This window comes from Lentzea sp. JNUCC 0626, from assembly GCF_043632865.1.
Taxonomy (GTDB): Bacteria; Actinomycetota; Actinomycetes; order Mycobacteriales; family Pseudonocardiaceae; genus Lentzea.
The window spans coordinates 7,930,368-7,987,385 of record NZ_CP171635.1; the positions used below are offsets into that span (position 1 = coordinate 7,930,368).

Here is a 57,018-nt window from a genome sequence, read left to right on the forward strand (position 1 = left end):
AGTAGGTGATCGTGCGCCCGGGATTCGCCCGTGCCTCGGCGCGCTGGGCGTCGTCGATCGGCGGAAGCGGCGACGGAGCCAGGTAAGTGAGGTGCTTCGGTACTTCGCTCATTGCTCGTCCTACCTGAAGTCCGGCATGCGGAAGCGTTGGTTGGTCACGGGTTCGTCGACGATGCGGGACATGAGCATCTCGCCGTTCTCGTCGTAGTAGCACTCCTGGGTCCAGACCCGGCTGATCTGCTCGGGCCGGATGTGGCCGAGGTGGAGCACCTCGCCCTCCTTGAGCCCGCTGTCCCGTGACTGGCCCCGGTCGACGTCGCGGACCGTGGCGTCCACGTCGATGACGTGCTTGCTGTAGATCTCGGTGATGTAGAAGCGTTTCATCCGCACGCCGTTGCCGACCTCGATGAGGCCCGCGGTCGGCGTATCGCTGCCCCGTGCGGAGACGGGACGGTCCTCGCGGCGCATGACGTGCTCGGGACTCTTGCTCGCCGACTTGTACCCGCTCGCCGTGGCGCCGCCGACGTGGCCGCCCATCTCCAACCCCGTGCCGCGGACCCTGATGCCCTGCTCCATCGTCTCCCACGGCGGGTTGGCGTCCCGGCGGTAGGAGCGAGCTTCGGCGGGCGTGGTGGCGGTGTGCCACATGACGCTCTGCTTGCCGGGGGTGTCGGCGTACATCGGGCCGTGTTGGTTCATGCCCATCAGCGGGTGCTGCCGCAGTTCGGCCGGGGTCTCGCGGCTCAGGCCCGGCGGCAGCAGACGCGAGCCGGGCACGAAGTCGTAGCCCTCCATGCCCGCGTACTCGGTCTCCCGGCGAGTCTGTTTCTTCATCAGATCCTGCTGCTCTTGCAGCCAGAGGGTGCTGAAGTGCTCCGGTCGCTGGATTCCCGGTGTGGGCGGCAGGGGGTCCGCGAACGTGCCGTTCGGCTCGAGCGGTTTGCCGGCGTTGAACTCCTCCGCGAAGTCCAGGTCGATGCCGTGCCGCGCGGCGAAGGCCTCGTTGCCGCTGCGGCGTTGCGCCGGGGTGCCCAGGTCCTGCTGCGGGGGCGGCGTGAAGTCGTATCCGGGCGCCTGGGACTGGCGGGGCGCGAACGGCGGCTGGTCGGGAGCCGCCTGCGGGGTCTCGTGCTCGTTCGGCCTGGCCTGGTCCTGGTGCTGCTGGTTGTGTTGCTGCTGGTTCTGGTGCTGCGGCTGGTGTTGCTGCTGCGGCGGGTTCTGCTGCGGTGGGCCCAGGACGCGGCCCTGCCGGTCGATCGGACGTCCCTGCGCGTCCACGCCCGCCGCGACCGGGCGTTCCTGAACCAGCCGGTAGATCGGGTTGCCGTGCGGGTCGCGCCCCGCGACCACGTGCCCGGGCGGCGGCAGGTGCGCGTTGTGACTGCCACGGGGCCCGAACGAGCCCCAGCCGTCGTTCGCGTTGCGGCGGTACGAGTGCGGCGCGGTGCCGGGCGTCGCGTCACCCCAGGTGGGCGTGTGCCCAGGAGGAATCGGGCTGCCGTGCTCGACGTTCGTGCCGTCCGGCTTGAACGTGACCCACTCACCGTTGGGCGGCCAGCCGGGCTTGTGCTGCTGACCGGCCTTCGTGCTGTCGTGCGACGAACTGGCGAACACGTTGCCGTTGCCGTCGACCCAGGCGTCCTTGCTGGGCGCCAGCACCTCGACCCCGAGCTCACGCGACAACTGAGCCGCGAACCCGTCCTTGGTGGTCCCGGTCTGACACGAGATGAGCCGCACCGGCTTGCCGTCCCAGCTACCGCTGGCCCGGATGATGTCGGCGACGTCCTTGGCGCTGAGCCGATGGTCACCGACCTTGGCCATGTCCGACGCCCCGTGCAGGTCGACCGTGAACCGCTGCGGGTCAGGCGCCACCCGCTGGGCCGACCGGTCGAGCGGCGACGTGAAGTGCCCCTGCGGGTGCAACGACAACCCGGCCTGGCTGTGCGTGACCATCCCGCGCAGGTGCCCGAGGTGAGCGGGCACCTCGGTGTCCGACCCCGGCTTGGGCCCGTCGGGCCGCTCGATCGCCGGTGCGATGGGGGTCGCGTCGGGCGTGTGGTGCGCCTGGGTGGGCCCGGTCTGGTGCGGCGCCGAGTCCGGGGAAGCGCGCCGCGGGTCGGCCGCCGTGGCCTGGTCGTGGCGGGGAACGTTGTGCTGGGTGGCCGGTGGGGCTGGGGGAGCCTGCCGGTGCTGGGGCGCTTGGTGTTGGGCGGCCGGCGGAGGTGCCTGGTGTTGGGGGCTCCTGTGGTGGGCGGCTTGATGTTGCGGCGCCTGGTGTTGCGGGGCGCGCTGCGGTGGCACCTGGCGTTGCGGCGCGTGGTGTTGCGGAGCTCGGTGCTGAGGCGCCGAGTGTTGGGGTGCTTGCCGTGGTGCTTGGTGCTGCGGCACGGACTGGTGCTGTGGCGGTGCCTGGAAAGCCGCGTTCTGGTGGGGGCCGGCGGGGTCCTGCTGGAACCGCATCGGCGGGGCGGCGGGCGGCGCAGTCGAAGCCTGGTGCACGGCATCGGCGGCGGGGGCGCGGTGCTGGTTGGGCACCGGACCGCCGGCCGGCATCGGCCCACCGCTCTGCATCGGTCCGTTCGCGTGGGCCGGCCCGCTGTTCTGCGTCGGCCCGCTGTTCTGCGTCGGCCCGCTGTTCTGCGTCGGCCCGCCGTTCTGCGTCGGCCCGCCGCCGTGGTGCGGCCCGGCCGACATCGGCGAGCCAGGGTTTCCGGGCGTGTGCCCGTGGCTCGGCGGGCCTGCGGGAACCTGGCTTCCGTGTCCTGAAGAGTGGTGCGCCGTCGCCGGGCTAGGTCCGCCCGGCGCTGGTCCATTACCGGTCGGTGGCGCGGAGTGATTCGGGGCCGGCTCGCTGCTGGCGGGCGGCGCCGAGTGGCTCGGGGTCGGTGCGTTCGCGCCGGGGCTGTTGCCTGCGGAACCGTGGTTCGGACCACCCATCGGCGGAGCGGACGGCATCGCCGCGCGGGGTGCTGCCGGAGCGTTCGGTGCCTGACTCGGTGCTGGGGCCGGGGCTTGGCCCTGTGACTGGGCGACGCCCTGCTGTTGTTGGGCCGGTGCGGTGGGCGCGGGGGAGTCCGGGGCCGCGCGGTGCGCCGGTTGTTCGGTTGGCGGGGCCGCGTAGGAGGTGTTCGTCGCGTCGGACGAACGGCGCGGCGGATCGGCATCCGGAGCAGAAGAAGCGGAAGGTGCGGACGTGCTGGTCTGCGGGCCGAGGGGAGCGTCGGTCCGTGGGGCCGTGTCGGGGCGAGGGGGTGCGTCGCCCGCCGTCGGGGTTGGCAGGTCGGGGGAGGACGGGCGCGGCATGTCGCCGGACGTCGGGACGTCGAAGTCGGCGTTGAGGCCCTCGATGCCCGACTTGGTGCCGGAGACCGTGCCGCTCACCGCGCCCGAGGTCGCGCCGAACAGGACGTCCTTGGCCTGGATGCCCTCTTCGCTCAGCGCGCCCTCGGCCAGGGCCGTGCCGGCGCCGATCACGGCTTCCTCGGCGGCGTTGCGGCCGATGGAACGGCCGATCGAGTCGCCGATGCCGTCGCCGAACGCCTTGCCCATGCCGGCGCCCACGCCCGCGCCGACCACGCCGGAGATCAGGCCCGACTTGGCGGCGTCGAGGGTCATCGAGGTGTCGAGGGTGTCGCGGGTGCCCCTGGCGAGCTGGATGCCCTGGACGGCCAGGTCGGTCGCCACGGAGGTGGCGACCTCGATGCCGACCTGCAAAGCCAACTTGCCGATGAGGTTGCGGCCCACCTGTTGCATGAGCTGCTGGACGAGTTGGCGGAAGACGATCTGCACGCCCGCGCGCGTTGCCAGTTGGGCCGGGATGATGCCCGCGGTCGAGGCGCCGAACGACACCACGGCCGAGGCGAGCATCACCGCGATCTGGATGGCCAGGAGGACCAGCGCGATGATGATCGAGAGCTTGGCGTACTCGATCTGCATCGCGCAGTTGCGGCAGGCCGTCGCCAGCTTCTCGGAGACGTCCTTCATCTTGGGGAGGGTGGCTTCCTCGCCCTTGACGAACTTCTCCCAGTAGGCCTTGAACGCCTCGGCGGCCTCACCGTCCATGTTGGACGTCGCCTGCTTCACGGCGTCCTCGGCCTCGCGCATCGCCGCGTCGACGTCGGTGGCGGCCTGCTTCCAGACCTCGCCCAGTCGTTGCAGCGCTGTTTCGTCGCCTTCCGGCCAGCTGTCACCCACCACGATCGGGATGAGCCAGCGGACCTCGGCGGGCATCTCGATGCCCATGTGCAGCAATCCCCCAGGCTTGTCAGTGGTGCGTCACGCAACGTTGGCGGCGCAATTCACGCTCAGCAGGGCGCCTCGCGGCACCACGAGGCGCCCGTCTGACCGCGAATTCCACCGGCAACGTTGCGAGCCACACCACTAGCCGCTGATCCCTCGAGCGTTGAACTGGTCCTGCTGTTCCATCAGGTTGGCGGACTCCTCGAGGTTCTTCCCGATGTCCTGCAACGTCTTCGCGACTTCCGCCATCACCTTGCGGACGCCGTCGGCCGCGGGCACGTAGTCGGTGGCGAACTTCTGGCCCGCCTCGTCACCGCCCCAGCAGACGCCCTCGGCGTCGAGTCCGCGGGCCAGCGCGGCCGCGTCGGTCGCCATGTCCGCGCCGGTGCGGGCCATCTTCGCGGCCGCCGAGCGCACGCCCGCGGCCTCCATGTAGGTCTGGCCGGTCACCAGCGGTTCCCCTTGCCCATGATCGAGTCGCCGCCGAAGTCCTCGTCGTCGGACGAGGAGGACACCGCGCGCTGCACCGGCCGGGACTCCTTGCGCAGCACCGAGGAACCGAAGTCCTCATCGGACGGTGGCGGCGGCGCGGCCGGCTCGGGGCGTTGCTCGACGCGGAAGATGTCCTTGATCGACGGCGCTCCCGGCACGATGTCCGGCAGGTCGACGACGCCCTCTTCCGACGTCAGCGGGGCCATCCGCTCGGTGACCTGGTCGCGGACGTTCATGGCCGCCCGCCGGGTCACCTGCGTGATCGTCTGCGCCAGCTGCTCGGGCGTGACGCGCTCGAACGCCCGCGGCCCGAGTTCGAGCTTGTCGAGCACACCGGTCGAGTCCACGGTCACCACGACGTTCCCGTCGGGGGAGGACGCCACCCCGGACATGGCCGCGATCGCGGCTTGGGCGTCGCGCAGGCCGTCGGTGCGGTCCTTCAACTCCCGCATCAGGTTGTCGAGGGTCCCGCGCAACTCTGCGTTACGAGTTGCTAGCTGATCGTCGTCGAGCACCGGGGCAACCTACCCAATGTGATCATCAGGTGTCGGCCGAACGGCTCAGTTGGTGATGCAGATCGTCCTCACCGGCTGCGAGTACGTCCGGGAGTCGTCCCCGTTGCACAGCGCGCGGTCGGCCTGGCCGTCGACGACCTTGGAGACTTTGCGCACACCCGTGCCGCACGGCACCCGTGAGAAGTACTGGTTCACCGGCTTCAGGCAGTCGCCCTCGGACACGTTGAGGACGTAGCAGAGCCGCGTCTTGCCGTTGGTCCGCGAACGGCCGGAGGACTCCGTCAGGTAGTCGCCCTCCGGACACATCGTGCGCCGCTCACGGGACGAAACCCGGTACACCGCCTCAGAAGAAGAACAGTCCACTTCGGTCATCTCGACCTCGGCGCTGCCGAGATCGACCTGGGCAGCGCACTCGCCGACCCCGGCCTGCACCGAACAACCGGCGCAGCCGGCCAGTGCGAGGGCGGCGACCAGCCAGGCGATGCGCAGCTTCATCGTGCGTTCTCCGTCACCCGAGTACCGTGTTCAGCGGGTTCCATGTCTACTGCACGAGGCGGGGACGGTACCCCCGTTTTGACCCGGGTAGACGTGGGCGGGTATCTTTGCTACTCGTGCCCGACCCATGTCGGGCCGCTCCGCGTGCCCTTGAGGCAGTGGTGACCTCCACTCGCAGGTAGCAGTTGAGCTGGTGCTTGCGGACCTTGGGAGCGGGCGACACGCCCGACCTCGGGTGCAGAGAGGGATCAAGAAACACGAGGGTGAACCGCAAGGGAATCCCGCGAAGACGGAAGAAGTAGCCGGCGAATGCCAACGATCCAGCAGCTGGTCCGCAAGGGCCGCCAGGACAAGGTGGCGAAGCAGAAGACGGCGGCCCTCAAGGGTTCGCCGCAGCGGCGCGGTGTGTGCACCCGCGTTTACACCACCACCCCCAAGAAGCCGAACTCCGCACTGCGCAAGGTCGCTCGCGTGAAGCTGACCAGCGGTATCGAGGTCACGGCCTACATCCCCGGTGAGGGTCACAACCTCCAGGAGCACTCGATGGTGCTCGTCCGCGGTGGTCGTGTGAAGGACCTGCCGGGTGTTCGCTACAAGATCATCCGTGGCTCTCTCGACACGCAGGGTGTCAAGAACCGCAAGCAGGCTCGCAGCCGCTACGGCGCGAAGAAGGAGAAGAGCTAATGCCCCGCAAGGGACCGGCCCCGAAGCGGCCGCTTATCTCTGACCCGGTCTACAGCTCGCCTCTCGTGACGCAGCTCATCAACAAGGTGCTGGTCGACGGCAAGCGCTCGGTGGCCGAGAAGATCGTTTACGAAGCGCTCGAAGGTGCTCGCGAGAAGACCGGCACGGACCCGGTCGTCACGCTGAAGCGCGCGCTCGACAACGTGAAGCCGTCGCTGGAGGTCAAGAGCCGCCGCGTCGGTGGTGCGACCTACCAGGTGCCGATCGAGGTCAAGCCCGGTCGTTCCACCACGCTGGCGCTCCGTTGGCTGATCACCTTCTCCCGGCAGCGCCGTGAGAAGACCATGGTCGAGCGTCTGATGAACGAGCTGCTCGATGCGAGCAACGGCCTCGGTGCCAGCGTCAAGCGTCGCGAGGACACGCACAAGATGGCCGAGTCGAACAAGGCCTTCGCTCACTACCGCTGGTGATCTGACGCCCGGCCTGCAGAGGTCGGGCTCTCCCAGCCCCAGTGAGCTCACAAGCTCAAGACAGGGGAAAGACCCGTGGCACAGGACGTGCTCACTGATCTTGCCAAGGTCCGCAACATCGGGATCATGGCCCACATCGACGCGGGCAAGACCACGACGACTGAGCGGATCCTCTTCTACACGGGGATCAGCTACAAGATCGGCGAGGTTCACGACGGCGCTGCCGTGATGGACTGGATGGAGCAGGAGCAGGAGCGCGGCATCACGATCACGTCGGCCGCGACGACCTGCTACTGGAAGAACCACCAGATCAACCTGATCGACACGCCCGGCCACGTCGACTTCACCGTCGAGGTCGAGCGCAACCTGCGCGTCCTCGACGGCGCCGTTGCCGTCTTCGACGGCAAGGAGGGCGTCGAGCCGCAGTCCGAGCAGGTCTGGCGGCAGGCGACCAAGTACGACGTTCCGCGCATCTGCTTCGTCAACAAGATGGACAAGCTCGGCGCGGACTTCTACTTCACCATCAAGACCATCCAGGACCGGCTCGGCGCCAGGCCGATTCCGATCCAGCTGCCGATCGGTGCCGAGAGCGACTTCATCGGTGTCGTCGACCTGGTCGAGATGCGCGCCCTGACGTGGCGTGGCGAAGTCCAGAAGGGCGAGGACTACGCGATCGAGGAGATCCCCGCGGATCTCGTCGAGAAGGCGCAGGAGTACCGCGAGGCGCTCCTCGAGGCCGTCGCGGAGACCGACGACGACCTGACCGAGAAGTTCTTCGAGCAGGGCGACCTCTCCGTCGAGGAGATCAAGGCCGGCCTCCGCAAGATCGTCTCCGAGGGCACCGCGTACCCGGTTCTGTGCGGTTCCGCGTTCAAGAACAAGGGCGTTCAGCCCATGCTCGACGCGGTCATCGACCTGCTGCCGTCGCCGCTGGACCTCCCGCCGGTCGAGGGCACGCTGCAGGACGGCGAGACCGTCGTGTCGCGCAAGGCCTCGTCCGACGAGCCCTTCTCGGCGCTGGCGTTCAAGATCGCCGTGCACCCGTTCTTCGGCAAGCTGACCTACATCCGGGTCTACTCGGGCAAGGTCGCCTCCGGCACCCAGGTCGTCAACGCGACCAAGGACCGCAAGGAGCGCATCGGGAAGATCTTCCAGATGCACGCCAACAAGGAGAACCCGGTCACCGAGGCCATCGCGGGCCACATCTACGCCGTGATCGGTCTGAAGGACACCACGACCGGTGAGACCCTTGCCGACCCGCAGCACCCCATCGTGCTCGAGTCGATGACGTTCCCCGAGCCCGTTATCCAGGTCGCCATCGAGCCCAAGACGAAGGCTGACCAGGAGAAGCTCGGCACCGCGATCCAGAAGCTGGCCGAGGAGGACCCGACGTTCCGGGTCAACCTCGACCAGGAGACCGGCCAGACCATCATCGCCGGCATGGGCGAGCTCCACCTGGACATCCTGGTGGACCGCATGCGCCGCGAGTTCAAGGTCGAGGCCAACATCGGCAAGCCTCAGGTGGCGTACCGGGAGACCATCCGCAAGGCGGTGGAGAAGTACTCCTACACCCACAAGAAGCAGACCGGTGGTTCCGGCCAGTTCGCCAAGGTGCTCGTCACCGTCGAACCGCTGGAGAAGAAGGAAGACGGCGCGCTCTACGAGTTCGTCAACGCCGTCACCGGTGGTCGCATCCCTCGCGAGTACATCCCGTCGGTCGACGCGGGTGCGCAGGACGCGCTGCAGTACGGCGTGCTGGCGGGCTACCCGCTGGTCGGCGTGAAGGTGACGCTGCTCGACGGCGCCTACCACGAGGTCGACTCCTCGGAAATGGCGTTCAAGATCGCTGGTTCGATGGCCCTCAAGGAAGCCGCCCGTCAGGCGTCTCCCGCGATCCTCGAGCCTCTGATGGCCGTCGAGGTCACGACGCCCGAGGAGTACATGGGCGACGTGATCGGCGACCTGAACTCCCGCCGTGGCCAGATCCAGGCCATGGAGGAGCGCAGCGGCGTCCGTGTCGTCAAGGCACTGGTTCCGCTGTCGGAAATGTTCGGGTACGTGGGTGACCTGCGGTCCAAGACCCAGGGTCGCGCCAACTACTCGATGGTGTTCGACTCCTACGCAGAGGTTCCCGCGAACGTCTCGAAGGAGATCATCGCGAAGGCGACCGGGGAGTAATTCCCCACCGGAGCACCGCAGTTCGACCGCGGGCTCTCCGGGGGTGATTCCCTGGGGTCCGCTTCTTCAAGACCCTGACGTGTAAGTCCGGCGGGTGGCCACAGATGCCCGCCGGACCAGCAAAAAGAAGTCCAGGAGGACAATCCAGTGGCCAAGGCGAAGTTCGAGCGGACGAAGCCGCACGTCAACATCGGCACCATCGGTCACATCGACCATGGCAAGACCACGCTGACCGCGGCGATCTCCAAGGTTCTGCACGACGCGTACCCGGACGTCAACGCCTCGTTCGCGTTCGACCAGATCGACAAGGCGCCGGAAGAGAAGCAGCGCGGCATCACGATCTCGATCGCGCACATCGAGTACCAGACGGAGAACCGTCACTACGCGCACGTCGACTGCCCCGGGCACGCCGACTACATCAAGAACATGATCACGGGTGCGGCGCAGATGGACGGCGCCATCCTCGTTGTGGCGGCGACCGACGGTCCCATGCCGCAGACGAAGGAGCACGTCCTCCTGGCCCGCCAGGTCGGCGTCCCCTACATCGTTGTCGCCCTGAACAAGGCCGACATGGTGGACGACGAGGAGATCCTGGAGCTCGTCGAGCTCGAGGTCCGCGAGCTGCTCTCCGAGTACGAGTTCCCGGGCGACGACCTGCCGGTCGTGCGCGTCTCGGCGCTGAAGGCGCTCGAGGGCGACGAGCAGTGGGGCAAGTCCGTTCTCGAGCTCATGGCCGCCGTTGACACGGCGATCCCGGAGCCGGAGCGCGACACCGAGAAGCCGTTCCTCATGCCCGTCGAGGACGTCTTCACGATCACCGGCCGCGGCACCGTGGTGACCGGTCGCATCGAGCGCGGCATCATCAACGTCAACTCGGAAATCGAGATCGTTGGTATCAAGGAGACGTCGAAGAAGACGACGGTCACCTCGATCGAAATGTTCAAGAAGTTCCTCGACGAGGGCCGCGCGGGCGACAACGCCGCGCTGCTGCTCCGCGGCATCAAGCGCGAGGAGGTGGAGCGCGGCATGGTCATCGTCAAGCCGGGCACCACGACCCCGCACACCGAGTTCACCGCGCAGGTCTACATCCTGTCGAAGGACGAGGGTGGCCGCCACACGCCGTTCTTCAACAACTACCGTCCCCAGTTCTACTTCCGGACGACGGACGTGACCGGCGTTGTGACGCTCCCCGAGGGCACCGAGATGGTCATGCCGGGTGACACCACCGGTATGGACGTCAAGCTCATCCAGCCGATCGCCATGGACGAGGGCCTCCGCTTCGCGATCCGCGAGGGTGGCCGCACCGTCGGCGCCGGCTCGGTCACCAAGATCATCAAGTGACCTAGCTCGACCCCGTTCGGCGTGAGGCCGGGCCAACGATCTTCGTTGGCCCGGCCTTCGTCGTTGATCCACCTGGTGTGTGCGTCAGCTCACGCCAGATTCGTTCGAAGGCGCGTCGGGTCAGGCTTGTCGCAGAGACTCGTTGCCGGACAACGGAACCGGCCCGCCCGTGGGTCCACACGCGACAGACAGGGCGGCTCACCGGCCAAGATCCGGACGTGATCTGCCGCCAAGTCACCCACCCCGATTTGGATCGCCCCACGCCCGTGTGGCATCCTTTACAGGTTGCTCGATGAAGGCCGAGCGCGCTTCACGGCGTGTTCGAGTCTTTCGATCGAGCGTCCGCGCCCTGTTAGTGAACGCCTCCTTGCGGAGATGGGCATCAGGGTGCATGGGCTGTGGTAGGCCCAATCCCACCGGGGAGACCTTGAGTGGGACCGGTATGCGCACCGGGCGCGACACGCCCGACCGCGTGGACCGGGCACCATGACACTTCAACAGGGGCGGAGCGCGCCAAGAGGCTGTAGCAGGCCTCATCCGAGGCACCGCACCGCAGCGGTTACGAGAAGCAGAGGAACGGCAAGCCATCATGGCGGGACAAAAGATCCGCATCCGGCTCAAGGCCTACGACCACGAAGCGATCGACGCGTCTGCGCGCAAGATCGTGGAGACCGTGACGCGCACCGGCGCTCGGGTTGTCGGGCCAGTGCCGCTGCCCACTGAGAAGAACGTGTACTGCGTCATCCGCTCGCCGCACAAGTACAAGGACTCGCGCGAGCACTTCGAGATGCGCACGCACAAGCGGCTGATCGACATCCTCGACCCGACGCCGAAGACGGTGGACGCGCTCATGCGCATCGACCTGCCGGCCAGCGTCGACGTCAACATCCAGTAAGCGTTGGGCGCGGAGAGTAACGGACCAATGTCTGACAGGCAGATGAAGGGCATCCTGGGCACCAAGCTCGGCATGACTCAGGTCTTCGACGAGAACAACCGGGTTGTCCCGGTGACCGTCGTCAAGGCTGAGCCGAATGTCGTCACCCAGGTACGCACCGAAGAGAAGGACGGCTACACCGCCGTCCAGCTGGCGGCCGGCGCGATTGACCCGCGCAAGGTCAACAAGCCCGTCGCGGGCCACTTCGCCAAGGCCGGGGTCACGCCCCGTCGCCACCTGGTGGAGCTGCGCACGGTCGACGCCAGCGAGTACACGGTCGGCCAGGAGATCACCGCTGAGGTGTTCGAGGCCGGCGCTGTTGTCGACATCACCGGCACCAGCAAGGGCAAGGGCACCGCAGGTGTCATGAAGCGCCACAACTTCAAGGGCCTCGGCTCCAGCCACGGCACCCAGCGCAAGCACCGCTCGCCGGGTTCCATCGGTGGCTGTGCCACGCCTGGTCGCGTCTTCAAGGGTCTCCGCATGGCCGGCCGCATGGGCCACGTGCGCGTCACGACCCAGAACCTGAAGGTGCACAAGATCGATGCCGAGAACGGCCTGCTGCTCATCAAGGGCGCTGTTCCCGGCCCCAAGGGTGGTCTGGTGTTCGTCCGGACTGCTGCGAAGGGTGGTGCCTGATGTCGACTGTTGAGATCCGCACCCCGGACGGCAAGTCCGCCGGCTCGGTCGAGCTGCCGGCTTCCGTGTTCGACGCGCAGGCGAACGTCGCGCTGCTGCACCAGGTCGTCGTGGCCCAGCAGGCCGCCGCGCGCCAGGGCACGCACTCGACGAAGACCCGCGGCGAGGTGTCCGGTGGTGGCAAGAAGCCTTACCGCCAGAAGGGCACCGGTCGCGCCCGCCAGGGTTCGACGCGCGCGCCGCAGTTCGCCGGCGGTGGCGTCGTCCACGGCCCGCAGCCGCGTGACTACTCGCAGCGGACGCCCAAGAAGATGAAGGCCGCCGCTCTGCGTGGCGCCCTCTCCGACCGGGCTCGCGCGAACCAGGTCCACGTCGTGTCCGGCCTGGTGGACGGGGACACCCCGTCGACCAAGTCCGCGCGCAAGGTCCTGGAGTCGGTCACCCAGGCCCGTCGCGTTCTCGTCGTGCTCAACCGCACCGACGAGGTCTCGTGGGTCAGCGTGCGCAACCTGCAGCACGTGCACGTGATCGCGCCTGACCAGCTCAACACCTACGACGTGCTCGTCAACGACGACGTGGTGTTCACCAAGGACTCGCTCGACGTGTTCCTCGCCAGCAAGGCCCAGTCGGGCAAGGGCTCGGCTGAGGCGACGGCGACGGTCGTGGACGAGGAGGGTTCCAAGTGATCCCCGACCACAGGGACATCTTGCTCGCGCCGGTGATCTCGGAGAAGTCCTACGGGCTCCTCGAAGAGAACAAGTACACCTTCTTGGTGGCGCCGGGTTCGAACAAGACCCAGATCAAGATCGCCGTGGAGAAGGTCTTCGGCGTGAAGGTCGTCAGCGTCAACACCATCAACCGCCAGGGCAAGCGCAAGCGGACCAAGAGCGGTTTCGGCAAGCGCAAGGACACGAAGCGCGCGATCGTCACGCTGTCGGCTGACAGCAAGTCGATCGAGATCTTCGGCGGCCCTGCCGCCTGATGACGAGGACTGCGTAGAGATGGGCATTCGCAAGTACAAGCCGACGACGCCTGGTCGTCGCGGTGCGAGCGTCTCCGACTTCGCCGAGATCACTCGGTCGACTCCGGAGAAGTCGCTGATCCGCCCGCTGCACAAGCTGGGTGGACGCAACGCGTCGGGCAAGATCACCACGCGTCACAAGGGTGGCGGTCACAAGCGGGCGTACCGCCTGATCGACTTCCGTCGCAACGACAAGGACGGCGTGCCGGCCAAGGTCGCTCACATCGAGTACGACCCCAACCGCACCGCGCGCATCGCACTGCTGCACTACGCAGACGGCGAGAAGCGCTACATCATCGCCCCGGAGAAGCTCAAGCAGGGTGACACGGTTGAGAACGGCCCCAAGGCCGACATCAAGCCGGGTAACAACCTGCCGCTGCGCAACATCCCGGTCGGTTCCGTGATCCACGCGATCGAGCTCCGCCCCGGTGGCGGCGCGAAGATCGCCCGCTCCGCCGGTGCCTCGGTGCAGCTCGTCGCGAAGGACGGCCCGTACGCCCAGCTGCGTATGCCGTCCGGCGAGATCCGCAACGTGGACGTGCGCTGCCGCGCCACGCTCGGCGAGGTCGGCAACAAGGAGCACCAGAACATCAACTGGGGCAAGGCCGGCCGCATGCGGTGGAAGGGCAAGAAGCCCACCGTCCGCGGTGTCGCCATGAACCCCGTTGACCACCCGCATGGTGGTGGTGAGGGTAAGACCTCCGGTGGTCGCCACCCGGTCAACCCGGCTGGTAAGCCCGAAGGCCGTACCCGCCGCCGTAAGCCAAGCGACAAGCTCATCGTCCGGCGTCGTCGCACCGGTAAGAAGCGCTGAGCAGGGAGGGAGTGAAGGATGCCTCGCAGCCTTAAGAAGGGTCCCTTCGTCGACGACCACCTGCTCAAGAAGGTGGACGTTCAGAACGAAGCGGGCAAGAAGACCGTCATCAAGACGTGGTCCCGCCGGTCCACGATCATCCCGGACATGCTGGGTCACACCATCGCGGTGCACGACGGCCGCAAGCACGTCCCGGTGTTCGTGACCGAGGCGATGGTCGGGCACAAGTTGGGCGAGTTCGCCCCGACCCGCACCTTCAAGGGCCACATCAAGGACGACCGGAAGTCTCGTCGCCGCTAGGCGTCGAACTGAGAAGAGCAAGGGAAAAGCAGCGATGAACGCCCGTAAGGACGCTGAGGCAGCGGAGTTTCCGCGCGCCGTGGCTCGGGCTCGTTACGTTCGCGACACCCCCATGAAGGTGCGTCGCGTCATCGAGCTCATCAAGGGTCGTAACGCCAGCGAGGCCCTGGCCGTGCTCCAGTTCGCGCCCCAGGCCGCCTCTGAGCCGGTCGCGAAGGTGCTCGCCAGCGCCATGGCCAACGCCGAGAACAACCTGTCCCTGGACCCGAGCACCCTCTGGGTGTCCGTGGCCTACGTGGACGAGGGTCCGACCCTCAAGCGTTTCCGCCCGCGTGCCCAGGGCCGCGCGTACCGGATCCGCAAGCGGACGAGCCACATCACCATCGAGGTGGAGTCTCGTCCCAAGAAGACCAGCGCGAAGGGAACGCGGTAGTGGGCCAGAAGATCAACCCGCACGGCTTCCGGCTGGGGATCACCACCGACTGGAAGTCCCGCTGGTACGCCGACAAGCAGTACGCCGAGTACGTGGCGGAGGACGTCAAGATCCGCCGCCTGCTCAGCAAGGGCATGGAGCGTGCCGGCATCTCCAAGGTGGAGATCGAGCGGACCCGTGACCGGGTGCGCGTCGACATCCACACCGCCCGGCCGGGCATCGTCATCGGCCGTCGTGGTGCCGAGGCGGACCGCATCCGCGGCGAGCTCGAGAAGCTCACCAAGAAGCAGGTCCAGCTCAACATCCTCGAGGTGAAGAGCCCGGAGTCGGACGCGCAGCTCGTGGCACAGGGTGTCGCCGAGCAGCTGTCCAACCGCGTCGCCTTCCGCCGCGCGATGCGCAAGGCCATTCAGTCGGCCATGCGTTCGCCGCAGGTCAAGGGCATCCGCGTGCAGTGCGGCGGTCGCCTCGGCGGCGCCGAGATGTCCCGCTCGGAGCACTACCGCGACGGCCGCGTGCCGCTGCACACGCTCCGCGCCAACATCGACTACGGCTTCTTCGAGGCCCGCACCACGTTCGGCCGTATCGGCGTGAAGGTGTGGATCTACAAGGGCGACATCGTCGGTGGCATCTCGGCCAAGCGCGCACTCGACGCGGCCCCGGCCCAGGGTGCTGACCGCGCCCCGCGCCGCGACCGTGGCGAGCGTCCGAACCGTGCCCGCCGCTCCGGTGCCAGTGGCACCACCGCGACGAGCACCGAGGCCGGCCGCGCCGCAGCTGACGCCACCGCGTCGGCCGAGGCCCCGGCTTCTGCAGAGAAGACGGAGAGCTGAGTCATGCTCATCCCTCGTAGGGTCAAGCACCGCAAGCAGCACCACCCCAAGCGGTCGGGTGCTGCCAAGGGCGGCACGAAGGTCACCTTCGGTGAGTTCGGCATCCAGGCTCTGGAGCCGGCGTACGTCACCAACAGGCAGATCGAGTCCGCTCGTATCGCCATCACGCGTCACATCCGTCGTGGCGGCAAGGTCTGGATCAACATCTTCCCGGACCGTCCGCTGACGAAGAAGCCGGCCGAGACCCGCATGGGTTCCGGTAAGGGTTCGCCGGAGTGGTGGGTGGCCAACGTCAAGCCGGGTCGCGTCCTCTTCGAGATGGCGTTCCCGAACGAGCAGGTCGCTCGCGAGGCGCTCCGCCGCGCGATCCACAAGCTCCCGATGAAGTGCCGCATCGTTACGCGTGAGGGTGGTGAGTTCTGATGGCAGCGGGTACCACCGCTTCCGAGCTGCGTGAGCTCACCGAGGAAGAGCTCGTGCTGCGTCTGAAGGAATCGAAGGAAGAGCTGTTCAACCTTCGCTTCCAGATGGCCACGGGCCAGCTCGACAACAACCGGCGTCTGCGCACGGTCCGGCATGACATTGCCCGGATCTACACCGTGATGCGGGAGCGGGAGCTCGGGCTCTCCGTTTCGCCGGATTCCACTGGTGAGGGTGCGGCATGACCGACAGCAACGAAGTTCAGACCGAGAAGCGCAACGACCGCAAGGTCCGTGAGGGCCTCGTCGTGTCCGACAAGATGGACAAGACGATCGTCGTCGCGCTCGAGGACCGCAAGAAGCACCCGCGTTACTCCAAGATCATGCGCTCCACCACCAAGGTGAAGGTGCACGACGAGGAGAACGCGGCGGGCATCGGCGACCGCGTCCTGCTCATGGAGACCCGACCCCTGTCGGCGACCAAGCGCTGGCGCCTCGTCGAGATCCTCGAAAAGGCCAAGTAAGTCCTTTCTAGACAGACCGAGCCCGTCGGGTCGGAAATCCGGCGGGCCAGGAATGGTCAAGGAGCAGGTAAGTGATTCAGCAGGAGTCGCGACTTCGTGTCGCCGACAACACCGGTGCGAAGGAAATCCTTTGCATCCGTGTTCTCGGTGGTTCGGGTCGCCGCTACGCGGGCATCGGCGACATCATCGTCGCGACCGTCAAGGACGCGATCCCCGGTGCCGGCGTGAAGAAGGGTGACGTCGTCAAGGCCGTCATCGTCCGCACCGTCAAGGAGCGCCGTCGTCCGGATGGCTCGTACATCCGCTTCGACGAGAACGCCGCCGTGCTCATCAAGAACGACAACGAGCCCCGCGGCACCCGCATCTTCGGCCCGGTCGGGCGCGAGCTGCGCGACAAGAAGTTCATGAAGATCATCTCGCTGGCTCCGGAGGTGCTCTGACCATGAAGGTGAAGAAGGGCGACACGGTCGTCGTTATCGCCGGCAAGGACAAGGGCGCCAAGGGCAAGGTCATCCAGGCCTACCCGGAGAACGGCAAGGTCCTGGTCGAGGGCGTCAACCGGATCAAGAAGCACACCAAGATCACGCAGACCCAGCGGGGCGCGCAGTCTGGTGGCATCGTGACCCAGGAAGCCCCGATCAACGTCTCCAACGTGATGGTGGTCGACTCGGACGGCAAGCCGACCCGTGTTGGTTACCGGACGAACGACGAGGGCAAGCGGGTCCGCATTTCCCGTCGTAACGGGAAGGACATCTGATCATGACTACCGCAGAGAAGATCATCCCGCGGCTCAAGACGCGCTACCGCGACGAGGTCAAGGGCGAGCTGCAGAAGCAGTTCTCCTTCGCCAACGTCATGCAGATCCCGGGCGTCGTCAAGGTTGTCGTCAACATGGGTGTCGGCGACGCCGCCCGTGACGGCAAGCTGATCGAGGGTGCCGTCAAGGACCTCTCGATCATCACCGGCCAGCGTCCCGAGGTTCGTCGGGCCCGCAAGTCCATCGCGCAGTTCAAGCTGCGTGAGGGCATGCCGATCGGTGCGCGCGTCACGCTGCGCGGCGACCGCATGTGGGAGTTCCTCGACCGTCTGCTGACGATCGCGCTGCCCCGTATCCGCGACTTCCGCGGCCTGTCGGGCAAGCAGTTCGACGGCAACGGCAACTACACGTTCGGTCTGAACGAGCAGTCGATGTTCCACGAGATCGACCCGGACGCTATCGACCGGCCTCGCGGCATGGACATCACCGTCGTCACCACCGCCACGAACGACGAGGAGGGCCGGGCGCTGCTGAAGCACCTGGGCTTCCCGTTCAAGGAGAACTGAGTCGATGGCCAAGAAGGCGTTGATCAACAAGGCCGCGAAGAAGCCGAAGTTCAAGGTCCGGGGTTACACCCGGTGCCAGCGTTGCGGCCGCCCCCACGCGGTGTTCCGCAAGTTCGGCCTCTGCCGGATCTGCCTGCGCGAGATGGCTCACCGCGGTGAGCTGCCTGGCGTGAGCAAGTCCAGCTGGTAATTCCAAGCTCCATTACTTCGCTGTAGGCCCGCACACGACCGTCCTGCCCTCCCAACACCTGGGAGGGCGGGTCTGGACCCTGAGCCGGTGAACCGCAGCGAGAAAGGTTGACCAGGTCACCATGACGATGACCGATCCCATCGCAGACATGCTCACTCGTCTGCGGAACGCGAACTCGGCTTACCACGACAAGGTCGTGATGCCGCACTCCAAGATCAAGGCGAACATCGCCGAGATCCTCAAGCGCGAGGGCTACATCGCCTCGTACCGCGACGAGGACGGCGAGGTGGCCAAGAACTTGGTCGTCGAGCTGAAGTACGGCCCGAACCGTGAGCGCAGCATCGCCGGCCTCCGCCGCGTGTCCAAGCCCGGTCTGCGCGTGTACGCGAAGTCCACTGGCCTGCCCCGAGTTCTCGGTGGCCTCGGCGTGGCGATCATTTCGACCTCTGGCGGTCTCATGACCGACCGCCAGGCCAACAAGGCAGGCGTGGGCGGAGAAGTCCTCGCCTACGTTTGGTAAGGGGGAGTAGACATGTCGCGCATCGGTAAGCAGCCGATCATTGTCCCCTCCGGGGTCGACGTGAACATCGCTGGCCAGGACGTGAGCATCAAGGGTCCGAAGGGCCTCCTGACGATCACGATCGCTGAGCCGATCAGCCTGGAGAAGGCTGAGGACGGCACGCTCGAGGTCAAGCGCCCGAACGACGAGCGCCGCAACCGCGCACTCCACGGCCTGTCGCGCACGCTCGTGCACAACATGGTCGTCGGCGTGACCCAGGGCTACGAAAAGAAGATGGAAATCCACGGCGTCGGTTACCGCGTCGCGCTCAAGGGCTCTGAGCTCGAGTTCGCGCTCGGTTACTCGCACCCCGTCAAGGTCGAGGCCCCCGCGGGCATCACCTTCGCGGTCGAGACCCCGACCCGCTTCTCCGTCTCGGGTATCGACAAGCAGCTGGTCGGTGAGGTTGCCGCCAACATCCGCAAGCTGCGCAAGCCCGACCCGTACAAGGGCAAGGGCGTCCGCTACTCGGGCGAGAAGATCCGTCGCAAGGTCGGAAAGACGGGTAAGTGACATGAGCGAGTCGACTGTTACGAAGCGCAAGCCGGTGGGCAAGGACATCTCCACCAGGCGTCGTGTTGCGAAGGCCCGTCGCCACTTCCGCCTCCGCAAGAAGGTCAACGGAACCGCCGAGCGTCCGCGCCTGGCCGTGCACCGTTCGTCGAAGCACATCACCGTGCAGATCATCGACGACCTGAAGGGCCACACGATCGCGTCCGCTTCCTCCATGGAGGCCGACGTCCGTGCCCTGGACGGCGACAAGAAGGCCCGTGCGGCCAAGGTCGGCCAGCTGGCCGCGGCCCGCGCCAAGGACGCCGGCGTCACGGCGGTCGTGTTCGACCGCGGTGGCAACGCGTACCACGGCCGGATCGCTGCTCTGGCTGACGCCGCTCGCGAGGCGGGGCTGGAGTTCTGACAATGATCATCACCGGAATTGAGAGGGACGCCTGATGCCAGGACGTACGCGTCGCGAAGGCGGCGGGGGCGAGCGCGGAGAGCGCCGCGACCGTCGTGACGGCGGCCGCGGCGGCGCGGCCCAGGAGAAGACCCCCCACCTCGAGCGCGTGGTTGCGATCAACCGCGTCTCCAAGGTGGTCAAGGGTGGTCGTCGCTTCAGCTTCACCGCTCTCGTAGTGGTGGGCGACGGCGACGGCATGGTGGGCGTCGGCTACGGCAAGGCCAAGGAAGTTCCCGCGGCCATCGCCAAGGGCGTCGAGGAAGCGAAGAAGAACTTCTTCCGCGTCCCGCGCATCGCCGGCACCATCCCCCACCCGGTCCAGGGTGAGAAGGCCGCTGGTGTGGTCCTGCTGCGTCCGGCCTCGGCCGGTACCGGTGTCATCGCGGGTGGCGCTGTCCGCGCCGTCCTCGAGTGCGCCGGCGTGCACGACGTGCTGTCGAAGTCGCTCGGCTCCGACAATGCGATCAACATCGTGCACGCGACCGTGGCGGCCCTCAAGGGCCTGCAGCGTCCCGAAGAGGTCGCGGCCCGTCGTGGCCTGCCCCTCGAGGACGTCGCCCCCGCCGGCATGATCCGCGCTCGCGCGGGCCAGGGGGTGTGACATGGCGCAGCTGAAGATCACCCAGGTCCGCAGCACCATCGGTACCAAGCACAACCACCGCGAGTCGATGCGCACCCTCGGGCTGCGCAAGATCCGTCAGTCGGTCGTGCGTGAGGACACCCCCCAGGTGCTCGGCCTGATCAACGCCGTGCGTCACCTGGTTGTTGTCGAGGAGGTCCAGTCGTGACCATCAAGATTCACGACCTGCGTCCGGCCCCCGGCGCCAAGACCGCCAAGACCCGCGTCGGTCGTGGTGAAGGCTCCAAGGGCAAGACCGCCGGCCGCGGTACGAAGGGCACGGGCGCTCGCAAGAACGTCTCGCCGCGCTTCGAAGGTGGCCAGATGCCGCTGCACATGCGGCTCCCGAAGCTCAAGGGCTTCAAGAACCCGTTCCGCACCGAGTACCAGGTCGTGAACGTCTCCGCCATCGCTGCCTCCTTCCCGGAGGGCGGCTCGGTGGACGTTCCCGCGCTGGTGCTGGCCGGGCTGGTCCGCAAGGGCTCGCTCGTCAAGGTGCTGGGCGATGGTGACGTCAGCATCAAGCTGGACGTGACCGCGGACAAGTTCTCCAAGTCCGCTGTGGAGAAGCTGGCTGCTGCTGGTGGTTCTTCCACGATCTCGGCCTGACGCGTAGTTTGCGTTTGAAGGGCCCCGGGGCTTTTGCCTCGGGGCCCTTTTGCTTTGCGTTTTGTTGGTTGGGCTGCGGTTGCGAGGGTGGTCCGGCAGGTCGAGACGGACGAAGTGGGTTGCGATTGGGGCTTGACCTTGAGCCTCTGGCGGGATGCGTTCGCGGCCTCAAAGGCCGGGGTTGAAAGCGCCCCGGCCGGACCGGACAGGTTGGCATCCCGCCCCTCAAGGTAAAGCCCCAATCGCCATGAACGGCGTAGCCGGCTCCCAACCAGGTAGCAGCCCGTTCGGGCTCGCTTCGCGTCGCCACGCCAGGATTCGTAGGTGGTGGGGTTTGTGTTGGTGGCTGGCGGTTGGCACCGCGCGCCTGAGCCAAGACGGTGGTCGCCTTGCGTTCGCGACTGCGGTTGGGGCTAGAGCTCGGCTGCGCCGTCGCGATGCGTTCGCTCTGTCGGGCTCGCCTTCGGCTTCGCATCTCCTCAAGCCACAGTGGCCGAGCGCATTGCCACCGAGCGCTCGGCTGCCTTGCGCCTCTCGCCTGCGCCCTCCCCACTCGCCCCGGCCCCACTCCGCCCTCGCCCCCTCGGCCCCTCGGCCGACCTCATCTCCCGCGCGGCCCCGGCCCCGGCCCCCTTCGGCGTGCTCGGCTGTGGCCCCAGTTGGCCGCGAGTTCGTCTCGGTTCGATGGAACGGTCCGGGTTCGCTCTGCGGGGATTTCTGCGGGAACTTTGTGGCCTGGCGGGGCGTTCTTGGGCGGCGTTTTGGGTGGTCGTAGCACGGAATTCGGGGTTGCGGTACCCCGGATGGGCTAGTGGAGCGGGCAGTGATCAACGAGTTGGAACCTGTGATTGGGCGCTGGGTACGGGGTGGTGCGGGAGGGCTGTTAGAGTCGCGGGCTGAACCCGGATGTCCTCCGGGTTGCTTGGTCGTGGCTACCTGACTCGGCCTGCCAACTACCGCATGTGCCGGTCCCTGGGGGTCGGCAACGCTCAGGAGGTTCGCGTGCTCGGCGCATTCCGCTCGGCTCTCGCGACGCCGGATCTACGCAAGAAGATCCTGTTCACGCTCGGGATCATCATTGTGTATCGGCTTGGTGCGACCATGCCCGCGCCGGGCGTGTCCTTCAAGAACGTGCGGGCGTGTGCCGAAGCGCTCGAAGGCCAGAACATCTACTCGCTGATCAACCTGTTCAGCGGTGGTGCTCTGCTCAACCTTTCGGTGTTCGCGCTGGGCATCATGCCCTACATCACCGCGAGCATCATCATTCAGCTGCTCACCGTCGTGATTCCGCGATTCGAGCAGTTGAAGAAGGAAGGACAGGCCGGTCAGGGCAAGCTGACGCAGTACACGCGCTACCTGACGATCGGTCTGGCCATTCTGCAGTCGACCGGTCTCGTGGCGCTGGCGGTGCGCGGGCAGCTCTTCGGCGAGTGCGACCAGGACGTCATCCCCGGCAAGGACAGCATCTTCACCCTCATCGTGCTGGTCATCACCATGACCGCCGGTACCTCGGTCATCATGTGGCTGGGTGAGCTGATCACGGAGAAGGGCATCGGCAACGGCATGTCGCTGCTGATCTTCACCGGTATCGCCGCCCGCATCCCCGCCGAGGGCAAGAACATCCTCGACAAGGACAAGCTGACCTTCGCGCTTGTCGTCGTCGCGGCTCTGATCATCATCGCGAGCGTCATCTACGTCGAGCAGGCCCAGCGTCGCATCCCGGTGCAGTACGCCAAGCGCATGATCGGCCGCCGCATGTACGGCGGTACGTCGACGTACCTTCCCCTCAAGGTGAACCAGGCCGGCGTCATCCCGGTCATCTTCGCCTCGTCGCTGCTCTACCTGCCGGACCTGATCGTGCGCCTGACCCAGGGCTCCTCCACCGAGCCGAACTGGTTCTCCTCGTTCGTGCAGACCTACCTGGTCAAGCAGTCGAGCTGGGTGCACATCGCCACGTACTTCTTGCTGATCGTCTTCTTCACGTACTTCTACGTCGGCATCACGTTCAACCCGGACGAGCGCGCTGACGAGATGAAGAAGTTCGGTGGCTTCATCCCCGGCATCCGACCTGGTCGCCCGACCGCCGAGTACCTCAAGTTCGTCCTGGGTCGCATCACGCTCCCCGGTTCGCTCTACCTCGGCATCGTGGCGATCCTGCCGAACCTGTTCCTGGATCTGACCGGTGACGGCCAGAACCAGAACTTCCCGTTCGGCGGTACCGCGGTTCTGATCATGGTCGGTGTCGGTCTCGACACCGTGAAGCAGATCGAGAGCCAGCTCATGCAGCGCAATTACGAAGGGTTCCTCCGCTAGATGCGACTCGTTCTCGTTGGCCCGCCCGGCGCGGGCAAGGGCACCCAGGCCGAAGTTCTGAGCCGCAAGCTCGGCGTGCCGCACATCTCGACGGGCGACCTCTTCCGGTCACACATCAGCAACCAGACCGAGCTCGGGCTGGAGGTGCAGAGCATCCTCGACGAGGGCGCTCTCGTGCCGGACTCCATCACGAACGAGATGGTGCGCAAGCGCTTGGCCGAGGCCGACGCGGCGGACGGGTTCCTGCTCGACGGGTTCCCCCGCAACGTCGCCCAGGCCGACAAGCTGGGCGAGTTCCTGGCGGTCGGCGGCCACTCGCTGGACGCGGTGCTGGAGTTCCGGGTCGACGAGGACGTCGTGGTGGAGCGGCTGCTCGCACGCGGGCGCACGGACGACAAGGAAGACGTCATCCGGCACCGCCAGCAGGTGTACCGCAACGAGACCGCGCCGCTGCTGAGCTACTACGCGGAGAAGGTCATCTCCATCGACGCCGTCGGTGAGATCGACGAGATCAGCGAACGGGCACTCGCCGCGCTGAACGAGAAGTGACGAGCGGGCTTCTCCAGAAGCTCCGCGCTGTCGTCACACGTGCAAAAGATCGTGAAGGCATGAGCAAGATCGAGATCAAGACCCCCGGCCAGCTGGAGGCCATGCGCGCCTCCGGCCTGGTCGTGGCGAGGGCCCTCAAGAACGTGGTGGCCGCGGTCAAGCCTGGTGTGTCCACGTGGGAGCTCGACGAGATCGCCGAGCAGACCATCCGCGACGCCGGCGCCATCCCGTCGTTCAAGGGCTACCACGGCTTTCCCGCGAGCATCTGCGCCTCGGTCAACGAGCAGATCGTCCACGGCATCCCCAGCAAGACCCAGGTGCTGGCGTTGGGCGACCTCATCTCCATCGACTGCGGCGCGATCCTCGACGACTGGCACGGCGACTCGGCCGTGACGGTCGGCGTCGGCGAGATCTCGCCCGCGGACCACAAGCTGTCCGAGGCCACCAGGTTGTCGATGCTCGCGGGCATCGAGGCCGCGGTGCCCGGCGGCAGGCTCACGGACATCTCGTTCGCCATCGAGTCCTCCGCCATCGAGTCGGGGGAGCGCGACGGCATCGAGTACGGCATCGTCGCGGACTACGGCGGCCACGGCATCGGCACCAAGATGCACATGGACCCGTTCCTGCCGAACTACGGCAAGCCCGGCCGCGGTGCCCGGCTCAAGGTCGGCATGGCCATCGCGATCGAGCCGATGCTCACCCTCGGCACCGACGACTCCCAGGAGCTCGAGGACGGCTGGACCGTCGTCACGCTCGACGGCACCCGTGCCGCGCACTGGGAGCACAGCGTCGCGATCACCGAGGACGGCCCCTGGGTGCTCACCGCGCCCGAAGAGGACTAGCCGCACCACACCCCGTTTTTCGGATCAGCCCCGTTCTGCCCTCAGGCGAACGGGGCTAATTCGTTTGCCGGAACGGATACGGTCGAAGTGACGAGCGAGTCCAATGCTTGGGGGCATTGTGGGGGTAACCCGTTTCGTCCTGTCCGCCCTACTGATTCCGCTAGCAGGCTGTGCTGCCTCTAAGCCGGCCACCGACTTCACCTACCAGGACGTGCCGGCGACGCGGATCGCCGACCGGATCTTCCTGGCCGACACCATCGCGGCGGTCGAGCACTGCGATCCGCCGTTCGGCGACGTCAACGTCGTCAGCCCGAACTTCGTCAGCCCGCCCGTGCCCGTCGACGGCGGTTGTGGCGGTTCGACGAGGGCATCAGCGCCGTGGGAGTACGTCGACGCCGTGAATCGCATCACGGCACTGCACGACACCGTTGTCCGCGAGTGGGACGTGCGACTGAAGAGCGGGCCCGAGGCCGCCGAGACGCGGGCCATCGAGTCCATGCTGCGGCACTGCCTCGACCGCGCAGGGTTCAACCACCCCGGTCCGGGCGAACCGACCATCGAGGGCTACGGCTTCGGCAAGGGCGACCGCGCGCTCGACAACGCAGCTCAGCGGTGCTCTGACGACACCGGGTACGGCGTCCGGACCGCCACGCAACGCCTCAGAACGCTCAAGTCGGTGCTCGGCACCCACGAGGCGGAGATCAACGACATCGCGCGGCTCAAGCCCGTGCTGGAGCGGGCCACGCAGCCGCACACCGGCCCTGAGCGGACCCGATTTGGGTTGCCGCAGTGAACTGCGTACACTGGTCAGGTGGCGCACCAGTCGCGCCGGTTCAGTCATGCCCTCCGAGGTGAGATTCGAGCCGGGGTGGCGCGCGTCCAAAGGTTATTACCACCGTCACGAAACGCGGAGGACATGGGCAAGAAGGACGGGGCCATTGAGGTCGAGGGCCGCGTAGTCGAGCCGCTCCCCAACGCGATGTTCAGGGTCGAGTTGGAGAACGGTCACAAGGTACTCGCGCACATCAGCGGCAAGATGCGACAGCACTACATCCGCATCCTCCCTGAGGACCGGGTTGTCGTGGAGCTCTCGCCCTACGACCTGTCCCGCGGGCGCATCGTCTACCGCTACAAGTGACCTCCAGTAGCAGGAGATCTCAGGCGTGAAGGTTCAGCCGAGCGTCAAGAAGATCTGCGACAAGTGCAAGGTGATCCGCCGTCACGGCCGGGTCATGGTGATCTGCGAGAACCTGCGCCACAAGCAGCGCCAGGGCTGAGCAGTTCCACCTCGCGCTCGTCGAGATCCTCTTCGATGACGCAGTAACGAGACACTCCTCGCACCTACCGCACGCTGGGCTTTTCCAGCGTGCGGACACCCCCGGATTCCAGGCCGGGGCCGGGACACCGGCTGTGAGAGCAGCCGGACATGACACACAGCGAGTCAGTCACCGGAATTGGGCGAGGAGCAGACCTGGAAGTCAAACGACAGGAGTTAACCGCCACATGGCACGACTCGCTGGCGTCGACCTCCCCCGCGAGAAGCGGATGGAGATCGCGCTCACCTACATCTTCGGCATCGGTCGTACGCGCTCCAAGGAGCTGCTCGCCGCCACGGAGATCTCCCCGGACCTCCGGGTGAAGGATCTGACGGACGACGACCTCGCCAAGCTGCGGGACCACATCGAGACGAACTACAAGGTCGAGGGTGACCTTCGCCGTGAGGTCGCGGCCGACATCCGTCGCAAGATGGAGATCGGTTGCTATGAGGGTCTTCGGCACCGTCGCGGCCTGCCCGTTCGCGGACAGCGCACGAAGACGAACGCCCGTACCCGCAAGGGTCCGAAGAAGACCGTGGCCGGCAAGAAGAAGGCCGGCAAGAAGTAAGACCTCGCGTCTACTGCCCTCAACTTAGGAGTTCGTTTTGCCACCCAAGTCCCGCACGGGCGCCGGGGTCAAGAAGGTCCGGCGCAAGGAAAAGAAGAACGTCTCGCACGGCCAGGCGCACATCAAGAGCACGTTCAACAACACCATCGTGTCGATCACCGACCCGATGGGCAACGTGATCAGCTGGGCGTCCGCCGGCCACGTAGGCTTCAAGGGCTCGCGCAAGTCCACGCCGTTCGCGGCGCAGATGGCTGCCGAGAACGCCGCCCGCAAGGCCGCCGAGCACGGCATGCGCAAGGTGGACGTGTTCGTGAAGGGTCCCGGCTCCGGCCGTGAAACCGCGATCCGTTCGCTGCAGGCCGCCGGTCTCGAGGTCGGCACCATTCAGGACGTGACCCCGCAGCCCCACAACGGCTGCCGCCCGCCCAAGCGGCGCCGGGTCTGAGGAACGGGGAGGAGTAAGAACTCATGGCTCGTTATACGGGACCCGCGACGCGCATCTCGCGTCGCCTCAAGGTTGACCTCGTTGGTGGGGACCAGGCGTTCGAGCGCCGTCCGTACCCGCCCGGCCAGCACGGTCGCGGCCGCGTCAAGGAGTCCGAGTACCTGCTGCAGCTCCAGGAGAAGCAGAAGGCTCGTTACACCTACGGCGTGCTGGAGAAGCAGTTCGTCCGGTACTACAAGGAAGCGGTTCGCCGCCCCGGCAAGACCGGCGAGAACCTGCTCCAGATCCTCGAGGCTCGCCTCGACAACGTGGTGTACCGCGCGGGCCTCGCCCGCACGCGTCGCCAGGCTCGCCAGCTGGTCAGCCACGGTCACTTCATCGTGAACGGCCACAAGGTCAACATCCCGAGCTACCAGGTGTCGAAGTTCGACATCATCGACGTGAAGCCGAAGTCCATGCCCACGCTGCCCTTCGAGGCTGCGCGCGCGTCCTTCGGTGACCGCCCGATTCCGGCTTGGCTGCAGGTCGTTCCCTCGAACCTGCGCATCCTCGTGCACCAGCTGCCCGAGCGCGCGCAGATCGACACGCCTGTCACCGAGCAGCTCATCGTCGAGCTCTACTCGAAGTGATCCTCTCCGAGCCACTGTCTGCTTTGGACGGTGGCTCGGGTCGGGTCCCGCATCGGCGCGAAGGGTGTGCCGAGTGCGTTTGCCGGTCTTCGTGGCTGGCTGTTGTTGACGGCGTCAAATAGCGGGCGTCGTTGCTGAAAGGAAGAACCCAGTGCTGATTTCCCAGCGCCCCTCGCTCGCCGAGGAAGCGGTCTCCGAGACCCGTTCCCGGTTCGTCATCGAACCGCTGGAGCCGGGCTTCGGTTACACGCTCGGCAACTCGATCCGCCGCACGCTGCTCTCGTCGATCCCCGGTGCTGCTGTCACGAGCATCCGCATCGACGGCGTGCTGCACGAGTTCACCACGGTTCCCGGGGTGAAGGAGGACGTCACCGACGTCATCCTGAACCTCAAGGAGCTCGTCGTCTCGTCCGAAGAGGACGAGCCGGTGACCATGTACCTGCGCAAGCAGGGCCCCGGTGTGGTGACCGCGGGCGACATCGTGCCTCCGGCCGGTGTCACCGTGCACAACCCCGACCTGCACATCGCGACCCTGAACGGCAAGGGGAAGCTGGAGATCGAGCTCGTCGTCGAGCGCGGTCGCGGCTACGTCCCGGCTGTCCAGAACAAGCAGGCGGGCGCCGAGATCGGCCGCATCCCCGTCGACTCGATCTACTCGCCGGTTCTCAAGGTGACGTACAAGGTCGAGGCGACTCGTGTCGAGCAGCGCACGGACTTCGACAAGCTGATCCTCGACGTGGAGAGCAAGCCCTCGATCACCCCGAGGGACGCGGTTGCCTCTGCGGGCAAGACCCTGGTTGAGCTGTTCGGCCTCGCTCGCGAGCTGAACATCGACGCCGAGGGCATCGAGATCGGCCCGTCGCCGGCCGAAGCCGACACCATCGCCGCGTTCGCGATGCCTATTGAGGACCTGGACCTCACGGTCCGGTCTTACAACTGCTTGAAGCGGGAAGGCATCCACACCGTCGGCGAGCTCGTGTCGCGCAGCGAGGCGGACCTGCTGGACATCCGCAACTTCGGTGCGAAGTCGATCGACGAGGTCAAGATGAAGCTCGTCGGCCTCGGCCTCGCCCTGAAGGACTCGCCTCCTGGGTTCGACCCGTCCGCGGCTGCTGCCGACTACCACCCCGGTGACACGGGCTGGGGCGCCGGCACTGGCCTGGACCCGCACGACGACGGTCAGGACTACGCGGAGACCGAGCAGCTCTGACGCTCTCAGAGCCAGAGGATCTCTTTCAGTTACAGGAGTAAGCGATGCCCACCCCTACCAAGGGCCCACGGCTCGGTGGGTCTCCGGCACACGAGCGGCTGCTGCTCGCCAACCTGGCGACGGCGCTGTTCGAGCACGGCCGGATCAAGACCACTGAGGCCAAGGCGAAGCGGCTGCGTCCGTACGCCGAGAAGATCATTTCCAAGGCCAAGGCCGGCGACCTGCACAACCGTCGCGAGATCATGAAGGTGATCCGCAACAAGGACGTCGTGCACAAGCTGATCGCCGAGATCGGTCCGTTCTTCAGCGACCGTTCCGGTGGCTACACCCGCATCACCAAGACGCTGGCGCGCAAGGGCGACAACGCCCCCATGGCCATCATCGAGCTGGTGCAGCAGAAGCTCGTCTCCACCGAGGCCGAGGCTGCGCGCAAGACCAAGTTCGCCAAGGACGAGAAGCCGGCCGAGGCCGCTGTCGTCGAGGCCGACGAGACCAAGGCCGAGGACGCTGTCGAGGTTGACGGCGAGCCGACCGCTGAGGCCGTCGAGGCCGAGGAGAAGGCCGACGAGGCCAAGGACGAGTCCGCCAAGGACAAGTCCTGAGTCTGAACGCTGACGAGCCCGTCGTTCCCGGTTCCGGGGGCGGCGGGCTCGTTCGTGTGCGCTTCGATCTGGGGTACGACGGGACTGACTTTTCGGGGTGGGCTCGGCAGCCTTCCCGTCGGACTGTTTGTGGCGTCCTCGAGGACACGTTGTCCATGGTGTTGCGCGAGGATGTTTCGCTGACTGTTGCTGGGCGGACCGATGCTGGCGTGCACGCCTCCGGTCAGGTCGCCCATGCTGATCTTCCCGTGTCCGTTGATGTTGCCGGGTTGCCCAAGCGGCTGGCCCGGGCGTTGCCTTCGGATGTTCGGGTTTTTTCGGCTTCTGTGGTGCCTTTTGACTTTGACGCTCGGTTTTCTGCGTTGCGGCGGCACTACGAGTACCGGGTTGCGGATGCCGAGTTCGGTGCGCATCCGTTGCGGCGGTTGGACACCCTGGCTTGGCCTCGTCCGCTGGACGTCTCGGCGATGAACGTTGCTGCTGGGTTGTTGTTGGGGGAGCACGACTTTTGTGCGTTTTGCAAGCGGCGGGACGGGGCTACGACCATTCGGGAACTGCAGCGGCTTGAGTTGGTTCGGGCTGCTGGCGATGGCGATGGCGTTGGCGATGGCGTGATCACGGCGTTTGTTTCTGCTGATGCGTTCTGTCACTCGATGGTTCGGTCGTTGATCGGGGCGTTGTTGGCGGTGGGGGAGGGAAGGAAGCCTGTTTCCTGGCCTGCCTCGCTGTTGTCGTTGAGTGGGCGTGCCAGTGGGGTGACTGTGGCTCCGGCGCATGGGTTGTCGTTGGTGCGGGTGGACTTTCCGTCGGATTCGGAGTTGGCTGCTCGGGCTGAGGCGACTCGGCGGGTTCGTACGTTGTCTTCTTGAGTCGCGTTCCCCTGTTGCGGGCGGTCCGTTCTGTTGCGTGCTTCCCCCTGGGGGCTCTGCCCCCAGACCCCCGGCAATCTGATCGGGGGGCTCCGCGCCGCTCGCGGGTTGATGGCACGCCTGTTTGTGTTGGGCGGCTGCCTGTTTCGTAGTTTGGTTGCGTTGGCGGTGGGGTCCCGTCACGAGTCGCACCAAGAGCGGGCCACATGCCTGGAGGGGTGTCAAACCGCCGAAAAGCGTGGCGGTTTGACACCCCTCCAGGCATGCAGCAAGAGCTGTGGTGCGACTCGTGACGGGACCCCACCGCCGGGCCCTCTTGGCTAAAGGCAAGAGCAACAACCAAGACGCCTCGGCTTCGCCGTCGGGTCGGCTCGCCTTCGGCCTCGCCGTGTCGGGTCGGGTCACCGCCTTCCCGGCCGCCTGCTTGCCCCTTGCCCACCTCCCGTCGCCTGTCCGCCCATCTGCCGCCGTTGCCAAGCGCTTGCGCCCCGGCTCGGTGCCCTGTCCCTTCCTTCTCCGGACATGGGCGGAGCCCCCGGCCAGGGTGCCGGGGGCTCCAATCGGTGGTGCGGCTTGGTCAGGGACTAGATGTGGAGCGTCCACGAGTCGATGTAGCCCGTGTCCTGGCGGTAGTTGTCACGGACGCGGAGTTGCCAGGTGCCGTTGGCGTCCTCGGTGGCCACGTTCACGCTGTAGGTCGCGGCCAGGTCGTCGGCGCTGTCGGAGCCGTTGGGGACCTTCAGGACCTTCACTGCGCCTGAGGGGGCGATCAGGGCCAGGTCCAGGTCACCTCGGTAGGTGTGCTTGATGGCCACCTTCACCGTGGCGGTGGCGCTGGCCTTGCCGTTGCAGTCGGTGATGGTGATGGCCGACTTGACCTCGCTGGCGTCCGGGATGGGGGTGTCGGTGTCGTTCGTTGCTGCCGGGCACTGGCCGGGCGGGTTGCCCGGGGCCGTGCCGGTGATGTGGAGGAGCTTGTTCGGGGTGCCTGTGCCGGGGTTGGTGACGACGTCGGAGGTGGCGTTGTCAACGAGGGCGTCCCGGACCTGCTGCGGGGTGGCGGTGGGGCTGGAGCCCAGGTAGACGGCTGCTGCGCCTACCACGTGGGGCGTGGCCATCGAGGTGCCGTCGATGGTGTTGGTGGCGTCGTCGTTGGTGAGCCAGGCGCTGGTGATTGCGGTGCCCGGGGCGAAGATGTCGACGCAGGTGCCGATGTTCGAGAACGAAGAACGGGCGTCCGTGCGTTCGGTGGAGGCCACGGTGATGGCTTCCGGGGTGCGGGCCGGGGAGGTGTTGCAGGCGTTGGCGCCGAAGCCGTTGCCTGCGGCCAGGCCGTAGGTCACGCCTGCGGCGATGGAGCGTTGGACTGCTGCGTCGACGTCCGCGTTGGCGCCGCCGCCCAGGGACATGTTGGCCACCGCGGGCTTGCGGGTCGGGTTGGCCTGGACGTCTGCGGTCACCCAGTCGATGCCGGCGATGACGCCCGCGAACGTGCCGGAGCCCGAGCAGTTGAGGACTCGGACGGCTACCAGCTTCACGTCCTTGGCGACGCCGTACTTCGTGCCGCCGACGGTGCCCGCGACGTGGGTGCCGTGGCCGTCGCAGTCCGAGGCGTCCGCGTCGTTGTCGACGGTGTCGGTGCCGGATACGGCGCGGCCGCCGAAGTCGTTGTGGGAGAAGCGGATGCCGGTGTCGATGATGTACGCGGTGACGCCCGCGCCGCGGTTCGGGTAGGTGTAGCTGTTGTCCAGCGGGAGTGCTCGCTGGTCGATGCGGTCGAGGCCCCAGGACGGGGTCGGGGTCTGCGTGTCGGCCTTGCGGACCTCGCCGTCCTGCGTGACGTGGTCGACGCTCGGATCGGCGGCGAGACGCTTCGCCTGGGCTTCTGACATCGTTGCCGAGAAACCGCGCAAAGCGGACCTGTAAGTGTGCTTGACGGTGGCGCCGTACTTAGCGCTGAGGTTCTCCACGCTTGCCGTGCTCACGTCCTTCAGCACGACGATGTAGCTGTCCTTCACCGAGTTCGGCGCACCGAGGTTGCGAATCTCCCCCTCGGGCGCAGCGGTGGCGGAGACGGACGAGAGGACGAGCGCAGTGCCCGCCACCAGTCCGATTCCACCCGCGCGTCTGGCCCACGATTCTCCCATAGCAGCAAGCTCCCTCGTCGCAGGGTTGTGCAGGTGAGAATTTTCTTAGTGGTGCGGACTGATTTCACACAAGGTGGTCCACGCAAATGCGTTCGAATGGCGAATCAACAGATTTGCTTCGGCCTGTGAATTAGTTGGTGCCGCTGATCTCTTTACAAAACAATTGCGCCCCGAACGGTTGTCCGTTCGGGGCGCATGTTTCGCCTATTCAGTCCAGCGAGTTCGTGTCGGTCGTCCGGTCGCCTCTTCGGGTCAACCGCCGAAGGCGATTCGGGCCGAAGCGGTGGCCGGACGACCGACTTCTCGACGAACTCGTCGCCGTCTGCGGAGCAGCGGCCGACAAGCACAGCTCAATCGCCCCTGCGGACGGCTCCCAGGATCTGCTGTTCGGCCGGGGTCGTGTAGAGGCGCAGGTGCGCCCACATGTCCTGGCCCATCGCGATGACCTGGTCGTCCTTGAGCTGCGTCAGCTGCTGGAACATCTGCGGGCGCAGCCGCCACATCTGGCCCGCCAGTTGGGCCTGGCCCATCGGCAGGCGCTGCAGCAGCACGAGGTCCGCGTTGTTCGCCGTGGACGACGCCTGCGGGTGCAGGTACGGCAGGACGTACATCGTGGTCTGCCACGCGGCGCGGGGCGGGAACAGCTCCTGCGGGACGTGGCCGCCGTCGTGGATGACGAGCAGCGGCATGTCCTCGGTCGGGCGCGGCAGGTCCGCCGGGGACAGTCGGCGCAGCTGCACCAACTGAGACGGACGGCCGTCCGGGCCCTGGCCCGCCGCGCGCACAACCGGCTGCCAGGCCTGGGGGCGGCCGGTCGCGATGATGATCCACGCGCCGGTCGCCATGGCGCGCAACGCGATCTGGCGGGCCAGGTACAGGCCGCCGACCACGACCATGCGGGTCGGGGTCGGGCGCAGGACCGACACCGAGAGCGGTTCGCCCTTGGTGCCCTGGCCGAGCATCATGCCGCCGCGGTCGCCGCTGGGGCTGACCAGGTCGAGCATGTTCGGCGACACCAGGAACTCCGGTGCCACCGCGCCGCGGCCGCGGGCGTCGAGCAGACGGGACGAGGAGCTCATGCCACACCTCCGAGCGGCAGCGTCGCGGCGAGGCCCGCGAGCTGCATGCCCCGCAACGGGGTCAGCGTGATGTCGAGCTTGTCGCCGATCTTCGACAGCTGGTCCTCGGCGCGGTCGAGTTCGCTCGGCGTGCGGGCGCTCACCCGGACCAGGCCGCGCAACGACACCTGACCGTCCTCACGGGACGGTGAGATGGACATCGCGAGGGTGGACGAGAGAGCGCGCACACCGGTCAGGGCGTTGAGGTTGCCCTTGAGGCCCTTGGTCGGCCAGCCGGTGATCGCGTAGCTCGCGTGGCCGACGCCACCCGCGGTGACGCCCTTCCACTTCTCGCGCAACGACACCGGGTTCGTGTTGCCGACGGCCGCGGTGAGCTCCGCCGACGAGATCGCCGCGCGCAGCAGTTCGTCCGAGTCGAGCGGGCGGATCGTGACGCCGGCGGACTCCAGGGCGTTGCGGACGCGGGACAACGCGCCGATCAACGCCCGGTGCGCGCCGACGACGCCGCCGCCGCGCTCCCGGATCGCCTCGCCACAACGACGCGGGTCGAGCCGGACCGTGATCCACGTGGTGCGCCGGGCCGCCGCGGGCAGCGGGCCGAGCACCTCCATGTACGAGCTGACGGCCGGGGAGTTCGGCGGAAGTGCCGCGCTGCCGGGGTAGCAGTGCCAGATCACGGTGATCGCGTCGAGCACCACGCCGCGGTCCTCGAGGCACGGTGTGAGCGCTCCCAGGGGCAGCGACGGCGCCGAGCCGACCGCGGAGATCAACGGCGGGGTCGGGTCGACCAGCAGCACCGCGGTCCACACGCCGTCGTGCCACGACAGCGCGAGCGGGCGGCGTTCGTGGTCGACGCCCTTCGCGATCACCAGGTCCGGGATCGCGAGGCGCAGCAACGCGACGCGCGGGTCCTCGGGGCCGAGCACCTGCAGTTCGTCGTCACCGGGCTTGGACTCCGACGGCTCCTGGCGCTGTGCGGTCCGGCTGTGCGACCGGAAGTTGTAGCGCAGGCGGACGCCGATCCACTGGGTGAGCCAGCGACCACGCGAACGAGTGAACGCCAGGATCAGTGCGATGAACAGCACGCCGCCGGCGATCGAGACGGAGACGACGTTGAGCGCGGTGCCCTGCTTGACGCCCATGATCGCCAGCACGAGGAGGGCGATGGCGAGACCGACCTCGATCGTGACTACGTTCGACACGGGCAACGAGCCGAGGCTCACGCCCGCGGCTCTGCGACGGACACGCCCGACCGGACGCGGAGGCGCGGGTGCCTGCTGGCCAGGACCCCCAGGTCCCTGCGGCCGTGCCATCCCTGGGTTGGGCCGGGGCGGATGTGGAGTGGTCACGGACATCCGTTGTGGTCTCTTTCCCCTCGATGGTCGGTGGGCTTGGCGAACCGGCCCACGGAGCAACCTGCGTCCGGCTATCCTGCCGAACCGTACCGCGACTGGGAGAGCAGCGAGCCGAGAATGGCATCAACACCCACTACCAAGGCACAAGTCCAGGCTTACCAATTCGTCTTGAAGCGGATGCAGTCAGCACTTGTCCGCAGAGACGCGGTGATGCTCAACGACCCGATGAGCACCCACTCGCGCGCGACAGCGGTGGGTGTGGTTCTGGGCGTCCTCGGTCTGATCGTGTTCCTCGTGATCGGGCTCTTCAGCCCGGCGCCGAGGCTCGACGACCAGACCCAGATCGCCATCAGCAAGGAGACCGGCCAGGTCTACGTCGTGGACAACGCCCCCCGGCGGTTGATCCCGATGACGAACCTGGCGTCGGCCCGGCTGCTCTGGCTCTCGCGCAGCAGCCCCGACGCGCAGCAGGGTCAGGCGGGCGGCGACGCCCCGGCCGGCCAGGCGGGCGCGACGCAGGGCGCCGCGGGCGGAACCCCGAAGCTGGTGAGCGAGAAGGCGTTGGCGAACCTGCCGCGCGGCCGCCTCACGGGTCTGCCGGACGCTCCGGACGTGCTGCCGGCGCCGGAACTCCGCATCGACGCGCAGTGGTCGGTGTGCGACACCCTCCAGCTCGACCGGTTCCGCGAGGACCAGGCGGCGGAGAACCAGATCAAGACGTCCGTGATCGCCGGTGTCAGCGGTGGCAACGCGGAACTGGGCGCGGAGGCCGTGCTCGTCCAGCAGCGCACGGGCGCGAAGAAGGCGTACCTGATCTACAAGACGCCGCAGAACCTGCGCGACGTCTCGTCGTCGACCGTCCGCGCCGAGGTGGACCTGAAGAACGACAGGGTGATCAACGCCCTCAAGCTGACCGGCAAGAAGCCGCGCGCCATCAGCACCGCGCTGCTCAACGCCATCCCCGAGGTCGCCCCGCTGGTCGCGCCGACCATGCCGAACCAGGGCAAGCAGGCCACGTACGTTACCGAGACCAAGGTCAACATCGGTGAGGTCGTCCAGGTCGAGCGCCAGGAGGGCTTCGAGTCCATGGTCGCGCTGGAGGACGGTTTCCAGACGGTCGAGGAGACGGTCGGCGACCTGCTGCGCTACGCGTACTCGAACAACCGCGCCGCGATCCGGCTCTCCCCGAGCGCCGTCGCGAACCACCGCAGCCCGGCGAAGCCGCTGGTCCTTGAGTCCTACCCGCAGAAGATCCCGACGACGCTGGAGCCCAACCCCAACAACGTCGTGCTGTGCCTGGGCTGGAAGGCGGAGAACTTCACCGCCGACAACCGCGCCGAGCACACGTCGGTGACGATCGGTTCCGCGTTGCCGGGCCCGAAGGAGATGACCCCGGCGCAGCTCGGTTCGGCCGGTGCCAACGGCGAGATCATCGACGAGTTCCTGATGCTGCCGGGCAAGGCGTCGGTCGTGCGGGCGAGCCAGGGCAAGAACGACTTCGGCACCGGGCCGGTGCAGGTCGTGACGGGTCGTGGCGTCCGCTACGGCGTCCCGGACGGGGCGACGGCGGCGGCACTCGGTCTCGAGGGAACGTTCCCGCCGGCACCGAACCAGATCCTGAGCCTGTTGCCGATGGGCCCGCAGCTCAACAAGAACGACGCGAACCGCAGCTACGACTCGATTCCGGCACCGGGCGGCAAGATCCAGGATCCGCAGGCCGCCGTGCAGAAGTAGCGGAACCGCTCCGGGTGCGTCACCGTCGAAAGGGGACGAAAGCGCACCCGGACGTGTCCTAGGGGGAATCAGCTGTGGCCGGTCGCATCAGCGTCGACGCCGAGTGGTTGGAGAAGTACGCCGACCGCATCGACGGGACGACGGACGATCTGAGGCGGGTGCGGGACACCATGAAGGTGTCCCCGCTGCGCCCCCAGTCGTTCGGCGAGATCGGCAGAACCGCCGGCACGGCCCAGGCCTACGCGCGGGCGGCCGACCTGCTCAACTCCCAACTGGCCCGGGCCTGCGACGCGCTCGAGTCGGCCGCCAAGGGCCTGCACGAGGTCTCCGAGCAGTACGGGGCCGGGGACGACGAGAGCGTGCAGGCCATCAAGCGGGCGGATCGGCGGTAGGGGCTGTGGTGACCAAGGACGGCAAGCAGATCGCGGCCGAGGTCGGTCCCGAGCTCGACTACCTCTCGCGGGTGAGCCGCAAGCTCGGTGTCGTGGACCTCGTGCACGACTTCTTCGACCCGCTGGTGGGCGACTGGAACGACCTGCGCGAGGAAGCCGAACGCTGGCGCAAGGCCGCGAAGGTGACCGAGGCGGTCAACAACCACGTCAAGGCACCGCTGGGTGGAGTCGACGAGCGCTGGAAGGGCAGGGACGCCGAGGCGTTCCTCGACCACATGCGCAAGGTCGGGCTCGCGGGCGGTGACCTGTCCGAGGCGATGAACGCCATGGCGGACGCGTTGGAGGAGACCGCCGACGGCGTGCGGATCATCGTGCAGGACATGGCGCACGTGCTCGCCGACGCCGCGGATTCGGTGTCCGGCACGGCCTCGCTGCCGACGGACGGCGACCAGCGCGCTCTCAAGCACATCGAGGAGCTCAAGGAACCGGTCCGCGAGCTGCACGAGTCGGCGCGGCAGGTGATGGAGGCGTTCCTCAAGCTCTGCGACGGGCTGTCCGGTGACGCGGCGGCGTTCGGTGCCGTGCGGATGGAACACCGCTACCCCGACCAGAACTGGACCTACACCGCGCCGGCCAAGCCCGAGACTCAGGTGCCCGCACCGGCTGGTGCGTCCGCGACAGCAGCGTCGAGCAGCGCGCCGCCGTCGTCAGGCGGTGGCGGTGGCGGTGGCGCGGTCGGTGGCGGTGGCAGCGGGGTCGGTGGTGGCGTCGGCTCGGTCGGAGCGCCCGCCGCGGCCGCGCAGCCGATGCAGTTCGGCGGGGCCACGGGCGTCGCTGAGCAGGTTCCGGCGGCTCAGCAGGGTGCCGGCGCCGGACAGGGTGCCGCGGCCGCCGCAGGGCGTTCTGGGGCCGCTCCGGCGGGCGGCGGGATGATGGGCGGCATGGCACCGATGATGGGTGCGGGCGCTGGAGGCCAGCAGGGCGGCGACAAGGAGCACAAGCCGCGGCAACGGCTCACCGGCTCCATCGAGGACCTGCTCGGCAAGCCCAAGAAGGCGGCACCGAAGACGATCGGCGACGACGACTGACGCTCGTTCGCCGAGTTTTTGATCACAGCGTCCCAATACGCGAAACGGCCCTGCTGAAGAAAACTTCAGCAGGGCCGTTGTTTCGAAACTTGTTTCGAAACAAAGCGTCAAGCAGGTCGCCCGCGTTTGCGGTTCAGCGAATTGCGGATGAACAACGTCAACGCGAGCAGCAGACCGCCGACACCGATTCCGCTGATCGCCACGATGATCGGCGGCCAGTCGAGCCCCTGCGGCGGAGTGACGCTGGTCGTGAGCTGCTTCTGCTCCTCCGCCTTGAACCCGGCGGCCTCCGCCGGCAGCACCGCGGTGAGCGCCGCGATCGGGTTGACCATGCCGAACCCGGTCTTGTTGTCCTTGCCGGTCACGCCACCGGGGTGCAGCGCCGTCATCTTGAGGCGCTCCATCACCTGGCGCGCCTTGAGGTTCGGGAACCGCTCGCGCACCAACGCCGTGATGCCCGCCACGTACGGCGAGGCGAAGCTGGTGCCCTTGATGTCCTGCACGCCCTGCGCGGTGACGTTCGCGTTCGTCAGGCCGGGGCCCTTGGGGTCGACGGAGATGATCTCCTCGCCCGGCCCGGCGATGCTGACCCACGGGCCCCACACGCTGAACGACGACACGGCGCCGGACTGCGCGATGGACGCCACCGACAGCACGTCGTTGGAGAACCAGGCGGGCGACGACACCGAGTTGACGGTGTTCGGGTCCATGTTGTTGTTCTGCTGCGCGCAGCCGGTGCCCTGGTCGCTCAGGTTGCCTGCGGCCGTCACGACGACGACGTCCTTGACGTCGACGGCGTACCGGATCGCGGCCTGGAGCTTCAGGTCGTCCGCGCTGAAACCCTTGGGAGAGCTGCAGTTCGTCAACGAGATGTTGATGACCTTGGCGTCCTTGTTGGCCGCGCGGACGATCGCCTGGGCGAGCGTGCCGACCTTGCCCGCCGACGCGCGGTTGTCCGTGTCGCTCTTGAACTCGAAGCGGTCGCTCGTCTGGCGGATCGCGAGGATCGTCGCCGCCGGTGCGGCGCCGACGAAGTCGCCCTCGGTCCTGGCCGCGGCCGCGACGCCCGCGACCTCGGTGCCGTGACCGTCGCAGTCGTCGATGCCGTTCTTGTCGGCGACGTAGTCACCGGCGCCCTCGACCCGGCCGCCGAACCGCGGGTTCTGCGGGTCGACGCCGGTGTCGATGATCGCGATCTTGATGCCCTTGCCGGTCGCGAACCGGTGCGCCTGGTCCAGGTTCAGCTGAACCTGGCCCCAGGGCTTGGTCTTGATGAGTTCGCTCTTGGTGTCCGACTCGACGCAACCCTTGTTGGTGCGCACGTACTTCACGTCGGGCTTGCCCTCGTCGACCGGCGGTGCGGTGCCCGCCGGCAGGTCCGGCGGCACCGAGTTCGGCCGCGCGCTCTGCGACGTCGAGGACGGCTGAGCGGAGGCCTGCGGCAGCGTCCCCGTCAGCAGCAGCAGTCCGGCGGTCGCGGCCGCCGTGGTGCGCCTGATGCCGGTCCTCATAGCGTGATCAGACCTCGGAACACCTGGTACATGTCCATCACGGCGAGCGCGAGCGGCAGCACCGACGCGATCAGGATCGCCTCGATGATGTCGACGGTGCGGCGCAACGGCGGCGAGAACTTCTGGCCGGGGAAGATCACGCCGAGCACGAGTGCGAGCGCTCCCAGGACCAGCAGCGCGCCGAAGACGAACGCGATGCGGTCGAACGAGTTCGACGCGATCAGCCAGCCCAGCAGGATGCCCGCGCTGGCGACCATGCCGGTCGACAGCAGCGCCACGGCCTGCGCGCCGTTCGCGTACGCACGGCCGCGCATCATCAGCACGATCGCGACGACGACGGCGTAGATCGGGCCCCACATGCCGGGTGCGCTCGCGGCGACGATGGCCGCCAGAGCCGCGACCACACCGGTACCGATGATCATGCCCGTCAGGTACTCGTGGGCAACGGCCGTGCGGCGCTCGATGACGGCGAACTCCGGGAAGCCGCTGTCCTCCTTGAGGTCCTCGGCGTTCGTCGGCACGACGGGCGGCGGGATCTTGGCCAGCCGCAGCGTGAGGCTCGGCAGCAGCGACAGCGCGGCGAGTGCCACGGCGCCGGTCGCGGCGGCCACACCGGTGAGCGGGTGCTCCACGAACGTCGCGACGAGGAACGCCAGCGCCACCAGGGTGCCGCCGGTCGCGGCGGCGATGAACACCGTGATGCCCTGCCCGATCAGCAGGATCCCGCCCCACGCGAAGATCATCATCAACGCCGACGCCAGCAGCATCTTCGGGTTGAAGCCCACGCCGGGAACGGCGTGGAAGCCCGCGACGAACGCCAGCGGCAACGAACCGCACGCGGCGATCAGCACACCCGTCGACGCCGAGCTGTAGGCCCGCGAGATGGTCGCGCCCGCCGCCAGCAGGGCGATCGCACCGACACCACCGGCGATCGCGGCGGCGAGCCCGCTGCCCGAACCCGCGGTCGTCACGGGACCGGACAGGAACAACGCCACGGCAGCCGCGATCAGCGCCAGCGAGCCGGCGAGGTGACCGAACTTCTGCGCGGTCTCCTTCGTCCACGGCCGGAACGAGTCCGGATCGGACTCCGCGATCGCGTCGACGACGTCGTCGTACAGCGGTGGCGGGGGATTCTCGTTGCGGCGCCTCAACTGCAGCAGCTCGCCGTCGACCACGCCGAGCGACGCCAGCGTGCGAGCCGGGTCGAGCGGGTTGTCGCCGAGCTTGGCGAGGCACCAGCCACCGTGCCGGACGCCACCGTCCGGAGTGGCCTCTCTCGCCATGTCCAACAGCATCGGCAGGAGATCGGCCACCGCCACGTCGGCAGGCAGCGCGACGTCGATACGCGTCCGAGGTGCCACCACCGTGACACGGCTGAACACCGTCGTACCGGTCGCCACCAGGGCCCCCTAAGTCAGATCAGTGCTTGCAAACAATGTGCCCGACCTTATTGGTCCACTCGGACGGTTGCCGGGCGGCCCTAGTATGGACGCACCGACGTCTCCTGCACGTGTCGTTTGCAGAACACGTTCGGTCAGGTTTTTCCCGACCCACCTTCGTGGCGTCCGCGGATGCGCAATAGTGTCGGTTGCTACTGGTGGCGTAACGAGTCGAAGAGGTGCCTGTCAGTTGAGCACGCTGCAGTTCAAGCGAACGGCACGCCTTGCTGCTCCCCGGCCTCCGGGCGGTGAGGTCCACCTCGAACCGCCACCCGAGGTGCCCCGGATCATCCCCGGCAACATCATGATGAAGGCGATGCCCGTCGTCATGATCGTGGCGTCCATGGGCATGATGGGCATGATGCTGGTCTTCATGCCGCGTCAGCCCGCGGCGATGATCATGCCCGGCATGATGATGATCTCGACCATCGGCATGATGGCGAGCGGCATGGGCTCGGGCAAGGGCCAGAAGAAAGCCGAGATGAACGAGGACCGCAAGGACTACCTGCGGTACCTCGGCCAGATGCGCGACCGCGCCCGTGAGGCGGCCGACGAGCAGCGCGCCGAGCGCGAGTGGGTCCACCCGGACCCGCAGATGCTGTGGTCGCTCGCCACCACGCGCCGCATGTGGGAACGCCGTCAGAACGACCCGGACTTCTGCCACCTGCGTGCGGGCCGGGGTTCGCAGCGCCTCGCAACTCGTTTGGTGCCACCGCAGACGGGCCCGGTCGAGGAGTTGGAGCCGATCGCGACGCTGGCGCTGCGCCGGTTCGTGCGCGCCCACTCGCTCGTGCCCGACCTCCCCATCTCCATCGCGCTGCGCGGCTTCGCGGCCGTCGGCCTGCTCGGTGAGATCGAGGACCGCCGCGACCTCGCGCGCGCCCTCATCGCCCAGCTCGTCACCTTCCACGCCCCGGACGACCTGCTGATCGCGGTCGTCAGCGCGGGCCGCACGAAGCAGCTGTGGGAGTGGGCGAAGTGGCTGCCGCACGCGCAGCACCCCACCGACATCGACGGCATCGGCCAGCGCCGCATGATGGCGAACTCGCTCGCCGAGATCGAGGCGATGCTGGACGAGAACCTGCGCGACCGCCAGCGGTTCACCCGCAACGCCCCGCCGCCGCCGGACCAGCCGCACATCGTGATCGTCATCGACGACGGCGACATCAGCCGCGAAGAGATGATCATCCTCGAGGAGGGCCTGGTCGGCGTCACGCTGCTCGACCTCTCCGAGTGCCTCGGCAACCTGACGGCCCGGCGCGGCCTGCGTCTCGTCGTCGAGAACAACCAGCTTGGTGCCCGGTCCGCGACCGGCGTCGAGTGGTTCGGCGGACCGGACCGGCTCTCGATCGTCGAGTCCGAGGCGCTGGCCCGCCGCCTGTCGCCGTACCGCATGGGTGCCGCCGGTGAAGCCGGTGGCGACAGTGGTGAAGACCCGTTGGCGATGAGCAACAACCCGCCGCTGCTCGAGTTCATGGGCATCCCCGGCGACCCGATCACGTTCGACGTGCAGCAGGCGTGGCGGCCCCGGCCCAAGCGCGACCGCTACCGCATCCCGTTCGGCATCGGCGAGCACGGCCAGCAGGTCGAGCTCGACATCAAGGAAGCCGCGGAAGACGGCATGGGCCCGCACGGCCTGTGCATCGGCGCGACCGGTTCCGGCAAGTCGGAGTTCCTCCGCACGCTGGTGCTCGGTCTGCTGGCCTCGCACTCGTCGACGGCGCTCAACATGATCCTCGTCGACTTCAAGGGTGGTGCGACGTTCCTCGGTCTGGACAAGGCACCGCACGTCGCCGCGACGATCACCAACCTCGCCGGCGACCTCAGCCTCGTCGACCGCATGAAGGACGCCATCGAGGGCGAGGTGTCCCGCCGCCAGGAAGTGCTGGCGAAGGGCAACTACAAGAACGTCTGGGACTACGAGAAGGCCCGTGAGAACGGCGCCCAGCTCGACCCGTTGCCCGCGCTCTTCATCTGCATCGACGAGTTCTCCGAGATGCTGACGGCGAAGCCGGACTTCATCGACATCTTCCTCCAGATCGGTCGTGTCGGCCGGTCGCTGCAGATGCACATGCTCCTCGCGTCGCAGCGACTGGAAGAAGGCAAGCTGCGCGGTCTGGACACGTTCCTCTCGTACCGGATCGGTCTGAAGACGTTCAACGCGGCGGAGTCCCGTGCGGCGATCGGTGTGCCCGACGCCTACGAGCTGCCGCCCATCCCGGGTTCGGGTTACCTGAGCGTGCAGGGCATGCCGCTGACCAGGTTCAAGGCGCTCTACGTCTCGGGCACCTACCGTCCGGCGGGCATGCAGTCCGTCGGCGAGTCGGTGGCCGTGCGCAGCGACAAGCGGCCGCGGTTCTTCGTGCCGGACTTCATCGAGATCCCGAAGGAGCCCGAGCGTCCGGTCGAGCCCGTGAAGGTCGCGGAGCCGGTCAAGGAAGACGCGAACGAGCCCACCCAGCTGGAACTCATCGTCGACCGCCTCGTCGGCCAGGGCCCGCCCGCGCACGAGGTGTGGCTGCCGCCGCTCAACGAGCCGCCCACGATGGACACGATGCTGCCGCCGCTCGACGTGACGCCGGACCGCGGTCTGACGTCGCCGGGCTACCCGGCGAACAGCAAGCTGCAGATCCCCGTCGGCATCGTCGACAAGCCGTTCGAACAGCGCCGCGACCTGCTGTGGGCCGACTTCTCCGGTGCCGCGGGCCACGGCGCGGTCGTCGGCGGTCCGCAGTCCGGCAAGTCGATGCTGCTCAGGACGATCATCGCGTCGATGGCGCTGACGCACACGCCGGAGGAGGTGCAGTTCTACTGCATCGACCTCGGTGGTGGTTCGCTCGCCGCGATGGAGGACCTGCCGCACGTCGGTGGCTTCGCCGGCCGTCTCGACGTCGACAAGGTCCGCCGCATGGTGGCCGAACTCCAGACGCTGATCGCCGAGCGCGAAGTCCGCTGGCGCGACCAGCGCATCGAGCTCGCGGAGTTCCGCAACCGCAAGCGGCGAGGCGAGATCAAGGACGACTCCTTCGGCGACGCGTTCCTGGTCGTCGACGGCTGGATGAACTTCCGCCAGGAGTTCGAGATGGTCGAGCCGCAGATCCAGGCGCTCGCCGCCCAGGGCCTGTCCTACGGCGTGCACGTGATCCTCGGCGCCAGCCGCTGGGCGGAGATCCGCCCGGCCATGAAGGACCTCCTCGGCACCCGCTTCGAACTCCGCCTCGGTGACCCGAGCGAGTCCGAGGTAGACCGCAAGGTGGCCGTCAACGTGCCGCCCGGCCGCCCCGGCCGAGGCATCACGATCGACGGCGCCAGCGGCCGCAAACTGCACTACCTGGTTGGCCTGCCGCGCATCGACACCTCGCAGGACGCGAGCACCGTCACCGCCGGCGTCGCCGACCTCGCCAACAAGCTCACCCAGTCCTGGCAGGGCCAGCACGCCCCGCAGGTCAGGATGCTGCCCGACCTGCTCGACCACGGGCAGTTCGTGGCGCACGTGCAGCAGGTGTTCCCCAACCGCGGCCACCTGGTCCCGGTGGGCGTCAACGAGGACGAACTCGCACCGGTCTACCTCGACTTCGACGCGGAACCGCACTTCGTGGCCCTCGCCGACGGCGAATCGGGCAAGACGAACCTGCTGCGCACCATCGTCCGCGGCATCATGCAGAGCTACACCTCTTCCGAGGCGTTGATCCTGCTCGCGGACTACCGGCGCACGATGCTCGGCTTCATCGACACCGACCACCTGCTGAGCTACGCGGTGTCCGGGCCGCAGTTCACGCAGAACGTGCAGGAGATCCGGGGTTCGTTGGCCGGTCGTATGCCTGGACCGGATGTGACGCAGGAGCAGTTGAAGAACCGGTCCTGGTGGAAGGGACCGGAGGTCTTCGTCATCGTCGACGACTACGACCTGGTGGCGCCTCAGGGTGCGGCCAACCCGATGGCTCCTCTGGCGGAGTTCATTCCGCAGGCCAAGGACGTCGGGTTGCACGTGATCGTTGCCCGGCGCATGGGTGGTGCTTCTCGGGCCATGTACGACCCGATCATCGGCAAGTTGAAGGAGATCTCTGCGCCGATCTTCGTCGGGTCCGGGTCGAAGGAGGAGGGCAACATCATCGGCAACCTGAAGCCTTCGCCTCAGCCGCCTGGGCGGGGGACGCTGGTCACTCGTAAGAGTGGGCAGCAGCGGATCCAGTTCGCTTGGATCTCGCCGGACTAGGGGTTTTGGTTTTGCGGCTTTGTGGGTGGTCTCGCTTGGTGCGGGGCCACCCACTTGTCGTTGGTGGGTTGGTTGCGTTCGGTTGGTTGGGCTGCGGTTGCGAGGGTGGTCCGGCAGGTCGAGACGGACGAAGTGGGTTGCGATTGGGGCTTGACCTTGAGCCTCTGGCGGGATGCGTTCGCGGCCTTCAAAAGCCGGGGTGAAAGCGCCCCGGCCGGACCGAGACAGGTTGGCATCCCGCCCCTCAAGGTCAAGCCCCAATCGCCATGAACGGCGGAACCGCTTCCCAACGCGGTAGCAGCCCGTTCGGGCTCGCCTTCGGCTTCGCCACGCCAGGATTCGTAGGTGGTTGGCTTACGTCTTCGGCTGTCCGGTTGAGAGCGCGCGCCGGGCCAAGACGGTGGTCGCCTTGCGTTCGCGACTGCGGTTGGGGGCGTGGTGCGCCGGGCTTGGGCGGTGGTCGCCTTGCGTTGGCGACTGCGGTTGCGTGCGAGCGCCTGGTTCGGCTTGGCCGGACTGTCAGACCTCGTCGGTACGTTGGGTCGCGGGGGGTCCTGAAGCCGAGGGGACTCCTGCGTCAGCCTGCCGCCGTGCCGCTGCCCCGCCCCGCCGTGCCGCTGCCCCAACTAGAACGGGCCCGCGGCCGAAGCCGCGGGCCCGTGCAGGTAGCAGGGGTACTACCTGCCCCCCATAGCCCGGTCCGGAACGCCGGTGCGGTCAAGAGGGAGGCGACCGCTGCGGCGTTCCGGACCTCGTTCGGGTGGGTGGTTCCCCCAGGTACCTGGCCCTTCCGAACTGGCTGGTGCGAACTCTGCCTCATCGCGCTCACGCATTGCTCACGTCTTGATGACGTGAGCGTGAGGCGGTGAGAGCGGGGTGCGCCGTTGGGAGTAATAAGGCCCGCAGCCGGGGCTGCGGGCCTTGACCGAACAGCAGGGGACTGCTCGGTTCCCCCCAGACCGGAGTTCCTTCTCCTGCCGCGCCACTGGGAGGGGCGGCGGGAGGGGAGTTCGGTGAGAGTGACATCCCCCCAGGACTTCTGGTGTCACGCTCTCCGCTCCGGCTGCTGTTCACTGTGCCCGTTCGTGCTCACACTTCGGTCACACCCTGTTCTCACCCATACACTCGGCGCTCGGTCACCTAGCGGACGGGAGGGTGGCGTGCGGGTCGACTATCGCGTGCTGGGGCCGCTCGAAGTCCTGCGGGACGGTGTTCCGGTCGTTGTTCCGGCTGGGCGGTGCCGGGTGTTGCTCGCTGTGCTTTTGTTGCGGGCCAACGAGGTCGTGTCCGTTGGCGAGATCGTCGAGCGGTTGTGGGACGGGGCGCCGCCTCAGGCTGATCGGGCCGGCAAGACGTTGCACATGGTGGTCACTCGGCTCAGGCGGGCGTTGGGTGAGGCCAGTTGCGTTCGGACTCGCGAGGGCGGGTACGTGGCTGTGGTCACGGGTGAGCAACTGGATCTGCTGCGGTTTCGCGAGCACGTGCGGCGCGGTGAGTTCGAGAAGGCCACCGGGTTGTGGCGTGGGCCCGTGTTGGCGAACGTCGTGTCGGAGTCGTTGCACCGGGATCTGGTGCCTGCGTTGGTGGAGGAACGGCTGCGGGCGCTGGAGGCTCGGATCGATGCCGATCTCGAGCGGGGGCGGTCTGCGGATCTGGTGCCCGAGTTGCGGATGCTCACCCAGCAGCACTCGTTGCGCGAGGTGTTCTGGGCTCAGTTGATGGTGGTGTTGCATCGGAGTGGGCAGCAGGCGGACGCGTTGGCCGCCTATCAGGAGGTCTCGGTCGAGTTGGCCGAGCAGTTGTCGGTCACGCCGGGGCCGCGGCTGCGGAAGGCGCAGCAGCAGGTGCTCACGACCGACGTTCGGCCTCGGCACGTGCCGCAGCACGTTCCCCGGCAGTTGCCGACGGCGTTGCCGCACTTCGTGGGGCGTGAGGTGGAGTTCGGCAGGCTCGACGCGGTGCGGGCGTCCGGGCAGGTCGTGATCAACGGGAGCGGTGGGATCGGCAAGACGTCGCTTGCCGTGCAGTGGGCCCATCGGATCGCGAACCGGTTCCCCGACGGGCAGCTCTACAGCGATCTGCGCGGATTCGACCCGACCGGGGCGCCGGTCAACCCCGTCAACACCGCGCGCGACTTCCTGCTGGCGCTCGGAGTGCCTGCCGGGGAGATTCCGGCGGGTACCGAGGCGATGCTGGAGAGCTATCGGGCGTTGCTCGCGCGGCGCCGGGTGCTGGTGTTGCTCGACAACGTGCGGGACGTCGCTCAGGTGCGGCCGCTGCTGCCCGGCGGTGAGCAGAGCCTGGCCGTGATCACGTCCCGCAACCGCTTGCGAGGGCTCGTCACGCAGCACCACGTGGTGCAGCTCGACGTGCTCGGGCCCGAGGAGTCGATGGTGCTCTTCGGCGGCCGGGTCGGGGCGGAACGGGTCGCGGACGAGCCCGGCGCGGCCAAGCGGCTCGTCGAGTTGTGCGCCGGGTTGCCGTTGGCGCTCGCGGTGGTGGCGGCGCGGGCGACGCTGGACCAGCACCCGCTCAAGATGCTCGTCGAGGAGCTCGAACACGCCGCGCTCGACGCGTTGGACACCGACGACCCGCTGACGAGCGTGCGGGCCGTGTTCTCCTGGACGTTCGGGTGCCTGAGCCTGGTGGCGGCACGGCTGTTCGTGTTGCTGGGACTGCACCCCGGTCCGGACGTCACGGAGGCCGCCGCGACCAGCCTCATGGGGCGGCCGGTGGCCGAGGCGCTGGACGAGCTGGTCCGCTACAGCCTCATCAACAGCCAGAACGGCCGCTACCGGCTGCACGACCTGATGCGGTCGTACGCGGCGGAGGAGGCGGCTCATCGGTTGTCCGCCGACGAACGGGAGAAAGCGCAACGGCGGTTCTTCGACCACCTCATGCACTCCGCGCTGGCCGCCACGATGAAGTCGGATCCGTTGCGCCAGCCCATCAGCACGCCCGAACCGGCTCCCGGCGCGGTCGTGCTGGCGTTCGCGGTGAGCACGGATGCAGACCGCTGGTACGCCGAGGAACGCGCGGTCTTCGGCCCGGCCGTGGTGGCCGCGGGCGAGGCGGGTTTCGACGGGCACGTGTGGCGCACGGTGTGGGCCATCAGGCACTTCCTGCTCGCGACCAGCCGCTGGCGCGAAGGTGAACGGCTGCAACGACTTGCCGTCGCCGCCGCGCAACGGTCCGGTGACCTCGAAGGCGAGTGCCGGGCCCGGCGCGGCCTGGTGTCGTGCCTCATCCCCCGGCAGGAGTTCGACGAGGCCGAACGGCAGCTGCGCGCGACCGTCGCCCTCGACGAACGGCTGGGCGACCTCATCGGCCTCTCCAACGACCTGCGCGGGCTCGCGTACCTGCTTTCCCGGCAGGGCAGGCACATGCGCGCGCTCGACCCGTTGCTGCGCGCGCTGGACCTGGCGACCCGCAGCGGTGACCGCATCGAACTGGCGAGCGTCACGGCGACCCTCGCGTTCGTGCACCACGAGCTGGGCGACCACGTCGAGGCGGCCGCGCGCGCCGAGCAGGCCCGCGACATGTACCTCGACCTGGTGCCGGACGAGCGGGACACCGTGGTCGCCTCGAACCGCGACACCCTCGGCAGCATCTACCGCGCGCTCGGCCGCTACGAGGAGGCGGAGGCGAACTACCTCAGGTCGGTCGAGCTCCAGGCAACGTTGTCATACCGCCACTACCAGGCGGACACGCTCGTCCGGCTGGCCGACATGAAACGGGAGCTGGGGGAGCTGGACGCGGCCCGCAGGTACTACCGTGCGGCGCTCGACGTCTACGACGACCTCGGCAACGCGCAGGCGGACGACGTGCGCGCGCTGCTGTCGTCACCCGAACTGAACTGAACCGAGCTGAGCTGAACCGAACTGGGGTGGCAGTGATCGTGCGGTATCGCGTCCTCGGGACGCTGGAGGTGACGCTCGACGGCGCCGACGTGCCGGTGCCGATCGGGCGGTGCCGCGTGCTGCTGGCGGCGTTGTTGTTGCGTCCCAACCGGTTCGTGTCCGTCGACGAACTCGCGGAGCTGGTCTGGAACGGCACTCCGCCGGCGCAGCCCAAGCAGTCGCTCCACCAGGTCGTGCGGCGGTTGAGGGTCGCGTTGGGGGGTGCGGACTGCGTGCGGACGCACTCCGGCGGGTACGAGGCACGGGTCGAGCCGGCGGAGCTCGACCTGCTGCGGTTCCGCGAACTCGTGGCAGCACAGGACTTCGCGGGCGCCGCGGCGTTGCGGCACGGGCCGGTGCTGGCCGACGTGGACTCGGAGATGTTGCACCGCAACGAGATCCGGCACGTGGAGGAGGAGTGCGCCGAGGCACTGGCCCGGTCACAGCGGCACGTGCCCCGGCTGCTGCCCGCCGCCCTGCCGCGCTTCGTCGGACGCGCCGGGCACCTGCGTGAGCTGACCGCACTGGCCGACCAGGGCGGACCGGTCACCGCCACGATCACCGGCACCGCGGGTGTCGGCAAGAGCGTGCTCGCCGTGCAGTGGGCGCACAGCGTGGCCGACCGCTTCCCGGACGGCGTGCTGCACGTGAACATGCGCGGGTTCGACCGGCACCGCGAGCCGATGGCACCCGGCGACGTGCTGAGCCGGTTCCTCGAAGCCCTCGGGGTCCCGGCGGACCGCGTCCCGGCGGCGCTGGACGACCAGGTCGCGCTCTACCGCGAGCGGACGGAGAGCCGCCGCCTGCTGGTGGTGCTCGACAACGTCCGCGACGCCGAGCACGTCCGCCCGCTGCTGACCGGCCCGTCGTTCGTGTTGATCACCAGCCGGGACCGGCTCAGCGGCCTGGCGCGGCAGGACTTCGCGCTCGACGTGCTCAGCACCGAGGAGGCGCGCACGCTGCTGGTGAGCAGGCTCGGCGAGGCGCGGGTGGACGACGCCGACGACCTGGTCGCGTGGTGCGGTGGCCTGCCGCTGGCGCTCGCGATCGTGGCGGCCCGGGCGGCCGAGGCCCCGCACCTGCCGCTGTCCGCGTTCGCCGCCGAACTCGCCGACGAACGGACCCGGCTCGACTCGCTCGACACCGGGGACGCGGAGACCAGCGTCCGCACCGTGTTCCAGTGGTCGTACCAGCAGCTCAGCCCGCAGGCCGCGCGGATGTTCCGGCTCGTCGGCGTGCATCCGGGACCGGACCTCACGATCCCGGCCGCCACGAGCCTCGCCGGTGAGCCCGCCGAAGAGGCCGTGCGCGAACTGGTCAGGGCGAACCTGCTGGTCGAGCACGCACCTGGCCGGTTCACGTGCCACGACCTGCTGCGCGTCTACGCCGCCGACCGGGCGGAGGACGACGAGCCGGCAGAGTCCCGCGCGGTGGCCGTGGAACGCATGCTCGACCACTACCTCCACACGCTCGAAAGCCTCAACCGCACGCACTACTTCAACCACCTCGGCACCCTCCCCGACCCTCCCGTGCCGTCGGACGGCACGACCCCGGAGACGTTCGCGCGGCCGGACCAGGCCGAGGCGTGGTTCCACGCGGAACGCACGGTGATCCTCGCGGTCTTCCTGCTGGCCGACGAGCAGGGCCGCGATCGCCACACCTGGCAGCTGGTGTGGTTCATGACCGACCTGGTCGAGCGGTTCGGGCTCTGGAGGGAGTGGATCGGTCCGTTCGAGCGTGCGACGCAGGTGGCCGACCGGCTGGGGAACCGGCTGATGGTGAGCAGGTTCTTCTTCTTGAGGGCGGTCGGTCACGGCCGCCTCAACGAGTTCGAGGAGGGCCTGGCGCTGTTCGAGGCCGCCGACCAGGTCTGCGCGGAGATCGGCCTGGTCCCGGGGCGGGTGCGGGCCCAGGCGGGCATCGCCTGGGTGCTCGGCCGGCTCGGCCGCCCGCACGAGGCGGTCGAGGTGGCGCGGAAGTCGCTCGACCTGCTGCGCGGCGAGGAGAGCGTGACACCGATGCGGATGCAACTCGCCCTGCACCAGCTCAGCTATGCCCTCGTCCTCGTGGGCGAGTACGCGGAGGTGCTGGACCTGGCGGTCGAGTGGGAAGCCCACAGCGACGGGGCGGACCCGCACAACGTCGGGCTGATGGCGGGCGAAGTGGCGCGCGCGTACATAGGGCTCGGCAGGCACGCCGAGGCGGTGCCGAAGCTGATGGGCGCGCTGGAGGCGTTCGGGCAGATGGGCACGTGGGACGACGTCGCCAGCACCGAGGACCTGCTCGGCGATGCCCACCACGGGCTGGGCGATCCCGCGGAGGCACGCGCCTGGTGGGAGAAGGCGGCCACCCGGTTCGCGGAACACGAGCACCCGGAGGAGGCGGGGGTCAGGGCCAAGCTCGCCGGCCTGAACTGACCCCGGAAACGAGTGAGCGGTGCTGGTGGCCCCCCAGGAACCTTTGCCACCAGCACCGCTGAGAACTACCTTGCCCGACCCCGCTCACACTTTGCTCACACAGCGATCACACACCGTCTAAACTGGCCTCGACCTGGGGGGACTTGTGCGAGTCGAGTACCGCGTGCTGGGGCCGTTGGAGGTGTTTCTCGACGGCGAGCCGGTGGCGGTCCCCGCCGGTCGGTGTCACGTCCTGCTGGCCGTGCTGTTGCTGCGGGCCAATCGTTTCGTCACGGTCGACCAGCTGGTGGACCACCTCTGGGACGGTGCCCCGCCGAGTGCGGACCGGGCGCACAAGACGTTGCAGATGGTGGTGCGGCGGCTGCGGGTGGCGCTCGGCGAGGCCGACTGCGTGCGCACGCTGCCCGGCGGCTACCAGGCCGTCATCGACCCCGACCAGCTCGACCTGCTGCGGTTCCGCGCGCTGGTGAGCTCGGGTGACCTGGGGGTGGCCTCGGCGTTGTGGCGCGGGGCGCCGCTGTCGAACGTGCAGGCCGAGCGCCTGCACCGGGAGGACGTGCCGCCGCTGCACGACGAACGGCTCACCGTGCTGGAGCGCAGGGTCGAGGCCGACCTCGACCGCGGGCTCGCCGGTGAACTGGTGAGCGAGCTGCGGACGTTGGTCGCGGAGAACCCGCTGCGGGAGACGTTCTGGCGGTTGCTGATGCTCGCGCTGTACCGGTCGGGGCAGCAGAGCGAGGCGTTGCGGGCCTACCAGGAGGTCAGGACGCTCCTCGTGGACGAACTCGGCGTCGATCCCGGCCCGGTGCTGCGGGAGCTGCACGAGCAGATCCTGCGCGCGGAGGTGCCGGAGAGCGGGCGTCAGGTGCCGCGCCAGCTGCCGGCCGTGGTGCGCAGCTTCGTCGGCCGGGACGCCGAACTCGGGTTGCTCGACGAACCGGTCGGGCTCACCGTCGTGCACGGCGTCGGCGGCATCGGCAAGACCGCCGTGACGTTGCAGTGGGCCCGCGCCGTGCGCGACAGGTTCCCCGACGGCGACCTGTACCTGAACCTGCGCGGGTTCGAGGCGGACGCCGCGCCCGTCGACCCGGCGGTGGCGGCCGAGATCCTGCTGATCGGCCTCGGCGTGGACGAGGTGCCGGCGAACCCGGAGGCGCGGTTCGCGTTGCTGCGCACCACTCTCAACGATCGTCGGCTGCTGCTCGTGCTGGACAACGCCGCGGCGAGCAGTCAGGTCGTGCCGCTGCTGCCCGGCGCCGCCGGCGTGCGGGTCGTGGTGACCAGCCGCAACCAGCTGCGCGCCCTCGTCTCGCGCTACGACGCGACCGCGATCGAACTGCGGCAGCTGGACTTCCCGGACGCCCGGCTGCTGCTCGCCGCCGTCCTCGGCGAGCAGCGCCTCGACGCCGAACCGGACGCGGCCCGCGAGATCGTGCAGCGGTGCGGAGGGCTGCCGCTCGCGTTGCGGGTCGTGGCCGAACGGGTGGCGCGGTTCCCGGACACGTCGCTGCGGGAGTTCGTGGCGGAGCTGGACAACGCGCGCCTGGACGCGTTGAGCGACTTCGACGACGTGGACGTGCGGGCGGTGTTCAGCTGGTCCTACCGGGCCCTGGACGACGAGTCCGCGCGGATGTTCCGGCTGCTGTCCGTCCACTTCGGACCAGACCTCGACGTGAGCGCCGCGGCGGCGCTGGCGGGCGTGCCGATCGCGCAGGCGCGGCGGTTGCTCGAACGGCTGGTGGCCGACCACCTGGTGCAGTCCCGCTCACCCGGCCGCTACGACCTGCACGACCTGCTGTGCACGTACTCCGCCGAGCTGAGCGGCGACGACGAGCAGGCGGCGCGGCGCGTCATGGAGTGGTACGCCTTCACGCTGGTGAACGCCTTCGAGGCGTTGCAGGGGGTCGGGAACCTGACGTCCGTCGGGGAGATCACCTCGGGCGTGCGGCCCCGGGAGTTCGGGTCGGCGACCGAGGCGATCTCCTGGGCGCGGGACGAGTGGCACAACCTCAAGGCGTTCGTACCCGCGGCCATCGCGCGCGGCTGGACGACGCTCGCCGTGCAGGTGCCCGCGCACCTGTCCCGCTACCTCAACGTCGACAGCGGACGGCGCCCGGAGGCCGTCGAGCTGTTCGAACGCGTGCTGCCCCACGGCACCGAGAAGGAACAGGCGGCGCTGCGCAACAAGCTGGCCTCGCTGTACGACCACTGCGGCCGGTTCACCGACGCGGTGCGCACGCGCCAGGAGGTGCTGCGGTACGCCCGGAAGTTCGGCGACCGGCGGGCCGAGGCGGTGGCGCTGCTCAACACCGTGGGCTCCTACGAACGCATGGGCGACCTGGAAAGCGCGCTCGCGACGAGCCGGGAGGCCCACGTCGTCGTCACCGAACTCGGCGAGGACTACCTGGAGTGCTCGTCGCGGGGCAACACCGCGCTGATCCTCAACCTGCTCGGGCGGTACGAGGAGGCGTTGGCCGAGATCACCGCCGCCATGGCCGTCTCGAAGACCATGAGCAGCGAGGTCCGGCAGGCGCGAGACCACCTGGTGCTCGGTGAGACGCTCGCCGGGCTCGACCGGTTGAACGAGGCGGAACACGCGCTGCGGATCGCGCTCGACGGCATGGTCCGGTTCGGCGACCGGGAGAACGAGGGCGACGCGTCGCGGCATCTGGGCGGTGTCCTCGCCCGGCTGGGCCGGCGCGACGAGGCGCTGACGGCGTTGCGCCGGGCCGTCGAGCTGTGGCGCGACCTCCGCGACGACCGTCTCGGCGAGGTGGAAGAGCAACTGGTCGAGCTGGAGGCCGGTTGACGGGGGTTGGAGCCGAGGCGCCGCCGCGGTGGAAGAGGTGTACCGCGACGGCGCCGGACGACAGCGGCCCCCCAGCCGATGTCTCGCAGTTGTCGTCCTCGGCTGGTGACCACTCTGCCGGGTGCCGCTCACACTTCGGTCACACACTTCTTGTCTCCACAGTGGACGGACAGGTGAAGGGGTCATGAACGTCGAGTACCGCGTCCTCGGTCCGTTGGAGGTGCTGCGCGACGGGGTGCCCGTTCCGGTTCCCGCCGGGCGCGGTCGCGTGCTGCTCACGACGTTGCTGCTGCGGCCCAACCGGTTCGTGTCCGTGGACGAGCTGGTGGAACGGCTGTGGGACGGCGAGCCGCCCACCCTCGACCGCGCGCACAAGACGTTGCAGATGGTCGTGCGACGGCTGCGGATGGCGTTGGGCGACGCCAACTGCGTGCGCACGGCCACCGGCGGCTACCTCGCCGAGGTCGATCCGGAACGGCTCGACCTGACCCGGTTCCGGCGGCTCGCGGCCGAGGGCGAGTTCGCGGCCGCGCTCGCGCACTGGCGGGGCGAGGTGGCGTCCAACGTGGTGTCGGAGCACCTGCACCGCGAGGACGTGCCGCCGCTGGTCGAGGAACGGCTCGTGGTGCACGGCAGGCGCGTCGAGGCCGATCTGGCGCGCGGCCGGGGCGAGGAACTGGTCGGCGAACTGCGGGAGCTGACCGCGGCACACCCGTTGCGCGAAGGGTTCTGGGCGCAGCTCGTGCAGGCGCTGCACCAGGCGGGCCGGCAGGGTGAGGCGCTGGCCGCGTACGAGCAGATCCGCGATCACCTCGACGAGGAGCTGGGCGTCGAGCCCGGTCAGCCGTTGCGCGACCTGCACACCCGGCTGCTCGACCGGACGGGCACCCCGCGGCAACTGCCCGCCCCGCCGGAGCACTTCGCCGGGCGCGCGGCCGAACTCGCGAAGCTCACCGAGGTCACCACGGGCGGGGCCGCCGTCGTGATCACCGCCATCGACGGCACCGCGGGCATCGGCAAGACGGCACTGGCCGTGCGGTGGGCCCACGCGGTCGCCGACCGGTTCCCCGACGGGCAGCTCCACGCGGACCTGCGCGGGTTCGACCCGGCGGCGGAACCGGCCGACCCCGCCGAGGTGCTGGCCGGGTTCCTCGGCGCGTTCGGGGTGTCCGGCGGCGCGGTCCCGGCCGACCTGCCCGAACGGGCCGGGCTCTACCGCAGCGTGCTCGCCGAACGCCGGGTGCTGGTGCTGCTCGACAACGCGCGGGACGTGGAGCAGGTCCGCCCGCTGTTGCCCGCCGGCCGCGGCTGCCTGGTCGTGATCACCAGCCGCAACCGGTTCACCGGCCTCGTCGTCCGCGAGGGCGCGGTACCGGTGACGCTCGGCGTACTCGGCCCGCAGGACGCCGTCGCACTGCTCACCGCCCGGCTCGGCGCCGGACGGGTGGCAGCCGAACCCGCCGCCGTCACCGACCTGGTCGCGTTCTGCGGCGGCCTGCCCATCGCCCTCGCCGTCGCCGCCTCCCGCGCCGCGGAGGACCCCGGCCTGACGCTCCGCGAGCTGGTCGACGAGCTGCACTCGGCGGACGGCCCGATGGGCCAGGTCGAGGCCGTCTTCGCCACGTCGTGCAGCCGCCTGGACGACGACACGGCACGGCTCTTCCGGCTGCTCGGCCTCCCGGCGGGCCCCGACATCTCCCTCGACGCCGCCACCGCGCTGGACGGCCGCGGCCGTGCCGACGTGCGCAGGTCGTTGCAGACCCTGGCGAACATGCACCTGGTCGTCGAACGGGTACGCGGCCGGTACACCACCCACGACCTGCTGCGCGAGTACGCGTGTTCGTTGCGGGAACAGGATTCCGAGCAGGACCGGGACGCGGCCGTGCGGCGCTTGCTGGAGTACTGCCTGCACTCCGTCGACAACGCCGACCGGCTGTTGCGGCACAGCCGTTCGGAAGTCGAGCTGAAGCCGCTCTCGGAAGGCGTGCGACCCGCGCGGTTCGAGGACTCGGCGGTCGCGGCGGCCTGGTGCGAAACCGAGCACGACAACCTGCTGGCGGTCGTGCGGCTCGCCGGCGCGCACGGCCTGCACGACCACGCGTGGCAGCTCGCGACCGTCATGTTCGGCTACCTCTACCTGCGGCAGCGTCCGGCCGAGCGGATCGAGCTGTACCGCGTCGCGCGGGCGGCCGCGCGGGCGGCGGGAAACCGGTTCGCGGAGGGCATCACCCTGCACTCGCTCGCGAACGCCCTCTCGTCGCTCGGCTCGTTCGCCGAAGCCGCCGTCGAGTACGCGGCCGCGTTGCGGGTGCGCGAGGAGATCGGGCACGTGCACGGCATCGCGGTCACCCTCGACCAGTGGGCGATCAACCACGCGATGAGCGGTGACCTGGCCGCGGCGAAGGCCATGCACGAACGGGCCATCGCGAAGCGGAGGGAACAGGGCGTGCCGGCCGGACTGGCCCTGGCGCTCAACAACTACGCGATGACGTTGGTGAGCCTGGAGGAGTTCGACGCCGCGCTCGCCGCGAACGACGAGGCGTACACCGTCATCACGCGGGCGGGGCTGACCGAGCTGGTCGCATCCACTTTGGACACTCGCGGTCTGCTGCACCTGGAGCGCGGCCGGCTCGCCGAGGCCGTGGCGACGTTCCGGCAGGTGCTCGCGCTGCCCGCGGACCAGTTGTCGGACGCCATCAAGACGGTCACCCTGGAGAACCTCGCCGACGCGCACCTGCGGCTCGGGCGTGCCGGGGACGCCGTGGCCGCGTTGCGGGAGGCCCTGGCGCTGCGGGAGGCGAGGGGCAACGTGAAGGTGGCCGAACAGCTGCGGGCGCGGATCGCCGAGCTGTCCTGGGACGACCGGTGAGCGCCGGGTGCCGGAGCCTTCTGCGACAGATCGCGCCCACTCTGCGTTGAACTCTCGTGGCCAGGTTGGCCATCCGTGTCGTCCCGGACAGTCGCATCGGGTAAGCATGTGCGCGGAAGAGGGGAAGGTGC

Annotated in this window: 55 protein-coding genes (1 of these 55 cut by a window edge); 45 read left to right on the plus strand and 10 right to left on the minus strand. The window is 68.3% G+C overall.

The window, feature by feature from the left end; genetic code table 11:
• From JNUCC0626_RS36875 to JNUCC0626_RS36895, 5 genes are all read right to left on the minus strand, one after another.
• Positions 1-112: the beginning of a hypothetical protein gene (locus tag JNUCC0626_RS36875; protein ID WP_394615331.1), read on the minus strand. It extends 569 nt beyond the left edge of the window; the window shows 112 of its 681 coding nt (coding positions 1-112); the start codon lies at positions 110-112; its stop codon lies beyond the left edge, outside the window.
• 8 nt (positions 113-120) lie between these two features.
• Positions 121-4,242, minus strand: a complete 4,122-nt coding sequence (locus JNUCC0626_RS36880) for a hypothetical protein (RefSeq protein WP_394615332.1) — start codon at positions 4,240-4,242, stop codon at positions 121-123.
• Positions 4,243-4,380: 138 nt separating this feature from the next.
• On the minus strand, positions 4,381-4,689 hold the full coding sequence (locus tag JNUCC0626_RS36885; RefSeq protein ID WP_394615333.1) for a WXG100 family type VII secretion target: 309 nt from the start codon (positions 4,687-4,689) through the stop codon (positions 4,381-4,383).
• Positions 4,686-5,246, minus strand: a complete 561-nt coding sequence (locus JNUCC0626_RS36890; RefSeq protein WP_394615334.1) for a YbaB/EbfC family nucleoid-associated protein — start codon at positions 5,244-5,246, stop codon at positions 4,686-4,688. The genes JNUCC0626_RS36885 and JNUCC0626_RS36890 overlap by 4 nt, the downstream gene beginning before the upstream one ends.
• A gap of 45 nt (positions 5,247-5,291) precedes the next feature.
• Entirely contained in the window at positions 5,292-5,741 is a 450-nt protein-coding gene (locus JNUCC0626_RS36895; protein WP_394615335.1) for an LppU/SCO3897 family protein, read from the minus strand.
• A 309-nt stretch (positions 5,742-6,050) separates the two neighbouring features.
• Between JNUCC0626_RS36895 and rpsL the strand changes: the two genes are divergently transcribed.
• From rpsL to truA, 37 genes are all read left to right on the plus strand, one after another.
• Positions 6,051-6,425: a 30S ribosomal protein S12 gene (gene rpsL / locus JNUCC0626_RS36900; RefSeq protein ID WP_030473471.1), complete on the plus strand. Its 375-nt coding sequence runs from the start codon at positions 6,051-6,053 to the stop codon at positions 6,423-6,425.
• Positions 6,425-6,895, plus strand: a complete 471-nt coding sequence (gene rpsG / locus JNUCC0626_RS36905) for a 30S ribosomal protein S7 (protein ID WP_030478293.1) — start codon at positions 6,425-6,427, stop codon at positions 6,893-6,895. The genes rpsL and rpsG overlap by 1 nt, the downstream gene beginning before the upstream one ends.
• A 75-nt stretch (positions 6,896-6,970) precedes the next feature.
• Entirely contained in the window at positions 6,971-9,073 is a 2,103-nt protein-coding gene (gene fusA / locus JNUCC0626_RS36910; protein ID WP_382435045.1) for an elongation factor G, read from the plus strand.
• Positions 9,074-9,220: 147 nt separating this feature from the next.
• Positions 9,221-10,414: an elongation factor Tu gene (gene tuf / locus JNUCC0626_RS36915; protein ID WP_086669027.1), complete on the plus strand. Its 1,194-nt coding sequence runs from the start codon at positions 9,221-9,223 to the stop codon at positions 10,412-10,414.
• 589 nt (positions 10,415-11,003) lie between these two features.
• Positions 11,004-11,309 carry a 30S ribosomal protein S10 gene (gene rpsJ / locus JNUCC0626_RS36920; protein ID WP_003938093.1) on the plus strand — a complete coding sequence of 102 codons (306 nt, stop codon included), beginning with the start codon at positions 11,004-11,006 and terminating at the stop codon, positions 11,307-11,309.
• A gap of 27 nt (positions 11,310-11,336) precedes the next feature.
• Positions 11,337-11,987, plus strand: a complete 651-nt coding sequence (rplC, locus tag JNUCC0626_RS36925) for a 50S ribosomal protein L3 (RefSeq protein ID WP_394615336.1) — start codon at positions 11,337-11,339, stop codon at positions 11,985-11,987.
• A complete protein-coding gene (gene rplD, locus JNUCC0626_RS36930; RefSeq protein ID WP_394615337.1) occupies positions 11,987-12,673 on the plus strand; it encodes a 50S ribosomal protein L4 in 687 nt (228 codons plus the stop codon). Before rplC ends, rplD begins: the two co-directional genes overlap by 1 nt.
• On the plus strand, positions 12,670-12,969 hold the full coding sequence (rplW, locus tag JNUCC0626_RS36935) for a 50S ribosomal protein L23 (protein WP_090065868.1): 300 nt from the start codon (positions 12,670-12,672) through the stop codon (positions 12,967-12,969). Before rplD ends, rplW begins: the two co-directional genes overlap by 4 nt.
• Positions 12,970-12,988: 19 nt before the next feature.
• Complete coding sequence (gene rplB, locus JNUCC0626_RS36940) at positions 12,989-13,822, plus strand: 50S ribosomal protein L2 (RefSeq protein ID WP_089949047.1); 834 nt, start codon at positions 12,989-12,991, stop codon at positions 13,820-13,822.
• Between the two features lie 18 nt (positions 13,823-13,840).
• A complete protein-coding gene (gene rpsS / locus JNUCC0626_RS36945) occupies positions 13,841-14,122 on the plus strand; it encodes a 30S ribosomal protein S19 (RefSeq protein ID WP_030478300.1) in 282 nt (93 codons plus the stop codon).
• 34 nt (positions 14,123-14,156) lie between these two features.
• Positions 14,157-14,555, plus strand: coding sequence for a 50S ribosomal protein L22 (rplV, locus tag JNUCC0626_RS36950; protein WP_089915295.1), 399 nt, complete (start codon positions 14,157-14,159; stop codon positions 14,553-14,555).
• Entirely contained in the window at positions 14,555-15,388 is an 834-nt protein-coding gene (gene rpsC, locus JNUCC0626_RS36955) for a 30S ribosomal protein S3 (protein WP_189160161.1), read from the plus strand. The genes rplV and rpsC overlap by 1 nt, the downstream gene beginning before the upstream one ends.
• Before the next feature lie 3 nt (positions 15,389-15,391).
• Positions 15,392-15,811: a 50S ribosomal protein L16 gene (gene rplP, locus JNUCC0626_RS36960; RefSeq protein ID WP_089915289.1), complete on the plus strand. Its 420-nt coding sequence runs from the start codon at positions 15,392-15,394 to the stop codon at positions 15,809-15,811.
• Positions 15,811-16,053: a 50S ribosomal protein L29 gene (rpmC, locus tag JNUCC0626_RS36965; RefSeq protein ID WP_089915286.1), complete on the plus strand. Its 243-nt coding sequence runs from the start codon at positions 15,811-15,813 to the stop codon at positions 16,051-16,053. Before rplP ends, rpmC begins: the two co-directional genes overlap by 1 nt.
• Positions 16,050-16,331: a 30S ribosomal protein S17 gene (gene rpsQ / locus JNUCC0626_RS36970; protein WP_030473459.1), complete on the plus strand. Its 282-nt coding sequence runs from the start codon at positions 16,050-16,052 to the stop codon at positions 16,329-16,331. The genes rpmC and rpsQ overlap by 4 nt, the downstream gene beginning before the upstream one ends.
• 71 nt (positions 16,332-16,402) lie before the next feature.
• Complete coding sequence (gene rplN / locus JNUCC0626_RS36975; protein ID WP_030478306.1) at positions 16,403-16,771, plus strand: 50S ribosomal protein L14; 369 nt, start codon at positions 16,403-16,405, stop codon at positions 16,769-16,771.
• Positions 16,772-16,773: 2 nt separating this feature from the next.
• On the plus strand, positions 16,774-17,088 hold the full coding sequence (gene rplX / locus JNUCC0626_RS36980) for a 50S ribosomal protein L24 (RefSeq protein WP_090065866.1): 315 nt from the start codon (positions 16,774-16,776) through the stop codon (positions 17,086-17,088).
• 2 nt (positions 17,089-17,090) lie between these two features.
• The gene (gene rplE / locus JNUCC0626_RS36985; RefSeq protein WP_330854395.1) at positions 17,091-17,654 is read left to right on the plus strand and encodes a 50S ribosomal protein L5; all 564 of its coding nucleotides are present in this window, start codon (positions 17,091-17,093) and stop codon (positions 17,652-17,654) included.
• 4 nt (positions 17,655-17,658) lie between these two features.
• Positions 17,659-17,844 (plus strand): type Z 30S ribosomal protein S14, encoded by a 186-nt coding sequence (locus tag JNUCC0626_RS36990; RefSeq protein ID WP_030473455.1) that lies wholly within the window; start codon positions 17,659-17,661, stop codon positions 17,842-17,844.
• Positions 17,845-17,965: 121 nt separating this feature from the next.
• A complete protein-coding gene (rpsH, locus tag JNUCC0626_RS36995) occupies positions 17,966-18,364 on the plus strand; it encodes a 30S ribosomal protein S8 (RefSeq protein WP_030478309.1) in 399 nt (132 codons plus the stop codon).
• 12 nt (positions 18,365-18,376) lie between these two features.
• The gene (rplF, locus tag JNUCC0626_RS37000) at positions 18,377-18,916 is read left to right on the plus strand and encodes a 50S ribosomal protein L6 (protein ID WP_382409905.1); all 540 of its coding nucleotides are present in this window, start codon (positions 18,377-18,379) and stop codon (positions 18,914-18,916) included.
• A gap of 1 nt (position 18,917) precedes the next feature.
• Complete coding sequence (gene rplR, locus JNUCC0626_RS37005) at positions 18,918-19,319, plus strand: 50S ribosomal protein L18 (RefSeq protein WP_090015388.1); 402 nt, start codon at positions 18,918-18,920, stop codon at positions 19,317-19,319.
• A 34-nt stretch (positions 19,320-19,353) separates the two neighbouring features.
• Positions 19,354-19,962, plus strand: a complete 609-nt coding sequence (gene rpsE / locus JNUCC0626_RS37010) for a 30S ribosomal protein S5 (RefSeq protein ID WP_030473451.1) — start codon at positions 19,354-19,356, stop codon at positions 19,960-19,962.
• Position 19,963: 1 nt separating this feature from the next.
• Positions 19,964-20,149: a 50S ribosomal protein L30 gene (rpmD, locus tag JNUCC0626_RS37015; RefSeq protein WP_090094710.1), complete on the plus strand. Its 186-nt coding sequence runs from the start codon at positions 19,964-19,966 to the stop codon at positions 20,147-20,149.
• The gene (gene rplO / locus JNUCC0626_RS37020) at positions 20,146-20,589 is read left to right on the plus strand and encodes a 50S ribosomal protein L15 (RefSeq protein ID WP_394615338.1); all 444 of its coding nucleotides are present in this window, start codon (positions 20,146-20,148) and stop codon (positions 20,587-20,589) included. The genes rpmD and rplO overlap by 4 nt, the downstream gene beginning before the upstream one ends.
• Positions 20,590-21,591: 1,002 nt before the next feature.
• Positions 21,592-22,902 (plus strand): preprotein translocase subunit SecY, encoded by a 1,311-nt coding sequence (gene secY, locus JNUCC0626_RS37025; protein WP_285643075.1) that lies wholly within the window; start codon positions 21,592-21,594, stop codon positions 22,900-22,902.
• Positions 22,903-23,451, plus strand: a complete 549-nt coding sequence (locus JNUCC0626_RS37030; protein ID WP_359757727.1) for an adenylate kinase — start codon at positions 22,903-22,905, stop codon at positions 23,449-23,451.
• A 59-nt stretch (positions 23,452-23,510) separates the two neighbouring features.
• The gene (gene map, locus JNUCC0626_RS37035) at positions 23,511-24,293 is read left to right on the plus strand and encodes a type I methionyl aminopeptidase (RefSeq protein WP_394615339.1); all 783 of its coding nucleotides are present in this window, start codon (positions 23,511-23,513) and stop codon (positions 24,291-24,293) included.
• A 211-nt stretch (positions 24,294-24,504) separates the two neighbouring features.
• Positions 24,505-25,086 carry a hypothetical protein gene (locus JNUCC0626_RS37040; protein ID WP_394615340.1) on the plus strand — a complete coding sequence of 194 codons (582 nt, stop codon included), beginning with the start codon at positions 24,505-24,507 and terminating at the stop codon, positions 25,084-25,086.
• A 123-nt stretch (positions 25,087-25,209) separates the two neighbouring features.
• Entirely contained in the window at positions 25,210-25,431 is a 222-nt protein-coding gene (gene infA / locus JNUCC0626_RS37045) for a translation initiation factor IF-1 (protein ID WP_005166804.1), read from the plus strand.
• 25 nt (positions 25,432-25,456) lie between these two features.
• Positions 25,457-25,570, plus strand: a complete 114-nt coding sequence (gene rpmJ / locus JNUCC0626_RS37050; protein WP_010148647.1) for a 50S ribosomal protein L36 — start codon at positions 25,457-25,459, stop codon at positions 25,568-25,570.
• Positions 25,571-25,796: 226 nt separating this feature from the next.
• Positions 25,797-26,177, plus strand: a complete 381-nt coding sequence (gene rpsM, locus JNUCC0626_RS37055) for a 30S ribosomal protein S13 (protein ID WP_045309821.1) — start codon at positions 25,797-25,799, stop codon at positions 26,175-26,177.
• A 37-nt stretch (positions 26,178-26,214) separates the two neighbouring features.
• Positions 26,215-26,622 (plus strand): 30S ribosomal protein S11, encoded by a 408-nt coding sequence (gene rpsK / locus JNUCC0626_RS37060; RefSeq protein ID WP_033436732.1) that lies wholly within the window; start codon positions 26,215-26,217, stop codon positions 26,620-26,622.
• A gap of 23 nt (positions 26,623-26,645) precedes the next feature.
• The gene (gene rpsD, locus JNUCC0626_RS37065) at positions 26,646-27,251 is read left to right on the plus strand and encodes a 30S ribosomal protein S4 (protein WP_285643097.1); all 606 of its coding nucleotides are present in this window, start codon (positions 26,646-26,648) and stop codon (positions 27,249-27,251) included.
• 151 nt (positions 27,252-27,402) lie between these two features.
• The gene (locus JNUCC0626_RS37070; RefSeq protein WP_030478322.1) at positions 27,403-28,461 is read left to right on the plus strand and encodes a DNA-directed RNA polymerase subunit alpha; all 1,059 of its coding nucleotides are present in this window, start codon (positions 27,403-27,405) and stop codon (positions 28,459-28,461) included.
• A 44-nt stretch (positions 28,462-28,505) separates the two neighbouring features.
• Complete coding sequence (rplQ, locus tag JNUCC0626_RS37075) at positions 28,506-29,063, plus strand: 50S ribosomal protein L17 (protein ID WP_394615341.1); 558 nt, start codon at positions 28,506-28,508, stop codon at positions 29,061-29,063.
• A gap of 56 nt (positions 29,064-29,119) precedes the next feature.
• Complete coding sequence (truA, locus tag JNUCC0626_RS37080; protein ID WP_394615342.1) at positions 29,120-29,932, plus strand: tRNA pseudouridine(38-40) synthase TruA; 813 nt, start codon at positions 29,120-29,122, stop codon at positions 29,930-29,932.
• A gap of 584 nt (positions 29,933-30,516) precedes the next feature.
• Here truA and JNUCC0626_RS37085 read toward each other — a convergent pair.
• From JNUCC0626_RS37085 to eccE, 3 genes are all read right to left on the minus strand, one after another.
• On the minus strand, positions 30,517-32,079 hold the full coding sequence (locus tag JNUCC0626_RS37085; RefSeq protein ID WP_394615343.1) for a S8 family peptidase: 1,563 nt from the start codon (positions 32,077-32,079) through the stop codon (positions 30,517-30,519).
• Positions 32,080-32,429: 350 nt separating this feature from the next.
• Positions 32,430-33,158: a hypothetical protein gene (locus JNUCC0626_RS37090; RefSeq protein WP_394615344.1), complete on the minus strand. Its 729-nt coding sequence runs from the start codon at positions 33,156-33,158 to the stop codon at positions 32,430-32,432.
• Positions 33,155-34,360: a type VII secretion protein EccE gene (gene eccE, locus JNUCC0626_RS37095; protein ID WP_394615345.1), complete on the minus strand. Its 1,206-nt coding sequence runs from the start codon at positions 34,358-34,360 to the stop codon at positions 33,155-33,157. Before eccE ends, JNUCC0626_RS37090 begins: the two co-directional genes overlap by 4 nt.
• A 270-nt stretch (positions 34,361-34,630) precedes the next feature.
• On the opposite strand from eccE, the gene eccB reads away from it, so the two are divergent.
• The 3 genes from eccB to JNUCC0626_RS37110 all read left to right on the plus strand — a co-directional run bounded on the left by eccB (position 34,631) and on the right by JNUCC0626_RS37110 (position 37,727).
• On the plus strand, positions 34,631-36,247 hold the full coding sequence (gene eccB / locus JNUCC0626_RS37100) for a type VII secretion protein EccB (protein ID WP_394615346.1): 1,617 nt from the start codon (positions 34,631-34,633) through the stop codon (positions 36,245-36,247).
• A 74-nt stretch (positions 36,248-36,321) separates the two neighbouring features.
• Positions 36,322-36,639 (plus strand): type VII secretion target, encoded by a 318-nt coding sequence (locus tag JNUCC0626_RS37105; RefSeq protein ID WP_394615347.1) that lies wholly within the window; start codon positions 36,322-36,324, stop codon positions 36,637-36,639.
• An 8-nt stretch (positions 36,640-36,647) separates the two neighbouring features.
• Entirely contained in the window at positions 36,648-37,727 is a 1,080-nt protein-coding gene (locus JNUCC0626_RS37110; protein ID WP_394615348.1) for a WXG100 family type VII secretion target, read from the plus strand.
• Positions 37,728-37,834: 107 nt separating this feature from the next.
• On the opposite strand, the gene mycP is transcribed toward JNUCC0626_RS37110, so the two are convergent.
• Both mycP and eccD read right to left on the minus strand, forming a co-directional pair.
• Positions 37,835-39,238: a type VII secretion-associated serine protease mycosin gene (gene mycP, locus JNUCC0626_RS37115; RefSeq protein ID WP_394615349.1), complete on the minus strand. Its 1,404-nt coding sequence runs from the start codon at positions 39,236-39,238 to the stop codon at positions 37,835-37,837.
• On the minus strand, positions 39,235-40,638 hold the full coding sequence (gene eccD, locus JNUCC0626_RS37120; RefSeq protein WP_394615350.1) for a type VII secretion integral membrane protein EccD: 1,404 nt from the start codon (positions 40,636-40,638) through the stop codon (positions 39,235-39,237). The genes mycP and eccD overlap by 4 nt, the downstream gene beginning before the upstream one ends.
• Before the next feature lie 229 nt (positions 40,639-40,867).
• Here eccD and eccCa point away from each other — a divergent pair, with 229 nt between their 5' ends.
• The 5 genes from eccCa to JNUCC0626_RS37145 all read left to right on the plus strand — a co-directional run bounded on the left by eccCa (position 40,868) and on the right by JNUCC0626_RS37145 (position 56,887).
• Positions 40,868-44,893, plus strand: coding sequence for a type VII secretion protein EccCa (gene eccCa, locus JNUCC0626_RS37125; protein ID WP_394615351.1), 4,026 nt, complete (start codon positions 40,868-40,870; stop codon positions 44,891-44,893).
• Between the two features lie 1,160 nt (positions 44,894-46,053).
• A complete protein-coding gene (locus JNUCC0626_RS37130; RefSeq protein ID WP_394615352.1) occupies positions 46,054-48,753 on the plus strand; it encodes an AfsR/SARP family transcriptional regulator in 2,700 nt (899 codons plus the stop codon).
• A gap of 38 nt (positions 48,754-48,791) precedes the next feature.
• Complete coding sequence (locus JNUCC0626_RS37135) at positions 48,792-51,209, plus strand: NB-ARC domain-containing protein (protein WP_394615353.1); 2,418 nt, start codon at positions 48,792-48,794, stop codon at positions 51,207-51,209.
• A gap of 145 nt (positions 51,210-51,354) precedes the next feature.
• The gene (locus JNUCC0626_RS37140; RefSeq protein ID WP_394615354.1) at positions 51,355-54,018 is read left to right on the plus strand and encodes an AfsR/SARP family transcriptional regulator; all 2,664 of its coding nucleotides are present in this window, start codon (positions 51,355-51,357) and stop codon (positions 54,016-54,018) included.
• A gap of 184 nt (positions 54,019-54,202) precedes the next feature.
• Entirely contained in the window at positions 54,203-56,887 is a 2,685-nt protein-coding gene (locus JNUCC0626_RS37145; protein WP_394615355.1) for an AfsR/SARP family transcriptional regulator, read from the plus strand.
• Positions 56,888-57,018 lie beyond the last annotated feature (131 nt).

Excerpts from the sequence above, each read along its gene's own strand:
- JNUCC0626_RS36880 (WP_394615332.1), bottom strand. The coding sequence starts at position 4,242 with ATGGGCATCGAGATGCCCGCCGAGGTCCGCTGGCTCATCCCGATCGTG.
- JNUCC0626_RS36895 (WP_394615335.1), bottom strand. The coding sequence starts at position 5,741 with ATGAAGCTGCGCATCGCCTGGCTGGTCGCCGCCCTCGCACTGGCCGGC.
- rpsL (WP_030473471.1), top strand. The coding sequence starts at position 6,051 with ATGCCAACGATCCAGCAGCTGGTCCGCAAGGGCCGCCAGGACAAGGTG.
- rpsG (WP_030478293.1), top strand. The coding sequence starts at position 6,425 with ATGCCCCGCAAGGGACCGGCCCCGAAGCGGCCGCTTATCTCTGACCCG.
- rpsJ (WP_003938093.1), top strand. The coding sequence starts at position 11,004 with ATGGCGGGACAAAAGATCCGCATCCGGCTCAAGGCCTACGACCACGAA.
- rplC (WP_394615336.1), top strand. The coding sequence starts at position 11,337 with ATGTCTGACAGGCAGATGAAGGGCATCCTGGGCACCAAGCTCGGCATG.
- rplD (WP_394615337.1), top strand. The coding sequence starts at position 11,987 with ATGTCGACTGTTGAGATCCGCACCCCGGACGGCAAGTCCGCCGGCTCG.
- rplB (WP_089949047.1), top strand. The coding sequence starts at position 12,989 with ATGGGCATTCGCAAGTACAAGCCGACGACGCCTGGTCGTCGCGGTGCG.
- rpsS (WP_030478300.1), top strand. The coding sequence starts at position 13,841 with ATGCCTCGCAGCCTTAAGAAGGGTCCCTTCGTCGACGACCACCTGCTC.
- rplV (WP_089915295.1), top strand. The coding sequence starts at position 14,157 with ATGAACGCCCGTAAGGACGCTGAGGCAGCGGAGTTTCCGCGCGCCGTG.
- rplP (WP_089915289.1), top strand. The coding sequence starts at position 15,392 with ATGCTCATCCCTCGTAGGGTCAAGCACCGCAAGCAGCACCACCCCAAG.
- rpmC (WP_089915286.1), top strand. The coding sequence starts at position 15,811 with ATGGCAGCGGGTACCACCGCTTCCGAGCTGCGTGAGCTCACCGAGGAA.
- rpsQ (WP_030473459.1), top strand. The coding sequence starts at position 16,050 with ATGACCGACAGCAACGAAGTTCAGACCGAGAAGCGCAACGACCGCAAG.
- rplX (WP_090065866.1), top strand. The coding sequence starts at position 16,774 with ATGAAGGTGAAGAAGGGCGACACGGTCGTCGTTATCGCCGGCAAGGAC.
- rplE (WP_330854395.1), top strand. The coding sequence starts at position 17,091 with ATGACTACCGCAGAGAAGATCATCCCGCGGCTCAAGACGCGCTACCGC.
- JNUCC0626_RS36990 (WP_030473455.1), top strand. The coding sequence starts at position 17,659 with ATGGCCAAGAAGGCGTTGATCAACAAGGCCGCGAAGAAGCCGAAGTTC.
- rpsH (WP_030478309.1), top strand. The coding sequence starts at position 17,966 with ATGACGATGACCGATCCCATCGCAGACATGCTCACTCGTCTGCGGAAC.
- rplF (WP_382409905.1), top strand. The coding sequence starts at position 18,377 with ATGTCGCGCATCGGTAAGCAGCCGATCATTGTCCCCTCCGGGGTCGAC.
- rplR (WP_090015388.1), top strand. The coding sequence starts at position 18,918 with ATGAGCGAGTCGACTGTTACGAAGCGCAAGCCGGTGGGCAAGGACATC.
- rpsE (WP_030473451.1), top strand. The coding sequence starts at position 19,354 with ATGCCAGGACGTACGCGTCGCGAAGGCGGCGGGGGCGAGCGCGGAGAG.
- rpmD (WP_090094710.1), top strand. The coding sequence starts at position 19,964 with ATGGCGCAGCTGAAGATCACCCAGGTCCGCAGCACCATCGGTACCAAG.
- JNUCC0626_RS37030 (WP_359757727.1), top strand. The coding sequence starts at position 22,903 with ATGCGACTCGTTCTCGTTGGCCCGCCCGGCGCGGGCAAGGGCACCCAG.
- map (WP_394615339.1), top strand. The coding sequence starts at position 23,511 with ATGAGCAAGATCGAGATCAAGACCCCCGGCCAGCTGGAGGCCATGCGC.
- infA (WP_005166804.1), top strand. The coding sequence starts at position 25,210 with ATGGGCAAGAAGGACGGGGCCATTGAGGTCGAGGGCCGCGTAGTCGAG.
- rpsM (WP_045309821.1), top strand. The coding sequence starts at position 25,797 with ATGGCACGACTCGCTGGCGTCGACCTCCCCCGCGAGAAGCGGATGGAG.
- rpsD (WP_285643097.1), top strand. The coding sequence starts at position 26,646 with ATGGCTCGTTATACGGGACCCGCGACGCGCATCTCGCGTCGCCTCAAG.
- rplQ (WP_394615341.1), top strand. The coding sequence starts at position 28,506 with ATGCCCACCCCTACCAAGGGCCCACGGCTCGGTGGGTCTCCGGCACAC.
- JNUCC0626_RS37085 (WP_394615343.1), bottom strand. The coding sequence starts at position 32,079 with ATGGGAGAATCGTGGGCCAGACGCGCGGGTGGAATCGGACTGGTGGCG.
- JNUCC0626_RS37090 (WP_394615344.1), bottom strand. The coding sequence starts at position 33,158 with ATGAGCTCCTCGTCCCGTCTGCTCGACGCCCGCGGCCGCGGCGCGGTG.
- eccB (WP_394615346.1), top strand. The coding sequence starts at position 34,631 with ATGGCATCAACACCCACTACCAAGGCACAAGTCCAGGCTTACCAATTC.
- mycP (WP_394615349.1), bottom strand. The coding sequence starts at position 39,238 with ATGAGGACCGGCATCAGGCGCACCACGGCGGCCGCGACCGCCGGACTG.
- JNUCC0626_RS37145 (WP_394615355.1), top strand. The coding sequence starts at position 54,203 with ATGAACGTCGAGTACCGCGTCCTCGGTCCGTTGGAGGTGCTGCGCGAC.